49 protein-coding genes, 1 riboswitch and 1 other annotated feature (1 of these 51 running past the window's edge) are annotated in these 57671 nt (G+C 35.8%); of the genes, 39 read left to right on the plus strand and 10 right to left on the minus strand.

Going from position 1 to position 57671, the window contains the following annotated elements; genetic code table 11:
* Positions 1-443: 443 nt before the first annotated feature.
* From serA to CD118_RS00015, 3 genes are all read right to left on the minus strand, one after another.
* Entirely contained in the window at positions 444-2042 is a 1599-nt protein-coding gene (gene serA / locus CD118_RS00005) for a phosphoglycerate dehydrogenase (protein WP_060829764.1), read from the minus strand.
* The gene (locus tag CD118_RS00010; RefSeq protein ID WP_103356042.1) at positions 2032-3192 is read right to left on the minus strand and encodes a pyridoxal-phosphate-dependent aminotransferase family protein; all 1161 of its coding nucleotides are present in this window, start codon (positions 3190-3192) and stop codon (positions 2032-2034) included. Before CD118_RS00010 ends, serA begins: the two co-directional genes overlap by 11 nt.
* A 234-nt stretch (positions 3193-3426) precedes the next feature.
* Entirely contained in the window at positions 3427-3912 is a 486-nt protein-coding gene (locus CD118_RS00015) for an SACOL1771 family peroxiredoxin (protein ID WP_050330672.1), read from the minus strand.
* Between the two features lie 76 nt (positions 3913-3988).
* Between CD118_RS00015 and CD118_RS00020 the strand changes: the two genes are divergently transcribed.
* Positions 3989-4732, plus strand: coding sequence for a glycerophosphodiester phosphodiesterase (locus CD118_RS00020; protein ID WP_103356043.1), 744 nt, complete (start codon positions 3989-3991; stop codon positions 4730-4732).
* A gap of 102 nt (positions 4733-4834) precedes the next feature.
* Here the strand turns inward: CD118_RS00020 and CD118_RS00025 are convergent, their stop codons facing one another.
* The 3 genes from CD118_RS00025 to CD118_RS00035 all read right to left on the minus strand — a co-directional run bounded on the left by CD118_RS00025 (position 4835) and on the right by CD118_RS00035 (position 7443).
* Entirely contained in the window at positions 4835-5791 is a 957-nt protein-coding gene (locus CD118_RS00025; RefSeq protein WP_103356044.1) for an ornithine cyclodeaminase family protein, read from the minus strand.
* A gap of 361 nt (positions 5792-6152) precedes the next feature.
* Positions 6153-6755 carry a 30S ribosomal protein S4 gene (gene rpsD, locus CD118_RS00030; RefSeq protein WP_050330675.1) on the minus strand — a complete coding sequence of 201 codons (603 nt, stop codon included), beginning with the start codon at positions 6753-6755 and terminating at the stop codon, positions 6153-6155.
* A 232-nt stretch (positions 6756-6987) separates the two neighbouring features.
* Positions 6988-7443, minus strand: coding sequence for a GAF domain-containing protein (locus tag CD118_RS00035; RefSeq protein WP_060829768.1), 456 nt, complete (start codon positions 7441-7443; stop codon positions 6988-6990).
* 183 nt (positions 7444-7626) lie between these two features.
* Between CD118_RS00035 and ezrA the strand changes: the two genes are divergently transcribed.
* The 9 genes from ezrA (at position 7627) to CD118_RS00080 (ending at position 17279) form a co-directional block, all read left to right on the plus strand.
* The gene (gene ezrA, locus CD118_RS00040; RefSeq protein WP_050331953.1) at positions 7627-9327 is read left to right on the plus strand and encodes a septation ring formation regulator EzrA; all 1701 of its coding nucleotides are present in this window, start codon (positions 7627-7629) and stop codon (positions 9325-9327) included.
* Between the two features lie 181 nt (positions 9328-9508).
* On the plus strand, positions 9509-10642 hold the full coding sequence (locus CD118_RS00045) for a cysteine desulfurase family protein (RefSeq protein WP_060829769.1): 1134 nt from the start codon (positions 9509-9511) through the stop codon (positions 10640-10642).
* Positions 10639-11859 (plus strand): tRNA uracil 4-sulfurtransferase ThiI, encoded by a 1221-nt coding sequence (gene thiI, locus CD118_RS00050; RefSeq protein ID WP_103356045.1) that lies wholly within the window; start codon positions 10639-10641, stop codon positions 11857-11859. The genes CD118_RS00045 and thiI overlap by 4 nt, the downstream gene beginning before the upstream one ends.
* A 19-nt stretch (positions 11860-11878) precedes the next feature.
* A complete protein-coding gene (locus CD118_RS00055) occupies positions 11879-12655 on the plus strand; it encodes a TSUP family transporter (RefSeq protein WP_103356046.1) in 777 nt (258 codons plus the stop codon).
* A gap of 152 nt (positions 12656-12807) precedes the next feature.
* Positions 12808-13797, plus strand: coding sequence for a signal peptide peptidase SppA (gene sppA, locus CD118_RS00060; RefSeq protein ID WP_050345512.1), 990 nt, complete (start codon positions 12808-12810; stop codon positions 13795-13797).
* Positions 13798-13805: 8 nt separating this feature from the next.
* Positions 13806-14390: an RDD family protein gene (locus tag CD118_RS00065; protein ID WP_103356062.1), complete on the plus strand. Its 585-nt coding sequence runs from the start codon at positions 13806-13808 to the stop codon at positions 14388-14390.
* 61 nt (positions 14391-14451) lie between these two features.
* The gene (gene tpx / locus CD118_RS00070; RefSeq protein ID WP_016425334.1) at positions 14452-14946 is read left to right on the plus strand and encodes a thiol peroxidase; all 495 of its coding nucleotides are present in this window, start codon (positions 14452-14454) and stop codon (positions 14944-14946) included.
* Between the two features lie 107 nt (positions 14947-15053).
* Complete coding sequence (locus tag CD118_RS00075) at positions 15054-16001, plus strand: class I SAM-dependent methyltransferase (protein ID WP_103356047.1); 948 nt, start codon at positions 15054-15056, stop codon at positions 15999-16001.
* 78 nt (positions 16002-16079) lie between these two features.
* The gene (locus CD118_RS00080) at positions 16080-17279 is read left to right on the plus strand and encodes an acetate kinase (RefSeq protein WP_050330683.1); all 1200 of its coding nucleotides are present in this window, start codon (positions 16080-16082) and stop codon (positions 17277-17279) included.
* A gap of 320 nt (positions 17280-17599) precedes the next feature.
* Here the strand turns inward: CD118_RS00080 and CD118_RS00085 are convergent, their stop codons facing one another.
* Positions 17600-18103 (minus strand): universal stress protein, encoded by a 504-nt coding sequence (locus tag CD118_RS00085; protein ID WP_103356048.1) that lies wholly within the window; start codon positions 18101-18103, stop codon positions 17600-17602.
* 145 nt (positions 18104-18248) lie between these two features.
* Here CD118_RS00085 and ald point away from each other — a divergent pair, with 145 nt between their 5' ends.
* Positions 18249-19373 carry an alanine dehydrogenase gene (ald, locus tag CD118_RS00090; protein ID WP_103356049.1) on the plus strand — a complete coding sequence of 375 codons (1125 nt, stop codon included), beginning with the start codon at positions 18249-18251 and terminating at the stop codon, positions 19371-19373.
* 122 nt (positions 19374-19495) lie between these two features.
* Here the strand turns inward: ald and CD118_RS00095 are convergent, their stop codons facing one another.
* Together CD118_RS00095 and CD118_RS00100 are read right to left on the minus strand one after the other, a co-directional pair.
* Complete coding sequence (locus tag CD118_RS00095) at positions 19496-20146, minus strand: copper homeostasis protein CutC (RefSeq protein ID WP_103356050.1); 651 nt, start codon at positions 20144-20146, stop codon at positions 19496-19498.
* Positions 20143-21198 carry a M24 family metallopeptidase gene (locus CD118_RS00100; RefSeq protein ID WP_103356051.1) on the minus strand — a complete coding sequence of 352 codons (1056 nt, stop codon included), beginning with the start codon at positions 21196-21198 and terminating at the stop codon, positions 20143-20145. Before CD118_RS00100 ends, CD118_RS00095 begins: the two co-directional genes overlap by 4 nt.
* A gap of 218 nt (positions 21199-21416) precedes the next feature.
* Here CD118_RS00100 and CD118_RS00105 point away from each other — a divergent pair, with 218 nt between their 5' ends.
* On the plus strand, positions 21417-22106 hold the full coding sequence (locus tag CD118_RS00105) for a metal-dependent hydrolase (protein WP_050330688.1): 690 nt from the start codon (positions 21417-21419) through the stop codon (positions 22104-22106).
* A 152-nt stretch (positions 22107-22258) separates the two neighbouring features.
* On the opposite strand, the gene CD118_RS00110 is transcribed toward CD118_RS00105, so the two are convergent.
* Positions 22259-22672: a universal stress protein gene (locus CD118_RS00110; protein ID WP_103356052.1), complete on the minus strand. Its 414-nt coding sequence runs from the start codon at positions 22670-22672 to the stop codon at positions 22259-22261.
* A 320-nt stretch (positions 22673-22992) separates the two neighbouring features.
* Here CD118_RS00110 and CD118_RS00115 point away from each other — a divergent pair, with 320 nt between their 5' ends.
* The 27 genes from CD118_RS00115 to tig form a co-directional block, all read left to right on the plus strand.
* Positions 22993-24288, plus strand: coding sequence for a DRTGG domain-containing protein (locus CD118_RS00115; protein WP_060829778.1), 1296 nt, complete (start codon positions 22993-22995; stop codon positions 24286-24288).
* Positions 24289-24298: 10 nt separating this feature from the next.
* Positions 24299-25234 (plus strand): DHH family phosphoesterase, encoded by a 936-nt coding sequence (locus tag CD118_RS00120; RefSeq protein ID WP_060830511.1) that lies wholly within the window; start codon positions 24299-24301, stop codon positions 25232-25234.
* A gap of 15 nt (positions 25235-25249) precedes the next feature.
* Complete coding sequence (locus CD118_RS00125) at positions 25250-28438, plus strand: DNA polymerase III subunit alpha (protein WP_103356053.1); 3189 nt, start codon at positions 25250-25252, stop codon at positions 28436-28438.
* A 145-nt stretch (positions 28439-28583) separates the two neighbouring features.
* On the plus strand, positions 28584-29822 hold the full coding sequence (ystJ, locus tag CD118_RS00130; protein WP_050345517.1) for an NADP-dependent malic enzyme: 1239 nt from the start codon (positions 28584-28586) through the stop codon (positions 29820-29822).
* Between the two features lie 38 nt (positions 29823-29860).
* Positions 29861-30721: an acetyl-CoA carboxylase, carboxyltransferase subunit beta gene (accD, locus tag CD118_RS00135; protein WP_050330693.1), complete on the plus strand. Its 861-nt coding sequence runs from the start codon at positions 29861-29863 to the stop codon at positions 30719-30721.
* A complete protein-coding gene (locus CD118_RS00140) occupies positions 30721-31665 on the plus strand; it encodes an acetyl-CoA carboxylase carboxyltransferase subunit alpha (RefSeq protein ID WP_060829780.1) in 945 nt (314 codons plus the stop codon). The genes accD and CD118_RS00140 overlap by 1 nt, the downstream gene beginning before the upstream one ends.
* A 610-nt stretch (positions 31666-32275) precedes the next feature.
* Positions 32276-33244, plus strand: a complete 969-nt coding sequence (gene pfkA, locus CD118_RS00145) for a 6-phosphofructokinase (protein ID WP_050330695.1) — start codon at positions 32276-32278, stop codon at positions 33242-33244.
* A gap of 19 nt (positions 33245-33263) precedes the next feature.
* A complete protein-coding gene (pyk, locus tag CD118_RS00150; RefSeq protein ID WP_060829781.1) occupies positions 33264-35024 on the plus strand; it encodes a pyruvate kinase in 1761 nt (586 codons plus the stop codon).
* A gap of 469 nt (positions 35025-35493) precedes the next feature.
* Positions 35494-36612, plus strand: coding sequence for a citrate synthase (locus CD118_RS00155; RefSeq protein WP_016425317.1), 1119 nt, complete (start codon positions 35494-35496; stop codon positions 36610-36612).
* Positions 36613-36656: 44 nt separating this feature from the next.
* The gene (gene icd, locus CD118_RS00160) at positions 36657-37919 is read left to right on the plus strand and encodes an NADP-dependent isocitrate dehydrogenase (RefSeq protein ID WP_050345520.1); all 1263 of its coding nucleotides are present in this window, start codon (positions 36657-36659) and stop codon (positions 37917-37919) included.
* A gap of 351 nt (positions 37920-38270) precedes the next feature.
* Positions 38271-38975, plus strand: coding sequence for a response regulator transcription factor (locus CD118_RS00165; protein ID WP_050330698.1), 705 nt, complete (start codon positions 38271-38273; stop codon positions 38973-38975).
* On the plus strand, positions 38976-40676 hold the full coding sequence (gene pnpS / locus CD118_RS00170) for a two-component system histidine kinase PnpS (RefSeq protein ID WP_060829782.1): 1701 nt from the start codon (positions 38976-38978) through the stop codon (positions 40674-40676).
* A 293-nt stretch (positions 40677-40969) separates the two neighbouring features.
* Positions 40970-43597 (plus strand): DNA polymerase I, encoded by a 2628-nt coding sequence (polA, locus tag CD118_RS00175; RefSeq protein WP_103356054.1) that lies wholly within the window; start codon positions 40970-40972, stop codon positions 43595-43597.
* Between the two features lie 19 nt (positions 43598-43616).
* Positions 43617-44489 (plus strand): bifunctional DNA-formamidopyrimidine glycosylase/DNA-(apurinic or apyrimidinic site) lyase, encoded by an 873-nt coding sequence (gene mutM / locus CD118_RS00180; RefSeq protein WP_060829784.1) that lies wholly within the window; start codon positions 43617-43619, stop codon positions 44487-44489.
* A gap of 14 nt (positions 44490-44503) precedes the next feature.
* Entirely contained in the window at positions 44504-45130 is a 627-nt protein-coding gene (gene coaE / locus CD118_RS00185) for a dephospho-CoA kinase (protein ID WP_103356055.1), read from the plus strand.
* Between the two features lie 360 nt (positions 45131-45490).
* On the plus strand, positions 45491-46504 hold the full coding sequence (locus CD118_RS00190) for a glyceraldehyde-3-phosphate dehydrogenase (RefSeq protein WP_050345525.1): 1014 nt from the start codon (positions 45491-45493) through the stop codon (positions 46502-46504).
* A 228-nt stretch (positions 46505-46732) separates the two neighbouring features.
* On the plus strand, positions 46733-47200 hold the full coding sequence (gene nrdR / locus CD118_RS00195; protein ID WP_050330704.1) for a transcriptional regulator NrdR: 468 nt from the start codon (positions 46733-46735) through the stop codon (positions 47198-47200).
* Between the two features lie 3 nt (positions 47201-47203).
* A complete protein-coding gene (dnaB, locus tag CD118_RS00200; protein WP_103356056.1) occupies positions 47204-48583 on the plus strand; it encodes a replicative helicase loading/DNA remodeling protein DnaB in 1380 nt (459 codons plus the stop codon).
* Positions 48583-49506 (plus strand): primosomal protein DnaI, encoded by a 924-nt coding sequence (gene dnaI / locus CD118_RS00205; protein WP_050330706.1) that lies wholly within the window; start codon positions 48583-48585, stop codon positions 49504-49506. Before dnaB ends, dnaI begins: the two co-directional genes overlap by 1 nt.
* A gap of 315 nt (positions 49507-49821) precedes the next feature.
* The gene (gene thrS / locus CD118_RS00210) at positions 49822-51759 is read left to right on the plus strand and encodes a threonine--tRNA ligase (RefSeq protein ID WP_103356057.1); all 1938 of its coding nucleotides are present in this window, start codon (positions 49822-49824) and stop codon (positions 51757-51759) included.
* A 56-nt stretch (positions 51760-51815) separates the two neighbouring features.
* Positions 51816-51987: riboswitch (Lysine riboswitch) on the plus strand.
* Positions 51988-52127: 140 nt separating this feature from the next.
* Positions 52128-53636, plus strand: a complete 1509-nt coding sequence (locus CD118_RS00215) for an amino acid permease (RefSeq protein ID WP_060829787.1) — start codon at positions 52128-52130, stop codon at positions 53634-53636.
* Positions 53637-53677: 41 nt separating this feature from the next.
* Positions 53678-53814, plus strand: a sequence feature (ribosomal protein L20 leader region).
* Between the two features lie 24 nt (positions 53815-53838).
* The gene (gene infC, locus CD118_RS00220; protein WP_081635164.1) at positions 53839-54366 is read left to right on the plus strand and encodes a translation initiation factor IF-3; all 528 of its coding nucleotides are present in this window, start codon (positions 53839-53841) and stop codon (positions 54364-54366) included.
* A 25-nt stretch (positions 54367-54391) separates the two neighbouring features.
* Entirely contained in the window at positions 54392-54592 is a 201-nt protein-coding gene (gene rpmI / locus CD118_RS00225) for a 50S ribosomal protein L35 (RefSeq protein ID WP_016425303.1), read from the plus strand.
* 73 nt (positions 54593-54665) lie between these two features.
* Complete coding sequence (gene rplT / locus CD118_RS00230) at positions 54666-55022, plus strand: 50S ribosomal protein L20 (protein WP_016425302.1); 357 nt, start codon at positions 54666-54668, stop codon at positions 55020-55022.
* A 151-nt stretch (positions 55023-55173) separates the two neighbouring features.
* Positions 55174-55785, plus strand: coding sequence for an NUDIX domain-containing protein (locus tag CD118_RS00235; protein ID WP_060829788.1), 612 nt, complete (start codon positions 55174-55176; stop codon positions 55783-55785).
* A gap of 9 nt (positions 55786-55794) precedes the next feature.
* Positions 55795-56718, plus strand: coding sequence for a hypothetical protein (locus CD118_RS00240; protein WP_060829789.1), 924 nt, complete (start codon positions 55795-55797; stop codon positions 56716-56718).
* 87 nt (positions 56719-56805) lie between these two features.
* On the plus strand, positions 56806-57671 hold the 5' portion of the coding sequence (gene tig / locus CD118_RS00245; RefSeq protein WP_050330711.1) for a trigger factor. The gene runs 457 nt beyond the window's last position; the window shows 866 of its 1323 coding nt (coding positions 1-866); the start codon lies at positions 56806-56808; its stop codon lies off the right edge, out of view.

Consider the following 57671-nt stretch of genomic DNA (forward strand, 5'->3'; position numbering starts at 1 on the left):
TGGTTGATTTTCTCAGTGCCCTTATAAGGGCTGGTCAGTAACAGAGGCTTTCAGCCGAAGAACAAACCACCCGTTCACACGGGTGGTTTTGATTTTATAAAATTTTTTTTGGCTTATGACTATCGAGATAATAGAGGAAGTTATAGCGCATATGAAAGGGCAGGTTGCGTCATTGATTTCAAAATAAAAAGCGCTAAGATGACTTTCAACAGAAAATCATCTTAACACTTCTTTTTATAAGACCTCGTATTGTATGACTTCGTTTAGTAATGCCTTATTCTTCGCATAGTGGTTGTCTGACTTCGTATGCGCTCAAGTTCGCATTTGTAACATCGAGTCAACATTGAGTTGAGACTATACCCAATGCATGTATGTGCATTTAGGCAAGGCTATCAAAGATTTTATGTCCCGAACGCTCCAAAATTTTGTTTATAAGGATATTATCAATTGTAAGGATCTAAAATAACTTGAACCACACTTTGAAAGCCGTCAATCTCTAGTAAGGCTTTTCGCACATCATCATTGATCGGATGGTCAATAGAGAGAATCATCATTGCGTCACCACCGAGTTGAGTACGTCCTAAATGCATAGAAGCAATATTGACACCGTGTTCGCCTAGTATTTGACCTGTTTTACCAACGATGCCTGGACGGTCAAAGTGATTAATAATTAATTGATACTGTTCAGGTTTAAAGTCAACAGGATAATCATTAATACGAACAATTCTTGGACCAAAGCCATTTAAAACTGTGGCACCAATCTTTAAACTATCCGCTTTATTAATTAATTCAAGCTCAATATAATTGCTAAAACCTTTTTTCTTTTTCGTCTTTTCAATCGTATAAGTGACGTTTTGTTCATTAAGTAAAACTAAAGCGTTTATCAAGTTGACATGATCCCCCATATCTTGTTGTAAAACGCCAGTGACAAGATTTCGAGTAATGAGACTCGTATCGTCTAATGCGATATCGCCAGCGTATGTTATTTTAAGTGTTCTTGGCGCTTTAGGCAATATTTGAATACCGACTTGACCTGTAATTTTGGCAAGTTCTACAAAAGGTTTTAACTCTTCATCTTCATTAAAGACGCCTTTAGGTGCATTAACTGCATGTTTGACATTCCCATTTTTCAAAATATCGATAATTTCTTCTGCTACTGAGACAGCAACTTTTTCTTGTGCCTCGATTGTAGAAGCGCCTAAATGAGGGGTCACAATAATTTTTGGATGTTTCACAACTTCGGATTGATGCGCAGGTTCATTTTCAAAAACATCAAGCGCTGCTGCCATAATTTTATTGTCATCCAATGCTTCAATCAAAGCTTTTTCATCAATGATTCCACCACGCGCAACATTAATAATTTGAAGGTTCGGTTTTGCTTGATCAAAAAAAGATTGATTGATAATACCCTTTGTTTTTTCTGTTAGCGGCGTATGTACGGTAATAAAGTCAGCTTGCTGTGCGATTTCGTCTATTGATGCGCGTGTAAATTCAAGCTCTTTTGCTTTTTCTTCACTTAAATAAGGATCATAAGCCAAAACTTTCATACCGAAGCTTTGCAATCGTTTCGCAACACCTGTTCCAATGCGACCTGTTCCAATGACACCAAGTGTTTTTCGATACAATTCTGTTCCTCTGAATGTTTTTCTATCCCACGTCCCATGACTTAATGACTGATGTGCTTGTGGGATATTTCGCGCCATACTTAACAACATTGCGACTGAATGTTCAGTGGCGGATATCGTGTTACCGTCAGGGGCATTGATAATGATAATACCTTCTTTTGTTGCGGTATCGATATCAATATTATCAACACCCACACCAGCACGAGCGACCACTTTTAATCTTGATCCAGCTTTTAATACCTTATCTGTTACTGTTGTTTGACTACGCACGATTAAAGCATCGTAATCTTTGATTTTATTAATCAATGCCTCTTCAGACAATGCGGTATGATGTATCACTTCAAAATCTGGATCTTCATTTAAACTTTTAAGACCTTCTTCTGCGATTGGATCTGCAACTAAAACTTTATATTTCATTATGAACAACCTCCAAAAATGCTTGTGTTGCTATACCGATATAAGATTGGTTTCGGTATTTTGTTAAAATCAATTCTAGGCCTGCAATAAAAGGTAATAAATCAAAAGGCGAGATGAAGCCCATATGACCGACGCGTAAAATCTTTCCTTTTAGATGGCCTTGACCTCCAGCAATCGTAATATTAAACTGTGATGCTAATTGTGCCTTAATGTGCTTTACTTCTGCTTCATCTTTAGGTACAAAAGCGGTAACGGTTGGTGATGCATATTGATCTTCAACCAAAAGGGACAAGTCTAATTCTTTCAATGCTGCGCGTACAGCATTTCTAATAATAGAATGACGACGAATGACGTTGTCAAAGCCCTCTTCTGATATCATTTTTTGAAATTCGATGACCCCTCTAAATGTCGAAACATTAGGCGTAAAAGGTGTAGAATGTTTTTCGAGAGCATTGTGATGCTTGGCTAAATCCAAATAAAAGCGTGGCGTTTCTACTGATTTGAAGCGTGCCAATGCGCGATCGTTATAAGCGACAAAAGCAATGCCTGGTGGCAACATTAACGCTTTTTGGCTTCCTGAAACGAGGACATCAATATCATCTCGCGCTAAATCAACATCGACTGCACCGATACAACTTACACCATCAACAACATAGTATAAATTTGGATTGTGTGCTTTAAGGGCATGGCCGAGTTCAGCAACAGGGTGTAATACAGTGGTAGAGGTTTCACAATATTGTGTAAAAACGGCAGTCACAGGCGTCTCTATATTTTTAATAAATTCGATGACACCATCAACTTCAAATGATTTTCCCCATTTGACTTCATAGACGTGAACATGATTAAAATAAGTTTCGGCAATTTGTTTGTAACGGTTACCAAATGCGCCTGAAACAATGACAACTACTGTATCATCTGGATTTACAATATTTAACATGCTTGCTTCAAGTGCACTTGTACCACTTGAAGTTAGGATCATAACGTCATTTGTGCTTCCGAACACTTGCTTAAGTGACGAAAATGCCGCTTCAGCGATGGATTCAAATTTAGTTGACCGGTGACCGACCATAGGTAAGTTCATTTTTGCTTGGATGCGATGAGGTACTGGGGTAGGGCCGGGTGTTAATAGTAAAGAATGATGTGTATACATAGAGAACCTCCCTTAATAATATTTTCTAATTTTATCAAATTTTCTGACATATTAACAGGTATCAATACAAAATTTTGGAATTGTTGGTAATAAAAGGGGATGTGAGATGAGATCAAATGGAAGCTCTTGCCACATCCCTACAAGGATAAATGAGGTTTTGAAAAATATAGTTTTAATAGTTGTAATACATTATCTAATCATACCGTTGTATAACTTATTTACTATTTTAATTTCTTAAATAGACGTTTTAGAATCTGAAGATGACTTAGAAGGTTGGATTTTAATCGTTGGTTCAGTCATAACCGCGACGTTATCTCTCACGCTATTTGAAATCATACAATTTTGATCTGCAATTTTAATCAATTGAGACAACCGTTTTTTTATTTGCTCTTTTTTAGATAGTTGGTCAACAATTATTTCGGGTTTATGTACGATTTTGACCATTTTAAATCGTTGTTGTTCAAATTGTGCTTCACCGTAACTCTGCATATTAATTGCTATCGGTGATAGATGCGCACGTTCTAAAGTTGCGGCTAAAGAAATTGTCATACAACTTGCTGCTGCACTGACTAAAAGTTCATCAGGGTTTGTGCCAACACCGACGCCTCCAAGTTCGCTTGGTATAGAAATCTTATGTTGGATATAATCCCCTGTAACTTCTCCAACACTATCGCGTCCACCAGTCCATCTCACTTGTACTGGAAATTGATGATGTGCCAAATGTCTCACTCCTTATAAAAATATGTTAAGTTAAGTGTAGTAGAATATAGATAGAATTGAAAGGAAGACTCATTGTATGAAATTGATTCAACCACCCAAACATTTTCAAATTGTAGCGCACAGAGGTTTTTCAAAAATGTACCCTGAAAATACGAAATCAGCATATCGAGCGGCACTTGGTAGACACATTCAAATGTTAGAAATTGATTTGCATATGACAAAAGACGATGTGCTTGTCTCTATTCATGATGATACGATTGATCGTACATCGAATCATACGGGTGAAATTAAATCCTATACTTTAGATGCATTACGAGAATTTGACTTTGGAAGTTGGAAAGAGGGGAGTAAGAAAGAAGAAATCATGACGTTTGATGAAGTCTTGACACTTGCTAAAAATTTTTCTAAAACGTTGTTGATTGAAATTAAAAAGCCTCATCTGTACCCAGGTATTGAAGAAGCAATCATACAAACCATTAAAAAACATAATTTTCCTTTTAATCGTATTATCATACAGTCTTTCGACCAGAAAAGTATTCTAAAATTGCATGACTTAGCGCCTTACATTCAATTAGGCGTGTTATTAAGTAAGCGGAAGTATTGGTTAAAACAACCATCATTTCAAGAGCTTGCTCAATTTGCAGATTTTGCGAATCCTAACTTCAAACTGGTAAATAAAAAATTTATTTCAAAAGCACATCAACATCACTTAAAGGTTATACCCTACACTGTTAATCGTATGGAAGATGCAAAAAGACTGATACAGCTTGGAGTTGATGGGATGATTTCTGACGCGCCTAATGAGTTATTTAAAGTATGAGTATGCTTATAGATAAATAGTAACAGGAGAGTAACAGAGGTCGAGTTGACTTTTGTTGCTCTCCTGTACTTTTAATCATGGATAAAATGAAAATGTCGGTAGTTATTGATTTTTTGTTAGATGTTCATATGCGCCTAAAGCAACCGCAAGATCAAAGTACGCGGCACCGACACATTTAAAAACAGTGATACTCTCATCATTTGAGCGTTGCAATGTACCATTAAGTGACAATGATTTTAGATCGCCATCATAATCTTCAAATTTAAAAATACCTTTTTCATTTGCTTCGATGATTTCACCTGCTTCTTTTTTAACGCCTTCGACATCATCAAAGATGACTTTATCTGCTTTAGGTAAGATACGATTATCAATTTCTTTCATATCTGGCCGATAGGAGCCAATTCCGTTAATATGTGTTCCTGGTTTAACAGTATCCGCATCAAAAACAGGCTCAGCTGAAGAGGTTTGACAATTGATAATATCTGATTGTGTTACTAACGTTTCCACGTCATCAACGATTTCAATTTCATAATCTGAATACGTTTTCAAAATGCGCGCTTTTAAATCTTCTGCTTTATCTTTGGTTTGATTATAAAGCAAAATACGTTGAATGGGTCTTACCTCAAGATTTGCAATTAATTGTTCAAACGCCATGCCACCTGTACCAATCATGCCAATCGTCTGTGCATTTTCTCGGCTTAAATATTTCGTAGCAATACCGCTTAACGCTCCAGTTCTTAAACGTGTTAAATAACTTCCATCGATACTCGCTACATGTTCACCCGTTTTTAAATCCGTTACAATGATTGTCCCTTGCGTCGTTGGACGATGATGGTCTGGATTTTCGGGGGTGATAGAAGTGATTTTGATAATACCTAGTTGCTTGTTCAAGTGGATACAAGGCATATAAAGCATTGATTTGGCACCTTCACCAGTAGAAATTACAATTCTTTGTGCTTGGCGAACGCCCTCCATATCTTTAAATAACGCTTCAATATCTTGAATCGCATCTCCAATATGATAAGCATTTTTAACTGCTTCCTCATTAAAAACTTGCATAAATCGTACCTCCTCAGTTTATGTTTCTATCTCAAAGTATAAATTAAAGAAGGAACGATGTGAAATAATAAAAGAGCATCATTTGACGAGGACGTGTATGAGTAAACAACAAATTTATCTCTCTTTTATGAAAATTTGAATTGCCCAAGATTGTGGAACAGAAGAGGGGAAAAAACCATACTTTTAAAATGAGGTGCCACTTAAAGAAGTATTGATGAAGAGATGTTTGAGGGGGCAGGATGAGCTGAAGTTTATAGGCTGGGGCTTGCACCTTGGGAAGTGGAGTCATAATTGTCGTCTCAAGCTCTGAATAAAAAAACACCAAGTATGGATTCATACTTGGTGTGATATAAGCTAACGATTAACGTGAGTAGTACTCAACGATTAATTGTTCGTTGATTTCTGCAGGTAATTCACTACGCTCTGGAAGACGAACGAAAGTACCTTTTAAGCTATCAGCATCGAAGTCTAAGTAATCAGGAACAAAATTGTTAATTTCAACTGATTCTTCGATGATAGCGAGTTTTTGTGATTTTTCACGTACTGAAATCACTTGACCAGGTTTTAAAGTATATGATGGAATATCTACACGTTTACCATCTACTTCAACATGACCGTGACCAACTAATTGACGTGCTTGACGACGTGTACGTGCTAAACCTAAAGCATATACAACTGCATCTAAACGGCTAGCAAGTAAGATCATGAAGTTTTCACCATGGATACCGCCTTGTTTACCAGCAGTTTCAAAAGTGTTACGGAATTGACGTTCAGTCATTCCATATAAATAACGTAATTTTTGTTTTTCACGTAATTGTAATCCATACTCAGATAATTTTTTACGTTGAGTTGGACCGTGTTGTCCTGGTGCGTAAGGACGTTTTTCTAATTCTTTACCAGTACCTGATAATGAGATACCTAAACGACGAGATTTTTTCCAGCTAGAACCTCTGAATCGAGCCATAATGTGACTCCTCCTTTTTCTTTTTTGTTGTTATGAAAAAACAAAAAAGAGTGTTGAATGCTCAATAGGATATAATGTTTTATGTGTCCTCGCCTCATAGCTCCGGTTACACGGCACGTCCGCTTCGGGAACATTATAGTGCCTATTAATATTCAACTGCTATTTTCGTTAATTCACACAAAATTCATTTTACCATTTTGATAGGAAATGTCAAACATAAAATTTAATCAATTTACAAATGTGATTCTAAGACGCGGACGATGTTTTCGAGTCCTGTTTCATCATCTGCACTAAAACGGTTTCGAATAGGGGCATCAATATCTAAAACGCCGACAACCTCACTATTTTTATGCAATGGAATAACAATTTCTGACTGGCTATTGGCATCACATGCAATGTGTCCTGGAAAAGCATGGACATCTTCAACGCGTTGTGTTTTATCTTCTTGTACAGCTGTGCCACAAACCCCTTGTCCCACTTTTATATGGACGCATGCCGTTTTCCCTTGAAATGGTCCGAGAATCAGTGCGCCTTCTTTCATTAAATAAAAACCAACCCAATTGATTTGGTCTAAATTTTCATTGAGCAATGCCGAAGTATTACTTAAGTTTGCAATTAAATCCGTTTCTCCTTCTAGAAGCGCATCCAATTGTCTAGATAACAATTGATAATCAGTAGACTGTGTCATTTTTTTCCACTCGCTTTCAATCAAATTTTATCAATATTATAGCTATCTCAATGCGAGTGTGCAATTTTCTAATACGAATAAAATAAAAATTTGGAAAATGTCTATATATTTTGAGATTTTATTTTAATGCGTCATGAAATTACGTTATAATGGTTTTATGTATTTAGGAGGAGACGAGTGGACATGGCACTATATATTATACTAGCGATTATCATCATTATTTTGATTGCAATCGGAATCTTATTTTATATGCGTTCAAATAAAAGATCGATTATTCAGTCTGCTGAAGAGCGACGCGAAAAATTGAACGCATTGTCTTACGATGAAAGTTTAGAAAAATTACAGACATTACATTTATCTGGGGAGACTAAAACACAGTTTGATGCTTTAAATCAAAATTGGACAGAAAGTTCGACTGAATTTTTAGTTCCTGTAGATGAAAAGATTCATGAAGCGGAAGTTAATCTTGATAAATTCAAATTTTCATTGGCTCAAACTGATATCGATGATGCCCATGCATTAATGGATCAATATGAAGCGAGACATCAGGAGTTGATTGGAAAAGCAGACAAAGTTTTTCAAACTCATCAAGAAAGCGATACTATTTATGAGAAAGCGAAAGATGAGCATCGCAAATTAAAAAGAGATGTTTTAGCCAATCGTCATCAATATGGTGAAGCAGCAGGGCTTTTGGAAAAAGAAATTGAAGCTTTTGAACCTGAATTTGAAGTTTATGAATCGCTTAAAGAAGAAGGCAATTATCAAGAAGCCCATTCACATATTAAAGCATTAGATCAAGATATTTCTTATTTAAAAGAAGATATGGCTGAAATTCCTGATTTAATCAGAGAAGCACAAAAAGAGTTGCCAGGACAATTTCAAGATCTTAAATATGGTGTACGTGATTTAAAAGTAGAAGGTTATGACTTAGATCATGTGAAGGTGGACAGCACACTCCAAAGTTTGAAAACTGAGCTGAGCTTTGTCGAACCTATGATAAGCCGACTAGAACTTGATGAAGCCAATGATAAACTCGTTGAAATCAACGACCAGCTTGATGAAATGTATGATTTAATCGAGCATGAAGTTAAATCAAAAAATGCAGTCGAAGAATCAAAAGAACGTATTACAAGCGATTTATTTCACGCTAAAGATATGAACTATACATTACAGACTGAAATAGAATATGTGCGCGAAAACTATTATATAAATGAGAGCGATGTTCAAAGTGTTCGCCAGTTTGAAAATGAAATTCAAAATCTAATTTCAGTTTATGATGAGATTTTATCAGAAATGGCTAAATCGGCAGTGAGATATAGCGAAGTACAAGATAACTTGAAATATATCGAAGACCACGTTGAAGTTATTAATGAAAAACAAGAAAAGTTACAAAATCACTTAGTTTCATTACGTGAAGATGAAGCGGAAGCAGAGGAACATATTTTACGTGTCCAAGGTAAAAAGGAAGAAATCTATCGACGACTACTTGCTTCTAACCTCACAAGTGTTCCAGAACGCTTTATCATTTTGAAAAATGAAATTGATTACGAAGTGAGAGATGTTAACAAACGCTTTAGTGAGCGCCCAATTAATGTTCAACAGTTAAAAGACAAAGTGAATAAAGTCGTTCTTCAAATGAATAAATTTGAAGATGAGGCGAATGATGTATTAATCAATGCTGTCTATGCTGAACGTTTAATTCAATATGGTAACCGCTACCGAAAAGATAATCACGATTTAGATAAAAGTCTTAACGAAGCAGAAAGGCTCTTTAAAAATAATCGTTATAAACGTTCAAGTGAGATTTCAGAACAAGCTCTTGAATTGTTAGAGCCAGGTATCGCGCAACATATTGAAAGAGAAGTTTTAGAGCAACAACCATAAAATGCAATTAAACAACTGGATTTAAAACCGAGTGAACGATTTAAAATAGCGTCACTCGGTTTTTTGTGTGCAGGACTTGACCTTAATCAATAAATTTTAGAAAATAGCGATTGTATTTTACATGTAACGGTTGAGTTGTAGTACAATGAAAAATGATATTTAAAGAGAGGGAGTTTATAACATGTTATATTTTGATAACGCAGCAACGACGAAACCCGATGCTTCTGTGTTGTCGAGCTTTGTTAAGGTCAATGAACAATTTTACTTTAATCCCAATAGTCCTCATGATAAAGGTTTAGAGGCCGGTCGTTTATTAGAAAATGCGAGAGAACAAATTAAAGCGTCTTTACAGTTAAAAGATGAGGCACTCATTTTTACAAGTGGTGCGACTGAATCTAATAATATGGCACTCAAAGGCGCAGCTTACCAAAAAAGAGCGTTTGGCAATACGATTATTACTTCAGTGCTTGAACATCCTTCCGTTTTAGAAGTGATGCGCGAACTTGAAAAAGAAGGGTTTAATTTAAAGTATGTCAAAGTGACTGAGGAAGGTAAAATCAATATTGAACATTTGAAATCTTTACTTTCTAGTGACGTCATTTTGGTGACATGTATGCAAGTTAATAACATCATGGGGCAAGTGCAACCTATCAAAGAAATGATAGAAGTTTTAACAGATTACCCAAAAGTTCATTTTCACGTCGATGCTGTTCAAGCGGTAGGAAAATATCCTATTCAAATGGAAGGGATTGATAGCCTCTCTATTAGTGGTCACAAGTTTAATGGACTTAAAGGACAAGGGCTACTTGTATTAAAGAATGTTCATCACATTCATCCAACAATACAAGGTGGTGGACAAGAATTTGGTTTGAGAAGCGGTACTGTTAATGTAGCGAATAATGTTGCTTTAGCTAAGGCTATTCGATTAGCTATTGAAAAACAACAAGGCACAATGCAAGGACTTGAAAGCGTGAATCAATCATTAAAAGATTGGTTAAAAGATTATGAGGGTGTCTATATTAATTCACCTCATGATGCATCTCCTCATATATTGAATTTAGCTTTTCCAGGTGTACGTGGAGAAGTACTCGTGAACGCATTTTCTAAACATGGTGTCATGATTTCAACGACAAGTGCTTGCTCTTCTAAACATTCAAACATCAACGAAGTATTACAAGCGATGAATATTTCTGTTGATCGCATTTTAGGAAGTATTCGTCTGTCATTTGATCAATATACACGTGATGAAGACATTGAGCAATTTAAATATATTTTTGATTTGGTATATCGGGAAGTTAAGGAGTTGTTAAAATGATTTATGATCATATTTTAGTTAGATATGGTGAGCTAACATTAAAAGGGGGAAACCGAAAAACATTTGTAAGTCAATTACGTTCAAATGTGAAACGTGCACTCATGCCGTTACAAGGGTATGATGTTAAAGCGAATCGTGACCGGATGTATATACAATTAGAGCCGAATGCAGATATTGAAGAGATGATGTCAAGAATATCTAAAGTGTTCGGTGTACATTCAATCAGCCCTGTTTTAAAAATCGAAAAATCAATGGATGCGGTTTATCAGCATGCGAAGCTTTTTGCAGAAAGTTATCAAGAAGGCGACACATTCAAAATTGATGTTAAACGCTCTGATAAAACGTTTGAACATGAAACGTTTGCAATTCAACGCATGGTCGGCGGTGAAGTACTCAAAAGTACACCGCAATTAAAAGTGGATGTAAAAAACCCGAATCATGAAATTAAAATAGAAGTCAGGAAAGATGCTATCTATATGTATGATCGCATTATCCCCGCTATTGGAGGACTTCCTGTAGGCACAGGTGGCAAAACCTTACTGATGTTATCGGGGGGGATTGATTCTCCAGTTGCAGGTATGGAAGTGATGCGTCGCGGTGTCACAATTGAAGCTATCCATTTCCATAGTCCGCCTTTTACAAGTGAAAAAGCGAAAGAAAAAGTAATTGAATTGACAAGAATTATGGCTGAAAGGGTAGGTACCATTAAATTGCATATCGTGCCATTTACAGAGGTACAAAAACAAATTCATAAAGTCGTCAATGAACGCTATACGATGACTTCTACACGCAGAATGATGTTAAGAATTGCAGATAAAGTTGTTCATAACATTGGTGCAGATGCGATAGTCAATGGTGAAAATTTAGGTCAAGTGGCGAGCCAAACACTCAAAAGTATGTATGCCATTAACGCAGTAACAAGCACACCGATATTGAGACCTTTGCTCACTTTAGACAAAGAAGAAATTATTAAAAAAGCGAAAGCGATTGGTACTTTTGAAACTTCAATTCAACCTTACGAAGATTGTTGTACGATTTTCACGCCTAAAAATCCAATTACAGAGCCACAATTTGATAAGGTGGTTCAATACGAATCAGGATTTGATTTTGAAGATATGATTAACAAAGCTGTTAAAAACATTGAGACAATCGTTGTCGATAAAAATTACAATGCATATCAAGCAGAACAAGAAGCATGGGATGGCGATTTGTTCTAGTAATTAAGGGGGCTTGACGATGATATTCGAAGTGGATGGGACACTGATATTAATTGTGATTTTATTAGGGTTTTTGGCTGCGTTTATTGATGCGGTCGTCGGTGGCGGGGGCTTGATTTCAATCCCCGCCTTGTTAGCAATTGGTATGCCACCAGCTATAGCCCTTGGAACGAACAAGCTGGCGAGCGCATTTGGTTCTTTGACCAGTGCGATTCGCTTTATTCGATCTGGAAAAGTAGATTTAAACATTGTACTTAAATTATTTCCTCTTTCATTTATTGCCGCCATTATTGGCGCATACCTCGCTGTATTTTTACCAGCAAATTTACTTAAACCTTTAGTTATTTTCATTTTAACGATTGTTTTATTGTACACACTATTAAAAAAAGATTGGGGCAGTATTCGTACATACGAAAAGCTAACGCTCTTCAAAATTCTGCTACTGATTGGTTTCATTACAATCATTGGTTTTTATGACGGATTTTTAGGAGGCGGAACAGGGTCCTTCTTATTGTTTGTATTTTTATTATTTGGTTTTGATTTCTTAAGTGCAGCAGGCAATGCTAAAGTGTTAAATTTTGCATCCAATTTAGGTGCATTATTGCTCTTTATATTTTTTGACCATGTAGATTATGTTTATGGTTTGATTATGGCGATAAGTATGATTACGGGTTCATATTGTGGTGCGTGGTTTGCAATTAAAAAAGGTGTAGGCTATGTCAAAGTCTTATTTATTGTTATTACACTCGTCTTAATCTTAAAAAATACATTTGATTACTTTCAGAGTTTTTTATAAAAGAGAACACGTTCATGAATAAAGTGAAAATTGTGAAGAGAAAGTAAAGGTCTTACAAATATTTAGCATTGCAAATAAACATTTTGAGAAATATCGCGAAAAAATTTTATATTTGTTATGATGAACGTAACCTAAAGGAAAGGACGTCAAAAATGTCGAAAAGAATTGTTGCAATTATTTTAGCGAGTGTCATCATTATAGGAGGAATTCTTACCAGTGCATTGACCTCAATTGTTTCCTCTTTTTTTAATGGAGAGGTAAATATTAATGCTGAAGCACCAAGTACAGTTGTACAAGAAGGCGACAAGTCAAATCAAATTGCAGAGATTACAGTCAATGGTGCAATACAAGATACAGGTGCCCCCGGCTTATTTGGTGGTGGCAGTGAGTATAATCATCAAGTGGCGTTAAATCAACTTGAAACAATTAAAAATGATGATTCAATAAAAGGTGTATTGTTAAACGTTAACAGCCCAGGTGGCGGTACATATGAAAGTGATGAGTTTTATCATAAATTGAAAGCAGTTAAAGATGCTGGTAAAAAGATTTACGTACAAATGGAAACTTTAGCGGCTTCTGGTGGTTATTATATTTCGGCACCAGCAGATAAAATTTATGCAGGGCCTCAAACATTGACAGGATCTATTGGTGTGATTTCTGAGTCAAAAGATTATTCTAAATTATTGGATGACTTAGGTATTAAGACCAATACGATTAAATCAGGTGCGCATAAAGATATTTTAAGTGGTTCACGTAAAATGACGGAAGAAGAGAGACAAATTCTTCAGTCAATTAATAAAGACAGTTTTGATCAATTTGTTGATGTTGTTAAAAAAGGACGTCACATGTCAGAATCAAAAGTGAGAAAGCTCGCTGATGGTCGAATTTATAGTGCTCAACAAGCAAAAGCAAATGGTCTAATTGATCAAATTGCATATAAAGATCAAGCGTTAAAAGATTTAGAGAAAGCCATTAAAGTGGATGATCCGCAAATCATTACTTTTAATCAAGAATCAAGTGATTTAACAAGTTTCCTAGGTATGAAATCATTTGTAAATGGTTTACGCTCAGATGTTCAAAATATCAAACAAATCTTGAACAATGAAGCCCAAACGAGACCGATGTATAAATATGAAGGGTAGGTCGTATGATGGACAGATCAATACAGCAAAACTATAATCCTTCGCAACCAAACTATCATGATATGAATGGTCGGCAGTTTCAACACGCCAATCAACGTGCTAAAAAAACGATAGAACAATATCAATACGAATTAAACGCCTTCTTTTATGCAGGGTTTTGGAGACGTTTCATCAGTTATTTGATAGATTTAGGAATATTATGGGGGATAACACAAATCGTCCTTAATCCACTCTATGCCCTGACGGGTATTGATGAATGGAAATTATGGATTGATTATTTTAGTATAGGCCATATTTTGGATGCATTAATATACTTTGGTTACTTCATATTAATGACCTATTTCTTTCAACAAACAGTAGGAAAAATGATTATGGGGTTAAAAGTATATACGGTCGATATTCATAAACCTAATTGGACGGACATTCTATTTAGAGAATGGATTGGCAGACTAATATCAAATGTCTTGTTTGGTTTACCTTATTTTGCGGTGATATTCACACCGAAGCATATTGGTATACATGATTATTTTGCGAATACGGTAGTTGTAAAGAATAAATATCTTCAGTACATTAAAGAAAATGAAGGTGTCTGACGTGATAACATCATAGTAAGACGATATAATAAAAGAGTAATCTTTTAAGGAGGCACAATAAATGACACAAATTACATTTAAACAAAATCCTATTCAATTATTAGGTAAAGAGGTTAACGTAGGCGATCAGGCACCAGATTTTACTGTCGTTGATAACAGTTTACAAGGTGTGTCTCTCTCTCAATATGATGGGAAGAAAAAAATGATTAATGTCGTACCTTCTCTTGACACAGGTGTTTGTGATCAACAAACGCGTAAATTTAACGAAGAAGCAAGTACAGAAGACGGTTATGTTTTAACAATTTCTGTTGACCTGCCGTTTGCACAACAAAGATGGTGTGCATCGACGGGTTTAGATAATGTGATTACATTAAGTGATTACCAAAACCATTCATTTGGTGAAAATTATGGTTTAATCATGGAAGGCTTACAGTTACTAGCTCGCTCTGTGTTTGTTTTAGATGAAAATAATAAAGTCGTTTATAAAGAAATTGTACCTGAAGGCACAGATTTTCCGAATTTCGAAGCGGCACTTGAAGCTTATCGAAACGTTTAAACTGGCATTATTAGGCTAATCATAGTCATTATTGGGGGAGATGAAGAAGTCCCAATTGTATGGATAGACTTCTGATTCGTCCCCTGTTTTTGTGAAAGGATGATTTGATGACAGTATCAAAATCGATAATGGAAAAATTGTTCCAGCAAATCGATGAATTGACGCAACAATTAAATGAAGAAAATGGTCAAAGCTTTATTGAAAATTTAGGTTTAGCGATGGAACGCATTTATACATCACAACGCGAATTGCTAGAACAAGCGACATTACAAGATAGAAGAAAAGCTTTTCAATTTGCATATTTAAATCAATTGCAAAAAGAAGAAGTTCAAGCGAATCATCAGATTACGCCTGATTCTATTGGATTGATTTTAGGTTTCTTAGTTTCTCAATTTCAACAAGAGCAGTCCGAGTTACACATTGCTGATTTAGGTAGCGGTGCAGGTCATCTAAGTGCCACAATTCATGAGGTGATGACGGATTACACATTGATGCATCATCTTGTTGAAGTAGACCCCGTGCTTTCAAGAGTCAGTGTGCACCTGGCTAACTTCCTAGAAATTCCTTTTGATGTATATCCACAAGATGCAATCATGCCTTTACCTTTTGAAGATGCAGATGTTGTTGTAGGAGATTTGCCTATTGGTTATTATCCGAATGATAGTCGAAGCGCACAGTTACAGTTAAGCTTTGAAGAGGGACACAGTTTCTCACATTATCTATTTATTGAGCAAGCGGTTCACGCGGTTAAGCCATCAGGTTACGTTTTCTTAGTTGTGCCAAGCCTAATTTTTGAAGGCGAGCATGTGAAACAGTTAGAAAATTTCATTGCAACAGAAACAGAAATGCAAGCATTTCTTAATTTACCAAAGAATTTATTCAAAAATGAGCGTGCGCAAAAATCAATCTTAATTTTACAACGTAAGGAACAACACGTCACAACGCCTGTAGAAGTTTTACTCGCAAATATTCCAGATTTTAAAAATCCACAAAATTTTCAACAATTTTTATCTGAATTAACGGCCTGGTTGTCACAAAATCACCCTAAAAATTAAGCTGTTGCACTCTTGAAATCAAACTGTATTAATGGTTAAATAGATTTAAATAAATTAAAAATATTGGAGGCCGTTTACATGTCAAAGTTAATTTTGGCGATTAACGCTGGTAGCTCATCATTGAAATTTCAATTAATTGAAATGCCAGAAGAAAAACTTATCACAAAAGGTTTAATCGAGCGTATTGGTTTAAAAGATTCAATTTTTACCATTGAATTCAAAGGCGAAAAATTTAAAGAGGTAGAAGATATTAAAGACCATGAACAAGCTGTTAACATTATGTTAGAAAGCTTACAAAAACATGGTATCATCAATGATATTAATGACATTGACGGTACAGGTCATCGTGTGGTTCATGGTGGAGAAGTTTTCCCTCAATCAGCGCTTGTTAATGACCAAGTTATAAGTGATATTGAAAGCTTAACAGATTTGGCACCACTTCATAATCCAGCGAATTTAATGGGTATTTTAGCTTTTAGAAAGCTTTTACCTAATATTCCGCATGTGGCTGTGTTCGATACATCTTTCCATCAATCAATGCCTGAATCTGCGTACCTTTATAGTTTACCTTATGATTACTATAAAAAATATGGTATCCGTAAATATGGCTTCCACGGTACAAGTCACAAATATGTATCACAACGTGCAGCAGAAATTTTAAATAAACCTGTTGAAGAATTGCGCATCATTTCATGTCACATTGGTAACGGTGCTTCAATTGCTGCGATTGATGGTGGAAAATCAATCGATACATCAATGGGATTCACGCCATTAGCAGGTGTGACAATGGGAACACGTTCAGGTAATATCGACCCAGCGCTTATTCCATTCATCATGGAAAAAACAGGTAAAACTGCAGATGAAGTATTAAATATTTTAAATAAAGAGTCTGGTTTATTAGGTATTACAGGCACTTCTTCTGATTTACGTGATATTGAAGGTGATGCAAAAGAAGGCAACGAACGTGCAGAACTTGCATTAGAAGTATTCGCTTCACGTATCCATAAATACATGGGATCATATGCGACACGTATGCATGGTGTTGATGTAATTATCTTCACTGCTGGTGTGGGTGAAAACTCTGATACAGTACGTGCGCGTGTATTAGAAGGATTAGAATTTATGGGCGTTTATTGGGATCCTCGTAAAAACGAAGGATTACGTGGTAAAGAAGCTGAATTAAACTACCCACATTCACCGGTTAAAGTGTTAGTGATTCCAACGAATGAAGAAGTAATGATTGCACGAGATGTAATGACATTCGGTGAGTTAGATTAATTTGTTGTAAAAATTATTTTACATCGTATAAGCGACTTAAGTTATAAAAAATTCAAACTATGAAATAATATAAAAGGATGGCGTAAGGGTTCGTGAAACGTGTTTAGTCACGCGAGTCATCTGACTGAGGTAGAACTGAAATCAAAACGATTTTAGCTCTGCCTCTTTTTTGTTTTAGGGGGAGGGGCGAAGAGGTTTTTGAATGCATTTAATTATTAAAATAAAACAGTGAGCGACTATTAATTAATTCGCCCACTGCATAAAAGATGTGCTCTAAAAAATGACATCTTTAAATATAATTCACTTTATTAAGATTAGGTTTAAATGCTAAAGTCTTTTAAAAAATCTTCAGTCGCAACTTTAGGTTCAAAGTTTTCTGGGATTTGTTCAGTACGAACGACAAGTACGTCACAAGTTGCATGGCGAACAATCGCTTCAGATACTGAGCCGACGATAAAACGTTCAACAGCGTTAAGTCCTGAAGTCCCACACATGACTAAGTCTACGCCTGATTCGTCTTCACTTGCTAACTTAGGAATGATTGATTTTGGAGATCCGAATTCTAAACGTGTTTCAACATTATGAACCCCTTCATCTTCGGCAACTTGACGGTAGCCGTCCAGTAATTTTTCAGCAAATGATTTTGATTTTTCAGTAAAATGCGAATCATATACTTCAAATGATGTGTACGTTCTAGAATCAATGACATTTACTACTGTTAACTTAGCATCGTTACGTTTTGCAACGGCAAGTGCTTTATTGAACGCCCATTCTGCTTCATGAGAACCATCAACAGCAATCAAAATATTTTTGTAAATAAACATAGCGAAAACCCCTTTCTTATTTCACTTTTATTATATCATAAAATTTTGAAAATGAATTGGATTTTAATAGTATTGATTTTACAAAAATTTAATGATTGCGCTTACATAATGTATGCGTTATCATGAATTTGGAGGTGTAAGGAGTATGAGAATTGGAATTCCAAGAGAAATTAAAAATAATGAAAATCGTGTAGGTTTATCACCAAGTGGTGTTCATGCGTTAGTAGAGGCAGGACATGAAGTCCTTGTAGAAACACATGCTGGTGAGGGGTCTTATTTCGAGGATAATGACTACGTTGAAGCGGGGGCTGAAATTAGCGATAGTCAATCACAAGTTTGGGACGTGGATATGATCATAAAAGTAAAGGAACCATTATCAGAGGAGTATGCTTATTTTAAAGAAGGTCTCATTCTGTTTACTTATCTTCATTTAGCAAATGAACCAGAATTAACTCAAGCACTCATCGATAAAAAAGTGGTAGCCATTGCATATGAAACAGTGCAACTAGCTGATCGAACATTACCACTTCTTACGCCAATGAGTGAAGTGGCAGGACGGATGTCGACTCAAATTGGGGCACAATTTTTACAACGCTTTAATGGTGGCATGGGTATTCTATTAGGGGGTATCCCTGGTGTTCAAAAAGGTAAGGTGACAATTATTGGTGGGGGCCAAGCTGGGACTAACGCTGCACGCATCGCATTAGGCCTTGGCGCAGACGTCACAATTTTAGACGTGAATCCAAAACGTTTGCAAGAGCTTGAAGATTTATTTGATGGTCGTGTTCAAACCATCATGTCGAATCCATTAAACATCGAGGCACATGTCATCGAAAGTGACTTAGTCATTGGTGCTGTTTTAATTCCAGGGGCAAAAGCACCTAAGTTAGTTACTGAAGCGATGATTAAAAAGATGAAGCCTGGCTCTGTTGTTGTTGACATTGCCATCGATCAAGGTGGTATTTTTGAAACGACAGATCGTATTACAACGCATGATAACCCAACATATATCAAACATGATGTGGTCCATTATGCTGTCGCAAATATGCCAGGTGCAGTACCGCGTACATCGACAATTGGCTTAAATAACGCGACATTACCTTATGCGTTGCAGCTTGCGAATAAAGGCTATCAACGTGCACTCATAGAAAATGAACCACTCTCACATGGATTGAATGTGTTTGCTGGACAAATTACAAATAAAGCTGTTGCTGATGCATTTAATTACAGTTATACGTCTGTAAGTGATGCATTAAAAGAGACAGTATAATATTTGATAAAGTAAGAAGCGGAACAGTGATTTAACCGATGCTGTTCCGCTCCTTATTTATATGAATCTTTCCGCTTAGTTTTTTCGTATTATGATTTATCTGCTTTAACGGATTACTGCTTTCATGGTGTTTCGAGATCTGCATTTACAATCGCGCTACCGTGTACTTCTTGGAATGGAAACAGCTCTAAAAGGTGGGGTAAGTTTTGAGAGTTGAGACCACCACCAGGCATAATCTCTATTCTTCCTTTTGATTGTGTTACAAATTTTGCAATGCGCGGCAAATTATCAAACAAATCAGTTTCAGGTCGTCCGCCATGAGTCAGTAATCTTTGTACACCAAGGTCTATTAGTTCTTGTAATGCTTTCGTTTGTCCTGCTGGATAAATATAATCAAAAGCCATGTGACAGACAGTAGGGATTGGATGCGCAAGTGAGATGAGTGTTTTCATTTGAAATGTATTTAAAGTTTGATTGGAGGTTAAACAACCGAAAACAAAGGCGTCGATTGAAAGTGACTTCAACAGTTGAATATCTGCTTGCATCGCTTCAAATTCATACCAATTGTAACAAAAGTCACCACCTCTTGGTCGAATCATAACCACTAGTTCTGCACCATAAAGTCGACACATTTCACTTGCAATTTTAACCATACCATAACTTGGTGTTGTTCCTAACTGTGCCATGTTATCACAAAGCTCAATTCGATGTGCACCCGCTTTTAACTTCGCCTCTACTTCACGTAACGACGATGCGACAGCTTCCTTTATCATTTTGGATAATTCGACAAGCGGACATAACCATGTTCAGTAACGAGAATATCATCTTCAATTCTAACGCCAGCAACGCCAGGAACATAAATGCCTGGTTCAATTGTTAAAACCATGCCTGCTTCTAATAAATGATCGTTTGTATGAGAGATGTCTTGATACTCATGTGCTTCAAGACCTAAACCATGTCCAAGACGATGCGGGAAGTATTCACCAAATCCTGCATTTTCAATAATTCCACGTGCTTTGCGATCAAGGTCGCTAATTTTAACTCCGGGTTGAATCAGTTCGATTGCTTCTGTCTCAGCTTGTAATACAATTTGATAGATTTCTTGAGCTTTTTGATCTGGGTTGCCAAATGGAATCGTGCGCGTAATATCACTGCAATAATGTTTGTAAATGACACCTAAATCGAATAACACGTATTCATCATTTTTTAGTTTTCTGTCACCAGGGGTACCATGTGGGGCAGCAGCATGATCACCAAAAAGAACCATAGTATCAAAACTCATTTCTGATACACCGTAACGTTTAATCTCGTTTTCGATATGATTGACAACTTCCCTTTCAGTTACGCCTACTTTTAAAAAGGCTTTACCAATTTCCATACATTTGTCAGCTAATTGCGCAGCTTCTGCTAATGCTTTAATTTCATCATCTGTTTTAACATTCCGTAATTGCTTGATTGCTTGATCAATTGGCGCAAATGTTTTTGTCTTAAACGCCTCTTTCAAAGCACGATATCTTTGAACTGTTAAATGACTTTCTTCTATCAATAATTTGTCATAATGATTTTGGTGCTTGTCGAATGGATTTTCAGTATCTAAATAACCAATAATTTGACCTTCAAAAGGTGAATTTTTAACTTCTTCCACTTCGAGTTGTGGACAGAACAAAATAGGTTCACCATCTTTTCTAACAAGCAGTGCAAATAAGCGTTCATGTGGATCTGATTTATATCCTGTAAAATAGAAAATGTTGATGGGATGTGAAATCCATGCGGCATCCGCTTCATTTTCATTTAATGCTTGTACGAGTTGATCTAATTTTGACATAAAAGCGCCTCCTTATATCTTTTCTTCTATTTTATTCTAGCTCCTCAAAGAATGCAAAATAGAGGGTATCGTTTTTTCACTTATGGATTAAAGCAGGTGAAGGTAAGACAAAAAAATAAACGAGGGAGAATAATAAAATTTAGATTTCAAAGGATTAACTTGTTAATATTGAGGTATAGCAATAAAGAGGCAAAGATGGTTAAAAGGAGGATACAAACATGAAGTTATCATTTCATGGTCAATCAACGGTTTATTTTGAAGCGAATGGGAAATCAGGTATTATAGATCCTTTTATTACAGGTAATGACTTATCAGATTTAAGTGTCGAAGATTTAAAAGTGGACTATATTGTACTCACACATGGGCATGAAGATCATTTTGGTGACACGGTTGAACTTGCTAACCGTAATCATGCCACTGTTATCGGTAGTGCTGAAGTAGCTAATTATTTATCTACGGCAAAAGGTATCGAAAATGTACATCCAATGAATATTGGTGGAAAATGGGAGTTTGATTTTGGTGTTTTAAAATTTGTACAAGCTTTTCATAGTTCAAGTCTAACGAATGATGAAGGTATTCCAATCTATTTAGGTATGCCAATGGGTGTGATTTTAGAATTAGATGGAAAAACGATATACCATGCAGGTGATACAGGGTTATTCAGTGATATGAAATTAATTGCTGAACGCCATCCGGTTGATGTTTGTTTCGTACCTATTGGAGATAATTTTACAATGGGAATTGAAGATGCAAGTTATGCAATCAATCATTTAATTAAACCGAAACTCACGGTACCGATTCACTACAATACATTCCCATTAATTGAACAAGATCCGGTTAAATTTAAGGAAGCGGTTTATGAAGGTCGAGTTCAAATTTTAAAACCAGGTGAAGCAGTCGAATTTTAATCAAAAAAGACAAGGAATTTGAGAGTAGAATCACTTTTGATTTCTATTGCTCATATCCTTGTCTTTTCGTTTGTAATTGGTAACACAGAGTGGTTAAAGTCATGAGGTCTTTACCTTTCTTGTAGGGTTACTACAATTGCATTCACATACGATTATTTAACAATCAGGACTGGGATTTTAGCACGCTTTGCCGCTTTATGGCTGACACTGCCTAGTACGAATTTTTGAGCCGCTTCTGCTTTGCGATTGCTGAGCACAACGATGTCATATTGACCACTATTCGCGTATGTCACGATTTTTTCTTTTGGATTGCCACGTTCAATCACTTCTTCATAATGAATACCATGTTCTTCTAGTGTTTCTCGTGTAGGTGCCATTTGCGTATGGCGAATATGTTTGAGCTCATCGATATGCGTCCCCATTTTTACTGAGGCTTGGGCATCTTGTTCTGCGATGATATTGAGCATTGTTACAGTTGTCGTCTCACCTGAAAGTTTCACAACTTCTTGCAATGCTTTTGTGTTTTTTAAATCTGTGTCAACTGCGAGTAAAATATTTTTATGCATCTCTATCATCCTCCTTATATCTAGTCTATACAAAATTAAAATGAAATGCCATCTTTTATAAGTATAAATATGCACGAAGATTACTTCGCAATACGATTTGAAAAACGTTATAATATACAAGTAATCAAAAATGTATGAATAAAATTAAAAGATAAAGACGAAAAGTAAAAAACAAACACACTTTCGTTTTGGTTTCAGATGACATATGAAGAATCAAATTTTGACTTTATATTCAGGAGATGTCTAAACCGGTTGAATCTTTTTATATTGCCGTGACAAATGTAGTAGTATATAAAATTTAATCAAATTGAGGGAGACACATGACAAAGCATGAGCAAATTATTAAACATATAGAATCGTTATCAGTGGGCCAAAAGATATCCGTACGCAAAATTGCAAAAGACTTAGATGTCTCAGAAGGAACGGCGTATCGTGCCATTAAAGATGCAAATCAACGTGGTTTGGTTGCAACGATTGACCGTGTTGGGACAGTGAGAATAGAGAAAAAAACAAGAGCAAAAGTAGATCATTTGACGTTTAGAGAAATTGCCAAAATTGTGGATGGCCATTTGATTGCTGGCAGAGGTGGTCAATTTAATTCATTAACAAAATTTGCGATTGGTGCAATGGAAGTAGATAATGTCGTAAATTATGTATCGAAAAACACTTTGCTCATTGTCGGAAACCGTCTCGATGTGCAAAAAGCAGCACTTGAAAAGGGTAGTGCAATACTCATTACAGGTGGTTTTGATACGACAGATGAAATTAAAACGATGGCGAATGATCAAAATCTGCCTATTATTTCGTCAAATTATGATACTTTTATGGTAGCTAATATAATTAATAGAGCAATGTATAATCAAATGATAAAGAAAGAAATTATGGTTGTTGAGGACATTGTGATTCCGATTGAAGAAACATCCTATTTATATGATGAAATGACTGTTGCCGATGTTGGGAAAAAATCTCACGAGTCTTCACACTCACGTTTTCCAGTAGTGGATCGCTATGAAAAATTAGCAGGACTCATTACAAGTAAGGATATTATTGGTAAAAATCCTGAAGAAAAATTACATAGAGTCATGAAAAAGCCAGCGATTAGTGTACAATTAAATACTACAGTTGCAAGTTGTGCACATTTAATGATTTGGGAGGGAATCGAATTGCTGCCCGTTATTAATGCACAAAAGCGATTAATAGGTGTTATTTCAAGGGAAGATGTCTTGAAAGCGATGCAAATTGTTGGACGGCAACCACAAGTGGGTGAAACAATAAACGATCAAGTTGCGAAGCATATCGAAATTAGAAACCACCAAATTGTAGTAGAAATTACCCCTCAATTAACCAATCAATTTGGAACTTTAAGTAAATCTGTCACAGTGGCGATTATTGAAGAAACAATTAAGTCAGTTATGCGAAAACATAAAAAATTAGAGGTTATGATTGAAAGTTTAAACATTTTTTATATACGTACAGTACAGATTGAAAGCGAAGTCGAAGTACTCTATACCATTTTAGACATGGGAAGAAATTTTGCTAAAGTTGAAGTATCAATGGAAAGCGCAAAACAACCTGTAGCTAAAGCTTTAATTATGTGTCAACTACTAGACCATTAAGGGAGTGATAATTATGAAATTAATAGAAGAAATTCAAAATAAAATTCAGACATTTGATACCATTATTATTCATCGCCATGTGAGACCCGATCCAGATGCTATGGGATCTCAAATGGGATTAAAATATTATTTGAAAGCAAAATATCCTGGAAAATCGGTTTTTGCAGTGGGACAAGTAGAGCCTTCACTTGAGTTTATGAGCGATTTAGACCAAGTTGATAGTGAACAATATCAAGATGCACTTGTTATTGTATGTGATACCGCAAATGCACCACGTATTGATGATGCACGGTACAGCCAAGGCCAGGCGCTTATCAAAATCGATCATCATCCACCGGTAGATGATTATGGTGACATTAATTATGTCGATGTCAATGCTTCGTCTACGAGCGAAATTATTTTTGATATCATTCGACAATTTGGAGACATTGAAATTTTAAATAAAGCCATCGCATCATCGTTATATCTTGGAATTGTTGGAGACACGGGGCGCTTTTTCTTCAGTAATACTTCACCTAAAACGATGGAAATTGCAAGTAAACTTTTAAAATATGATATTGGTCATGATCAATTACTCAACCAATTGGGTGAAAAAGAACCACGCTTAATGCCATTCCATGGTTACGTGCTCCAAAATTTTGAATTAGATGAAAAAGGCTTTTGTAAAGTTAAAATCACGGCTGATGTATTAGAAAAATACCAAATCCAACCGAATGAAGCATCACTCTATGTCAATGCTGTTGCAGATCTAAAAGGATTAAAAATATGGGTGTTTGCAGTTGATGAAGGTAAAGAAATACGTTGTCGCATCCGTTCTAAACAAATAACGATTAATGATGTCGCTGCACACTTTGGTGGCGGGGGACACCCCAACGCAGCAGGTGCTTCTGTACATTCTTGGGATGAATTTGAAACGCTTGCCACTGAATTAAAAAATAAATTGTAAAAGAAGGTGTCTACGATGGTTGCCCATTTAAATATTCATACTTCATATGAGCTTTTAAATTCAAGTATAACAATTAAAGGGGCAATTGCGCGTGCGATTGACATAGGCTACTCAGCTATAGCGATTACAGATTTAAACGTCATGTATGGTGTGCCTCAATTTTATGACGAGTGTACTAAAAAAGGCATTAAACCACTGCTAGGGATGACGATTTATATAACAGACCAGCTGAACGTTTTAGAAGTGGTCCTCATCGCTAAAAATAACGAAGGTTTGAAAAATCTTTTTCAATTGTCAACAGGTATTCAAGTCAATCAACGGGAACAAGTATCAATTTACGATATTCAAGCTTATCTACAACATAATGTTGTTATTTTTAAAAATATGACTGAGCAAACGTTGCATTGGTTAGACGAAATGCCTATAGAAAGTTCATATTATGTGGATCACCATTCTGTTGTAGACCGTTCTATACCTCAGGTTTATTTGGAAAGTGCGTATTATTTGAAAGCCGAAGATAAAGAAACATTAAAAGTCTTAAATGCCATTCGTGACAACACAAAGGTGAATTTTATAGACAATGAAGACGGACCATCACGTCATATGTTTACTATAAATGAATTGAGTGAAGCTGAAATCGATGCACAATATGTGAAATCTACTGATGAGGTCGCAGATTTATGTGAAGCAAAACTTGAGTATCATCAAGCGCTGCTCCCAGAGTTTCAAACTCCTGATGGTAGCTCTGCTGATTATTATTTATGGCGTGTATTGGAACAGTCATTACAAAATAAGGATTTATCAAAACCGAATTATATGGAACGGTTAAAATATGAATATCAAGTTATCACTAAAATGGGTTATGCCGATTATTTTCTCATAGTGAGTGACTTAATCCGCTATGCCAAATCAAATGGTGTCATGGTAGGGCCGGGTCGGGGTTCATCAGCAGGGTCTTTGGTCAGTTATTTGCTCAATATTACGACCATTGATCCCTTGAAGTATGACTTGCTTTTTGAGCGCTTTCTTAACCCTGAGCGTGTCACAATGCCAGATATTGATATCGACTTTGAAGATACACAAAGAGAAAAAGTCATCCAATATGTACAAAACAAATATGGTGATTATCGTGTGGCAGGTATTGTCACCTTCGGGCATTTGCTTGCCAAAGCAGTGGCAAGAGATGTGGGGCGAGTGATGGGATTTGATGAAGCAACACTGAGCGAAGCATCTAAGCTTATTCCCAGTAAATTAGGTGTGACCCTCGATGAAGCTTATGCACAAGAGAATTTTAAAGCATTTGTGCATCGAAATCATAGAAATGAACGTTGGTTCGAATTTTGTAAAAAACTTGAAGGTTTACCTCGAAACACATCTACGCATGCAGCGGGTGTTATTGTCAATGATCAGCCATTATACGAATCCATTCCACTTACTGAAGGTGACACAGGGCTTTTAACCCAATGGACGATGACTGAGGCTGAAAGAATCGGTTTATTAAAAATTGATTTCTTAGGATTACGTAATCTCACAATCATTCATCAAATCATCAAACAGATTAAACATGACATGAAAATTGACTTAAATATTGAAGAAATTCCTTTTGATGACAAGGAAGTATTTCGTCTTCTCTCAAGAGGCGATACGACAGGTATTTTCCAATTAGAGTCAGACGGGGTCCGCCGTGTGTTGCAAAAACTACAGCCAGAGCATTTTGAGGATATAGTAGCTGTGACCTCTTTATACCGACCTGGACCGATGGAAGAAATTCCAACATATATTCGGCGACGTCATGATCCTTCTCAAGTTCAATATTTACATCCAGATTTAGAGCCGATTCTAAAAAGGACTTACGGCGTGATTATATATCAAGAACAGATTATGCAAATTGCGAGTCAATTTGCAGGTTTTTCATATGGTGAAGCTGATATTTTAAGGCGTGCAATGAGCAAAAAGAATAGAGAAGTATTAGAAAATGAACGCCAGCATTTTATGGATGGTGCGATGAAGAAAGGATATGTCAATGCGTTGAGCAGTCAAATTTTTGATTTAATATTGAAATTTGCTGATTACGGTTTTCCTAGAGCCCATGCCGTTAGCTATTCAAAAATCGCTTATATCATGACTTATTTGAAAGTACACTATCCAACTTATTTTTATGCCAACATATTGAGTAATGTCATTGGAAACGAAGCAAAGACACAATTAATGATTCAAGAAGCTAAACAACAGCAGATTAAAATTCATGGTCCGCATATTAACTGGAGTCAATGGCGCTATGTAGCCACACAAAAAGGTGTCTATATCTCATTAGGTGCTATAAAAGGGATTGGATATCAAAGTGTACAAGCTATTGTTTCAGAGCGCATCGAGCATGGGCCTTTTAAAGACTTTTTTGATTTTTGTGATCGCATTCCTAATCGGATACGTACGCGACGATTACTCGAAGCACTTATTTTAACTGGGGCTTTAGATTGTTTCGACAAGAATAGAGCGACACTATTACAGTCAATAGATAAAGTGACCGATTCTAACAGTGATATTGATCAAAGTTTTGTAGATACGTTTGCGACTATCAAACGAGATTACCTAGAAACGGAAGAAATGTCAGAACAACAGTTAAGTGACTATGAAAAGCAATATCTTGGCTTTTACGTGTCGATGCATCCAGTGGAGAAACAATTTGTGAAAAAGCAATATCTCGGAATTTACCAATTAAATAGCAAATTAATCAATCAACCTATTTTAGTAACAATGGATGCGATTCGTGTTATTCGAACAAAGAAAGGGCAACAAATGGCCTTTGTTGAGTTGAATGATGGTGAACACACCGTAGATGGTGTCATCTTTCCAAAAGTATTTCAAAGTTTCGCGCAACTTATACAAGAAAATGCTTATTACATTGTTTGGGGTAAATTTGAAAAAAGAAATGAAAAGATGCAAATGGTAATTCAAAAGATAAGTCCGCTTGAAAAATATGTAGAGGAAAAGATGAAGGCAGTGAAGCGAATCGTGATTAGAGAAAAAGTACCGGAAGATATACAAAATCAACTGTTTTCAACACAATCGAAAGCTACAGTGCCCGTCTACTTTTACAACGAATCATCGAATCAATTTCAACCTATAGGTCATATTGAAAAGAACTCTGAGCAACTGACCCAGTTATTAAAAGCGATTGAACCACAACATATTCGTTTGTTATAATGGTATATAATTTTGTAGGGTACCTTCTATGTACTCCGTGTCAGAAGGTCACTTTGACATGTTTTTAGAATGTGCTATATTATAATGGCGATAAAATAAGGACTTATTCATAAGATAATGAATTTATAATTGGAGATGATGGTGAATGTCTTTAAGAGACGATGCATTGCATATGCATAAAGAAAATCAAGGTAAACTAGCTGTTTGTCCAAAGGTTAAAGTAACAAATAAAGAAGAACTTAGTTTGGCCTATTCACCTGGGGTAGCTGAACCCTGTAAAGATATTCATGAACGACCAAGCCGTGTCTATGATTACACAATGAAAAGTAATACTGTAGCTGTCATTTCAGATGGGACAGCTGTTCTAGGATTAGGAAACATTGGCGCCGAAGCTAGTATCCCTGTTATGGAAGGTAAGGCTGTGTTATTTAAAAGTTTTGCTGGTGTTGATGCAATTCCGTTATCTCTATCAACGAATGATACAGAAGAAATTATTCGTACCGTTAAACTTTTAGAACCTAATTTTGGTGGCGTCAATTTAGAAGACATTTCTGCACCGCGTTGTTTTGAAATCGAAGCACGTTTGAAAAAAGAAACAAAAATCCCTGTTTTTCATGATGATCAACATGGAACTGCAATCGTAACTGTTGCTGGACTTATTAATGCGCTTAGAATTGTAAACAAAGACTTAGCTGACATTAAAGTGATTTTAAATGGTGCAGGCGCAGCAGGTATTGCTATTGTTAAATTATTATATTCCTATGGTGTTCGAAATATGATTATGTGCGACTCAAAGGGTGCTATTTTCGAAGGTAGACCATATGGTATGAACCCTACTAAAGAAACTGTTGCGAAATGGACAAATAAAGACAAGCAAGAAGGTCAATTAGAAGACGTCATTAAAGACTCAGATGTCTTCATTGGTGTATCAGTTGCAGATGCGCTTTCAGAAGACATGGTGAAATCAATGAATGAAGATGCTATTATTTTTGCGATGGCTAATCCAAATCCAGAAATCACACCAGATAAAGCTAAAAATGCTGGGGCTAAAGTCATCGGTACAGGCCGTTCTGATTTTCCAAATCAAATCAATAACGTACTCGCTTTTCCAGGGATATTCCGCGGTGCGTTAGATGTTCGTGCAACACATATCAATGAAGATATGAAACAAGCTGCTGTTGAAGCGATTGCAAATTTAATAACAGATGAAGAAAGAAATGCAGATTATGTGATTCCAGGACCATTCGATTATCGTGTAGCACCTTCAGTTGCAAGAGAAGTTGCACGCGCTGCAATGGAATCAGGTGTCGCTAGAATCGAAGTTGATCCAGAAGCGGTATACGAAAAAACGTTATCACTTACTGATTTAAAAAAGTCAAAATAAGCTGATTGATAGCCGATGGTTATGTGGAGGTAATAGAGATGTTCAAAGATTTTTTTAATCGTAATTCTAAAAAGAAGAAATATGTTACGGTTCAAGATTCAAAACAGAATGAAGTTCCAGAAGGCATCATGACAAAATGTCCTAACTGCAAAAAGATTATGTATACAAAAGAGCTAACTGAAAACTTAAATGTTTGTTTTAATTGTGATCATCATATACAACTTTCTGCATATGATCGAATCGACGCCATTGCGGATGAAGGGACTTTTGAAGAATTTGATAAGGGGATGACCTCTGCAAATCCATTAAACTTTCCTGGCTATGAAGAAAAACTTGAAAAAGACCAAGAAAAAACAGGATTAAATGAAGCAATTGTAACAGGCACTGCTGAACTTAATGGGAATAAATTTGGAGTAGGTGTCATGGACCCAAGATTCAGAATGGGGAGTATGGGTTCAGTTGTCGGGGAAAAAATTTGTCGTATTGTTGACCATTGTACCGAAGAACGTTTGCCGTTTGTTTTATTCACGGCTTCAGGCGGTGCTCGCATGCAAGAAGGTATTATTTCTTTGATGCAAATGGCTAAAACGAGTGTATCTTTAGAAAAGCACTCAAATGCTGGCTTATTATTTATTTCTTATATGACACATCCAACAACTGGTGGGGTTTCTGCAAGTTTCGCTTCTATTGGAGATATCAATCTTGCTGAGCCAAAAGCTCTGATTGGCTTTGCAGGTCGACGTGTGATTGAACAAACGATTAACGAAAAACTACCTGATGATTTTCAAACTGCTGAATTTTTATTGGAACATGGCCAATTGGACAAGGTTGTACACCGTAGCGAAATGAAAAAAACACTTGCTACATTATTTGATATGCATCGTGAGGTGAAAAAGTAATGCTTGATTTTGAAAAACCAATTCAAGATATTATGAACAAAATTGAATCTTTACAGGAGACTCAGGCAAAAAATGATGTTGATTTGTCTGATGAAATTGAGATTCTTGAAGCAGCATTACAAACAGAAAAAGAAAAAATTTATACATCTTTGAAACCTTGGGATCGTGTACAAATAGCAAGATTACCTGAGAGACCCACTGTTTTGGACTATATTCCATTTATATTTGATGATTTCATTGAATTACACGGTGATCGAAATTTCAGAGATGATCCGGCGATTATCGGTGGATTAGCTTATTTAGATGGCCGTCCAGTAACAGTAATTGGACATCAACGTGGGAAAGATACGAAAGATAATATTTATCGTAACTTCGGTATGGCTCATCCAGAAGGCTATCGTAAGGCTTTAAGGTTGATGAAAGAAGCGGAAAAGTTCAACCGTCCGATTTTTACATTTATCGATACGAAAGGTGCTTATCCAGGTAAAGCTGCCGAAGAACGCGGTCAAAGTGAATCCATCGCACGTAATCTGGTCGATATGGCGGGCCTCACTGTTCCTGTGATTTCTATTGTTATAGGAGAAGGAGGAAGTGGTGGTGCCCTTGGTCTAGGTGTGAGTAACCGATTATTAATGTTAGAAAATAGTACATACTCTGTCATATCTCCTGAAGGTGCAGCTGGCATTTTATGGAAAGATAGTGCTTTAGCGAAAATTGCGGCGGAAACTATGAAAATTACGGCCTATGATTTATTAGAGCTTAATATAATTGATGAAGTGGTCAAAGAGCCTCTTGGTGGTGCGCATCATGATGCGGAAGCTTTAGGTAAAAGCATTAAAGAAAAATTCACGCGCCATTTAAAGGCGTTTGAAAATATGACACCTGAAGCGATTAAAGAGGATCGTTTTGAGAAGTTCCGAAATATTGGTTCTTTTGTAGAATAAAATCTACCGTTCAAATTGAACTTCAAATATGCATATGACGTGAAATTTGTATAATGATAGTGTCATTGTAGAAATTTTGAATAAGATAAATCTGAGCTAAAACCCGAGATGATTGTTTTAAAAAATCTCGGGTTTTAGCTTTTTAAAGTAAATATTCCGCTCTACTTTTGATTTGGATTAATTATATTTATTATTTGAAGCGTTCATTTAAAATAGTTACACTATTGGACGGTACGGTTATTCATGCCAAAAGGAGATGTCATAGTGGCAAATGAGAAAATTTAAATTACTTTTTAAGAAATACTTATTTTCATCTTGATAAGCCTAGACAGTTCTCTAAAACATGCTTTTTATTTTAAAGTCAACAGTAATTGCATCAACTAAACGTTAAATTGACAATACCAAAAATTGAGTCATAATATAAAATAAAATTGAATTATAACTTGGTTAATTTTTATATGAAAATGTTATGAAAACGCCATTTGTGGCGGATTCATGAATTCATATTAAAAAACCGTTTTCATTTTTATTTGTACCTATTTTTGATGGAATGCATCATCAAATTATGGTATTTTTAACTTAACAACTATGCAAGAAAGGGTATGTCTACATGAAAAAAATTGCAGTTTTAACGAGTGGTGGAGATTCTCCAGGGATGAATGCAGCAATTCGTGCTGTAGTAAGAAAAGCGATTTATCATGATATTGAAGTGTATGGTGTTTATCAAGGTTATCAAGGCCTTATCAATGATGATATTCGCAAACTAGAGCTTGGTACTGTGGGTGATACAATTCAACGTGGAGGAACATTTTTATATTCAGCACGTTGCCCAGAGTTCAAAGAAAAAGAAATACGTCAAAAAGGAATCGAAAATCTTAAAAAACGAGGCATTGAAGGGCTCGTTGTCATTGGCGGTGATGGTAGTTACCGTGGTGCGCAACGTATTAGTGAAGAATGTAAAGAAATCCAAACGATTGGAATTCCAGGTACGATTGATAATGACATTAATGGTACTGACTTTACAATTGGATTTGATACAGCACTGAATACAATTATAGAGTCTGTCGATAAGATTCGTGATACCGCTTCAAGCCATGCGCGTACATTTATCATAGAAGTTATGGGACGAAATTGTGGTGACCTTGCTTTATGGTCTGGATTAGCAGTAGGGGCTGAAACAATCATCTTACCAGAAACAAAAGTTGATATTCAAGACATTGCTGAAAAAATCCAAAAAGGTATCGATAGAGGTAAAAAGCATTCCATTATCATTGTTGCAGAAGGTTGTATGACAGGCCAAGCATGTGCTGGTGAATTGACAAAATTCATCAATGTAGACGCACGTGTATCTGTATTAGGACACATTCAACGTGGAGGTAGCCCTACAGGTGTCGACCGTGTACTCGCTTCTAGACTAGGTGGTTTTGCTGTTGAGCTTCTTATGGATGGTGAAACAGCGAAGGGCGTTGGTATTAAAGATAACCGCCTTACAGCGACAGATTTTGATACGATATTCAATTCAACCGAGCATCAAATTAATCAACACATGTTAGAATTAACTAAAGAATTATCTATTTAATTTTAGGAGGCATTTCCAAATGAAAAAAACTAAAATCGTTTGTACGATTGGACCAGCATCAGAATCAGAAGATATGTTAGAAAAGTTAATGAAAGCCGGCATGAACGTGGCGCGTTTAAACTTTTCTCATGGCTCTCATGATGAGCATGCAGCACGTATCCGTTCAATTCGTAAAGTAGCGAAAAAGTTAGAAAAAAACATTGGTATTTTACTTGATACGAAAGGGCCTGAGATTCGTACGCACAATATGAAAAATGGTGTGATTACATTAGAAAAAGGGTCACATGTTACAGTAAGTATGCATGAAGTAGAAGGTACACCGGAAAAGTTCTCTGTCACATATGAAGAATTAATTAATGATATTGAAATCGGTTCATTTATTTTATTAGATGACGGATTAATTGAATTAGAAGTTGAATCAATTGATCACGCTGCGGGTGAAGTACACTGTAAAGTTCTTAACACTGGTGAGCTTAAAAATAAAAAAGGTGTGAACTTACCAGGCGTGAGTGTGAACTTGCCAGGTATTACTGAAAAAGATGAAGAGGACATTCGCTTTGGCATTGACCAAGATGTTGACTTTATTGCTGCAAGTTTCGTAAGACGTTCAAGTGACGTTTTAGAAATCCGTAGAATTTTAGAAGAAGTGAAAAACGATACAATCAGTATTATTCCTAAAATTGAAAACCAAGAAGGTATTGACAACATAGATGAAATTCTTGAAGTTTCTGATGGTTTAATGGTAGCCAGAGGTGACATGGGCGTTGAAATTCCACCAGAAACAGTACCAATTGTTCAAAAAGATTTAATTCGTAAATGTAATAAATTAGGTAAACCTGTTATCACTGCAACGCAAATGTTAGATTCAATGCAACGCAATCCACGTGCGACAAGAGCTGAAGCTTCAGACGTTGCCAATGCTATTTACGATGGTACAGATGCGGTTATGTTATCTGGTGAAACAGCTGCAGGTGCTTATCCAGAAGAAGCAGTTAAAGCGATGAATAACATTGCATACGCTGCTGAGCAAGCACAAGATTATAAAAAGCTCTTATCAGATCGTACAAAACTTGTAGAAACTTCACTTGTAAATGCAATTGGTGTTTCTGCTGCACACACAGCGTTGAACCTAAAAGTAAACGCAATCGTTGCTGCTACTGAAAGTGGTACAACAGCACGTACTATTTCAAAATACAGACCAAAATCAGACATTATTGCAGTGACACCATTCGCAACAACAGCACGTCAATGTACGCTTGTATGGGGCGTTTATCCTGTTGTACGTGAAGGTAACTACACAACAGATGAGTTGTTAAATAATGCAGTTGCAACAGCAATTGAAACAGAACGTGTTGAAAAAGGTGATTTAATCATCATCACAGCAGGTGTACCGACTGGTGAATCAGGAACTACAAACTTAATGAAATTACATCTCATCGGTGAAGATTTAGCAAACGGGCAAGGTATTGGACGTAACTCAGCTGTTGGAAGAACAGTAGTTGTGAATGATGCATCAGAATTAGAGGGACAAAATCTTGAGCAAGCTGTTATCGTAACACCTTCAGTTGATGAAAAAATGGTGCCTTATTTAGATCAAGCAGTCGCGCTCGTTACAGAAGAAGCAGGTTTAACATCTTCAAGTGCGATTTTAGGGTTAGAAAAAGGTATTCCAACTGTAGTAGGCGTTGAAGATGTAGCTAAAACGATCCCAAGTGGTATTTTAGTAACGGTAGATGCAGCGCAAGGTAAAGTTTATGAAGGTTATGCCAACGTACTTTAAAATTAAATAGAATTCGCAATAAGTAAGAACGGAACACAGCGAGATGATTTTTTAAATCGTTAACCGATATTAATTATTTCGAGTGTTTGTGGGGGGCGAAACTAGGGTATCTAAATATAAAATTTAGACCGTAGTTTCGTCCTTTTGTTTTTGTTTAAGAGTTACATAAAAAGTGATATTACACTTAAAGCGATAAATTTTAATAAATCCAAGTCATCAAATCTTTTTATTATGAATGATAAAGAATGCAAATAATCGTGCATTGATGTAATGATTACGGATGAAAAGACAAAAGAAAACGCTTTATATTAGGGTTTTCGAAAAATATGAAATATATATTTCTGAGTTTGAAATAAGATTATTTTTACATACGACTGTTCTTAAAATGTTCACAAATTGCTTCATATTGGCTATAATAATATATGAAAGCCATTACAAAGAACGAATATAAAGTAAAGGGGAAATTCATATGGCAGAATTAATGAGAGGTCTTGAAGGGGTAATCGCTGCTGAAACTAAAATCAGCTCAATTATTGACAGTCAATTAACTTATGCAGGTTATGATATTGATGACCTGACAGAAAACGCACAATTCGAAGAGGTTGTTTTCTTATTGTGGAATTATCGATTACCTACAGAACAAGAATTATCTGAATTAAAAGAAAAGTTATTTAAGTATATGACTTTAAATCCAAGAATGTACAGTCATTTTGAAGAATATACGACAGATGAGGTACATCCAATGACGGCGTTACGTACGTCAGTTTCTTATCTCGCTCATTTTGATGAAAATGCGGACGATAATGGGGAAGAAGCATTGCAAGAAAGAGCGATTCGAATTCAAGCAAAAATTGCGTCACTTGTTGCATCATTTGCTCGAGTAAGAGATGGGAAACAACCTGTAAAACCTGATGCATCATTAAGCTATGCAGCAAACTTTTTATATATGTTACGTGGTGAAAAACCGACAGATGTTGAAGTTGAAGGTTTCAATAAAGCTTTAATTTTACATGCTGATCATGAATTAAATGCGTCTGCTTTCACAGCACGATGTGCCGTATCATCATTATCTGATATGTATTCAGGTATCACTGCAGCGGTAGGTTCACTTAAAGGGCCTTTACATGGTGGAGCAAATGAACGTGTAATGAAGATGTTAACAGAAATCGGCTCTATTGATAATGTTGAACCTTATCTAGAAAAAGCATTTAAAAACAAAGATAAAATTATGGGATTTGGTCATCGTGTTTATAAAAATGGTGATCCACGTGCCAAATATTTAAAAGAAATGAGTCGTAAAATTACAGATGAGACAGGCCAAAGTGATCTATACAAAATGTCAGTTAAAATTGCTGATATTATGAAAGAAGAAAAAGGCCTACTCCCTAATGTAGACTTCTATAGTGCGACTGTTTATCATAGTATGGGGATAGAACATGATCTCTTTACACCTATCTTTGCAGTCAGTCGTACTTCAGGGTGGACTGCACATATTTTAGAACAACTTAGAGATAATAGAATTATGCGTCCACGTGCAACTTATGTGGGTGAAGTTGATCGTAAATATGTTCCAATTCAAGAACGCTAAACCTATTGCATTTAAGATGATTTAAAATTCGGAGGTATATAACAATGAGTGAAAAGATCGTAAAAACGGATAATGGTTTACAAGTCCCTAATCAACCTATCATTCCATTTATTATTGGTGACGGTATCGGGCCTGATATTTGGAAAGCAGCGAGTCGTGTTATTGATGCAGCTGTTGAAAAAGCATATTCTGGAGAAAAAGCAATTTCATGGAAAGAAGTGCTAGCAGGACAAAAAGCATATGATCAAACAGGTGAATGGTTACCTTCTGAAACGCTTGATACAATCAAAGAATACTTGATAGCGATTAAAGGACCTTTAACAACTCCAATCGGCGGAGGTATCCGTTCATTGAATGTTGCATTACGCCAAGAATTGGATTTATTTACATGTCTACGTCCAGTACGCTGGTTCCAAGGTGTGCCATCACCAGTGAAACGACCACAAGATACAGATATGGTCATCTTCCGTGAAAATACTGAAGACATTTATGCAGGCATCGAATTCAAAGAAGGTACAGATGAAGTTAAAAAGGTAATTGATTTCTTACAAAATGAAATGGGTGCAAAAAATATTCGCTTCCCTGAAACTTCTGGTATTGGTATTAAGCCTGTATCGAAAGAAGGGACTGAACGATTAGTACGTGCTGCGATTCAATACGCTTTAGACAATCAACGTAAATCTGTAACGCTTGTGCATAAAGGGAATATCATGAAATTTACTGAAGGTGCCTTTAAACAATGGGGATATGATTTAGCAGAGAAAGAGTTTGGTGATCAAGTCTTCACTTGGCAACAATATGACCGTTTAGTTGATGAAAAAGGTAAAGATGAAGCTAACCGTATTCAAGATCAAGCTGAAAAAGACGGTAAAGTTATTATTAAAGACTCCATTGCGGATATTTTCTTACAACAAATTTTAACACGTCCAGCTGACCATGATGTAGTGGCAACAATGAATTTAAATGGTGACTATATTTCTGATGCCCTTGCTGCACAAGTCGGAGGTATCGGTATTGCACCAGGCGCAAACATTAACTATGAATCTGGTCATGCTATTTTCGAAGCAACGCACGGAACAGCGCCAAAATATGCAGACTTAGATAAAGTTAACCCTTCTTCTGTATTATTATCAGGGGTATTAATGTTAGAACATTTAGGTTGGCAAGAAGCTGCAGATTTGATTACGCAAGCAGTTGAAAAAACAATTGCTTCTAAAGTTGTAACTTATGATTTTGCACGCTTGATGGAAGGTGCAACTGAAGTTAAAACATCTGAATTTGCAGACGAATTAATTAAAAATCTTTAATCAATAAGATGATATACAATGGGAATCAGATCGAGACTTCAATGTAATAATGAAGATCTCGTTTGATTCCTTTTTTAGTGACTCGAATTCAACCTTTAGTGAGACGCTCTATTTCGTTTCAATGCCATCATTATTATTTACCTAAAGTATTTGTATAGCGAAAGTAAGTTTCATTAATCGCGCTTATTGTAAAGTGTAAAAAGTTCTATTTAATGTATCCATGTATAACTAACCGCTTTTATATTGAAATTATTAACGTTACATTAAGTTATTGTAAAGTTACTTAACTATATATTATTTTTGAGTTCATTTTAAGTTATAATGAAATTAATATCATAAGGAGGTAGATGTATGGCTCAAAGAGTGCTTGTCGTTGATGATGAACAATCAATCGTAACATTATTAAAATATAATCTTGAGCAAGCGGGGTATGTAGTTGAGATTGCCCAAGATGGTGAGGAAGCATTGCAAAAAGAAAAAGAAACAAAGCCCGATTTAATTGTTTTAGATGTCATGTTACCAAAAAAAGATGGTATAGAAGTCTGCAAAACGATTCGATCAGATAAAAATCAAGTTCCCATTTTAATGTTAACTGCAAAAGATGACGAATTTGATCGTGTGCTTGGTCTTGAATTAGGTGCAGATGATTATATGACCAAACCATTTTCACCAAGAGAAGTTGTCGCACGTGTCAAAGCGATTTTGCGTCGTTCATCTGTCGTTGATTCTGTAAAGAATGAAGACGAGGATGAAGATATTGTAATTGGCAATATTAGAATTCGTCCAGACTTTTTTGAAGTTTATCGTAACGATACATTACTAGAATTAACACCTAAAGAATTTGAATTATTATTATATTTAGTCGAACGACAAGGCCGTGTCATTACACGTGAACATATGCTGAATTCAGTTTGGAATTATGAATTTGCGGGTGATTCTAGAATTGTTGATGTCCATATTAGTCATTTACGAGATAAGCTTGAAGAGAATCCGAAACAGCCCCAGTTGATTAAAACAGTACGTGGTTTAGGGTATAAATTGGAGCGACCAAAATAAATGATAAAATTTTATCACAAGCTTTTAATTATACTTACAACGATCACTGTTGTAAGTTTTCTTTTATTAGGATTTATCGTGCATAATAGCATTTATTTAAAGTCAGTAGAGTATGAGAAAAAGTCTTTAATAAAAGAAGCGAAACAAATTATCACTTTAAATAAAGAAAATAACCCCCAACGTATCCAAGAACTTGCACGTATTTATGATACGAACATGCTTATTATTGAAAAAGGGCAAAGAACGGAATTCAAGACGAATCACGATAAAATAGATTCACAAAAAGAAAAACAAGTTTTACAACAATTAAAAAGTGACAATAATGCATATGAATTGGATGCTAAAACAAAAAAATATTGGTTTGGTTATCGTAAAGATGATACGACGTTATTGATTAATGGCTCTTTTGACATGGTTTACGAATTGCAATTACAATTTTGGAAGTATTTAATTTTAGTTGGTATGTTTATCATCGCACTTATCTTTTTTACAGTGCGTTATATCAACCGAACATATATCCAACCGATAAATGAAGTCTCTTATGCTGCCTCACTTCTCACTGACGGTAACTATCGAGTGAGAGTTCCTGAGAGTAGTGTTAAAGAAATGAGAGAGCTTTATGTAACGATTAATGTTTTAGCACGAAGATTGGAACAACTGAATAGCGAACAAAAGATTCAACGCAATCGTTTAGTCACGACACTCGAGAATATCCCAAGTGCAGTTTTGATGATAGATAAAAGTGGGAAAATTGTGGTAGCCAATCAAACTTACTATACGATTTTTAACGAGTCACATAATGTTGAAAATCAAAATTATGAGAAATATCTACATCCAACATTGAAAAAACTCGTTGTAGAAGGTTTTCGAACTGAAAAAGCGGTATATGAACAAGTTGAAATCTTAATCAATCATATTCATCAAAAATTTTTCGATACTTCGTGTGTGCCTATATTGTCTCGAACAAAAAAACATTTACAAGGGATGGTTATTGTACTTCATGATATTACGCAGCTCAAGAAACTTGAAAATTTAAGAAGAGACTTCGTAGCCAATGTATCTCATGAACTCAAAACACCGATCACGTCTATGAAAGGTTTTACAGAGACATTGATTGAAGGTGCGAAAAATGATGAAGCATCTTTAGATATGTTTCTCAATATTATTTTGAAAGAGTCAAATCGAATTCAATCTTTAGTAGAAGATTTACTTGATTTGTCTAAAATTGAGCAAAATACGACGGTTGAAAAACATCGGATTGATCTTTCTGAAGTCGCAAAATCTTCTTTTTCTGTAATAGAGCATATTGCCAATGAAAAATCGATACGCTTAGTTGATGAAATTGAACCACATATTTTTGCGATGGCAGATGAAGGTAAAATTTCGCAAGTGATTGTAAATTTAATGACAAATGCCGTCAATTATTCTCCAAAAGACAGTACTGTGAGATTATTAGTCTATCGAGATGACATGCATCCTGTTATCGAAGTCATTGACCAAGGTATTGGAATTGATGAACAAGAAAAATACCGTATTTTCGAAAGATTTTATCGGGTGGATAAAGCGCGAAGTCGAGAGTCCGGTGGCACAGGTTTAGGGCTATCGATTACTAAGCACATTGTTGAATCCTATCAAGGAAGTATTGAAGTAGAGTCAGAATTAGGTAAAGGCTCAAAATTTAAAGTTGTATTGCCTGAGTAATATTAAAATAGAGACAGCGCATCACAAGAGAATGAGACGATGAAACTGTAATGAAAACAGCAAAGCTAAATTTTGACGTTACAGTGGCAATTAGATTTCATAAATGCCCCAAATGGAGGGTTTAAAGAAATCTTAATTATCATCGCTCATTCTTTTTATGTATTGATTGATAATGTGATCATCACAACAGCCTATTTTTTAATCAAAAGTGGTGTATGCTGATAAAAGAGTTAGATGACACCTCTATGCCTGAATATGATAAAATAAGGACAAACGATAATGGAGGGAATTGCGTGGATAAACTCATATTAATAGATGGTAATAGTCTAAGTTTTAGAGCATTTTATGCCTTGCCATTATTAAAAAATAAAGCTGGCATTCATACAAATGCCGTCTATGGCTTTGCACGATTACTAGAAAAGATTTTAAAAGAAGAACAACCGACTCACTTTTTAGTTGCGTTTGATGCTGGAAAAACGACATTTAGACATGAAACGTATAAAGAATATAAAGGAGGCCGTCAAAAAACACCGCCTGAGCTTAGTGAACAGTTACCTTATATTCGTCAACTGCTAGATGCTTATCAAATCAAGCGATACGAGTTAGAAAATTATGAGGCTGATGATATTATCGGTACCTTGAGTCAAGCTGCTGATGAAGCAGGTATGCAAACCATTATTATTACAGGCGATCGCGATTTGACTCAATTAGCGACAGATAATGTCACAATTTACTATACAAAAAAAGGGGTTACGGATGTCGATCACTATACACCGGACTTTATCTCAGAAAAATATAATGGATTAACGCCTAAGCAAATTATAGATTTAAAAGGATTGATGGGAGATACATCAGATAATATTCCTGGTGTTGCTGGTGTAGGTGAAAAAACAGCAATCAAGCTTTTAAATCAATTTGAAACCGTTGAAGGTGTTTATGCGCATCTTGATGACGTGACTGGTAAAAAGTTAAAAGAAAAACTTGAAAACAGTCGTGAAGATGCATTAATGAGTAAGCAATTAGCAACTATCAATTGTGAAAGCCCGATTACAGTGACATTAAACGATGTTAAACGACCACAAGAAATCGATGAATCAGAAAAAGTGTCACTATTTAAAACACTAGAATTTCGACAACTATTAGAAGAAATCGATATTGAAACAATTCAAGAGGCTCCGGCAAAAGAATTTAAAGTCACACAAGATATTTCAAAATTAGATTTGACTCAATTAAAAGAAGCAGCTATCCATGTTGAGGTTGCAGGACCTAATTACTTAAAAGATGATTTACTCACATTTGGTTTGTTCGATGGACAAAATTATATCGTCATCCCATTTAATCAGTTAAAAGCGCATTCAGATTTAGTCCAATGGTTAGAAGATAAAGAGACCGAGAAATGGGTCTATGATGCGAAAAAAACATATATCGCAATGAAACGAAATGAGATTGCAATTCAAAATATTCGCTTTGATGTGATGCTTGCAAGCTATATCATTGATCCTTCTAGAACGATAGATGACATTGCTTCAGTTGTATCTCATTTTAAACGTACTTATGTAAAAGACGATATTGCCATTTACGGTAAAGGAAAATCTTATCACGTACCAAAAGATGAAATTTTGTACGCACATATTGCTTCTATTTTAGATGCAATTCATGAAGTACAACCTCAAATGATGGAAATTTTAGAGGCTCATCAACAAACAGCGCTGTTATCTGAAATTGAACTACCACTCGCTTCAATATTAAGTGAAATGGAAGCAGTAGGGATTTATACAGATGTCGAGACTTTAAAAAATATGGAACAAGATTTACAAGCACAACTGGATGATTTGATTCAAGCGATTCACGACCTAGCGGGAGAGCCCTTTAATATTAATTCACCAAAACAGTTAGGTGTCATTTTATTTGAAAAATTAAAGTTACCGATTATTAAAAAAACGAAGACAGGTTATTCCACAGCGGTGGATGTTCTTGAAAAGCTTCAGGGTGAGCATCCGATTATTGAATATATTTTAACTTACCGCACACTTTCTAAATTACAGTCGACATACGTCGAAGGTTTACAAAAAGTAATTTGGGATGATCAACGAATTCATACGCGCTTTAATCAAACACTTGCACAGACAGGGCGACTGTCTTCCGTCGATCCAAACTTGCAAAATATTCCAATTCGCTTGGAAGAAGGTCGCAAAATACGTAAAGCGTTTAAATCAAGCCACGATGATTACGTTATTTTAGCTGCGGATTATTCTCAAATTGAATTACGCGTTTTAGCGCATATTACAGGAGATCCGACTTTACAAAAAGCATTTATCGACGAAGAAGATGTTCACATGACGACAGCGATGAAAGTGTTTAATGTTGATGCAGATCAAGTAACGTCAATGATGAGAAGACAAGCGAAAGCTGTTAATTTTGGAATCGTTTATGGCATTAGCGATTACGGCTTAAGTCAAAATTTGGGTATTAGCCGAAAAGAAGCGCAACGATTTATCGATGATTATTTGAACCATTTTCCTGGCGTGAAAGACTATATGGATAATATTGTTCAAGATGCGAAACAAAACGGTTATGTAGAAACGCTTCTAAAGCGTAGAAGATATATTCCGGATATTACGAGTCGAAACTTTAATAAGCGAGGTTTTGCGGAACGAACTGCGATGAACTCTCCAATTCAAGGTAGTGCAGCAGATATTATTAAATTAGCCATGGTTAATTTTGATAAAAAAGTTCGTGAAACTGAATTTAATGCCAAACTATTATTACAAGTGCATGATGAGCTTATTTTTGAAGTTCCGAAAGATGAAGTGCAAGCATTTAGCAAATTTGTTGAAGATATTATGGCAAATGCGTTAGAATTGGATGTTCCGTTAAGTGTAGAATCAGATTATGGGTGTACATGGTATGATGCTAAATAGAAAGTAGGTCAGTTCGAAAATGCCAGAATTACCAGAAGTTGAACACGTCACAAGAGGAATCAAACCATTTGCTTTAAACCAAAAGATTATTGATGTGTCTTTTTCTCAACCTGTTATTTTAGGAAAAGAAAATGGAAAGGCAACGATTATAAAAGGTATAAGTCTTGACGACTTTAAACGATATACAGTGAACTATACGATTACAAATATTCAACGCCGAAGTAAATATATTTTATTTGAGATTCAACATGAACAATTAGAACGTATGTTAATATCTCATCTAGGCATGGCTGGTGGATTTTTTATCGTAAATGAAATCGATGATATACCGATATTAAACTATCGAAAACATTGGCAAGTGGTCTTTCACTTAGAAAATGGTATGAAACTAGTGTATAGTGATATTCGTCGTTTTGGTGAAATTAGAAATGTTGAAGCATTAATGGATTATCCATCTTTATTAGAAATAGCACCAGAGCCATTTGAAGATGAGGCTTTAGCACATTTTCTGTCTAAAAGTAATGAAAAAAAATATTCAAGGATGGCAATAAAGGCATTTATTTTAGACCATCGTGTGATTGCCGGATGTGGCAATATTTATGCGTGTGAAGCTTTATTTGATGCGAAGTTGAATCCTAACACGACGGTGAATCAGCTATCAGATGCACAAAAAACTGAAGTATTCGATAGTGTTGTGAAAGTGCTTAATATGGGTATTTTGAATGGTGGGACAAGCGTCTCAGATTATGTTCATGCAGATGGACAAAAAGGAACAATGCAAGATTATTTAAATGTTTATAAGAAGAAAAACTGTACGTCTTGTGACTCGGCAATAGAAACGGTGATTATAGCAGGACGTAATACACATTTTTGTCCGGTTTGCCAAAGATAGGGAAGAGGGAGATTATGCCAAAAGTAATTGGATTAACAGGTGGGATTGCAACAGGCAAATCCACGGTTGCAGCGTTATTGGAAGTTCATGGATTTAAAATTGTTGATGCAGATCTTGCATCTCGAAAAGCTGTCGAAAAAGGTTCTGTAGGTTTACGACAAATACAGGAACAGTTCGGCGAAGAAGCCATTAATGAAGATGGCGAAATGGACCGCGCTTATATTGCACAACAAGTTTTTTATGATGATGAAAAAAGAAAACAACTGAATCAAATCGTTCATCCGATTGTGCGTGAATTGATGCAAAAAGAGCGAGATCATTATCTTGCTGAAGGCCATGATGTCATCATGGATATCCCATTATTGTATGAAAATGGACTTGAAGATACAGTTGACGAAGTGTGGCTTGTCTATGCATCAGAGCCGATTCAAATAGATCGGTTAATGGAAAGAAATCAGTTATCAATTGATGATGCTAAAGCACGTATATACAGTCAGATTTCCATTGATAAAAAGAGCAGAATGGCCGATGTCGTTATTGACAATTTAGGCTCTAAGCTTGAATTAAAACAAAATTTAGAACAACTATTAGCGGAAAAAGGCTATTTAAATGCTGATGATGATTCTAATGAAACGATATAACAACTTAATATGATTTTTCAGCAACGCCACGTTGTAGCGCATGTCAAAACATTATTTAGCATTTTTGGCATGCGCGATGTGTTACAACGGTGCGTTGCTTTTTTATTATAAAATTGTGACTCACTATCTTGAAGATGGAGCTATTTAATTATGGACAAAAATGTTTCAGAGATAGGGCCTTCACTATAGAGCATCTTTAATTCATCAAACGATTTGAACGATATGTGAAAAACACATACATCAAATGTTATTTATTGAAAGTAATAAGAAAAAATTATCAAAGAAAACGGTTTCAAATCTACTTCAATATGCTATACTAATTTCTATAAGTATAACACATTATTAAGGAGTGCTTTTATCATGACGACAAAGATTGCGATTAATGGTTTAGGGCGAATTGGCCGTATGGTTTTAAGAGTAGCATTGAATAGAGAAGATGTTGAAGTAGTGGCTTTAAATGCAAGTTATCCACCTGAAACGATAGCCCATCTTCTTAAATATGATACAACACACGGTCGCTTTAATCAGACTGTTGAAGCAACTGAAAATGGTATTAAAGTAGATGGAAAAGAAATTAAACTCGTTTCAGATCGTAATCCTGAAAATTTGCCATGGGGTGAGCTTGATATTGATATCGTAGTGGAAGCAACAGGTAAATTTAATCATGGTGACAAAGCGAATGCTCATATCAAAGCAGGGGCGAAAAAAGTAATTTTAACGGGACCTTCGAAAGGGGGAGAAGTGCAGACAATTGTGAAAGGTGTAAATGATCATGAATTGGACGTCATGCAATATGATGTGTTCAGTAATGCTTCATGTACAACAAATTGTTTAGCACCTGTCGCAAAAATTTTGAATGATCATTTTGGGATTGAAAATGGTTTAATGACAACGGTTCATGCTGTGACAAATGATCAAAATAACTTGGACAATCCGCATAAAGATTTAAGACGCGCACGTGCTGCCTTTGAAAGTATTATTCCGACTTCGACGGGTGCAGCAAAAGCATTATCACTCGTTTTACCAGAGTTAGAGGGCAAATTACATGGTATGGCATTACGTGTACCAACTAAAAATGTATCTTTAGTTGACTTAGTTGTTGATTTAAAACATACAGTTACAAAAGAAGATATTAATCGTGTTTTTAGAGAGAATGATTTAGATCAAGTTGTTGCAATTTCTGATGAGCCATTGGTTTCGGATGATTTTACGACAGATGCGCATTCTGCAATTATTGATGCTGAGTCTACGATTGTAATGGGGGATAAAAAAGTTAAAGTACTCGCATGGTATGATAACGAATGGGGTTATTCCACAAGAGTTGTCGATGTATTACAGCAAATCGCATCACAACTCAAAGTCAAAGTCGCATAATAATATGATGTGTCAATAAGCTGGCATGAGACTGAGAACACCTTACAACAAATTATTAATATTAACTAAAATCAATATAAAGGTTGAGACGATTTTGAAATTGTCTCAGCTTTTTTTGTGCAAATAAGGAAAATTGCGAATTCAATTGCGTTAAAATAGGCGTAACTTTTGAAATAAATAGGTTTGTAGTATAATTAAACAAAATTAAGATGAAGAGGTGACAAAGTCGTGAAATGTCCAAAATGTAATCATACGCAATCTCGAGTTGTAGATTCGAGACATGCAGATGATATGAATGCCATTAGAAGAAGACGTGAATGTGAACATTGTGGGACACGTTTCACTACTTTTGAACATATAGAGATGAGTCCGCTCATTGTTGTGAAAAAAGATGGTACAAGAGAACAATTTAACAGAGAGAAAATCTTAAACGGACTTGTACGTTCATGTGAAAAACGTCCCGTCCGATTCCAACAACTCGAAGAAATTACGAATCAAGTTGAATGGAAATTACGCGAATCCGGTATTGCTGAAATTTCATCGCGGGAAATAGGGGAGCACGTGATGGATTTATTGATGCATGTTGACCAAGTTTCTTATGTGCGCTTTGCATCCGTTTATCGAGAATTTAAAGATGTTGATCAGTTATTGAAATCAATGCAGGGGATTTTGAAAGAAAACAAGCGGAGTGAATAAATAATGAGTCAATTCATTTATCAAAGCCAATTAAGTCCACACGACGGATTTGTCGTCATGCGCCGTTTCCATTTTCATGCGGTTCATTACGATGTGTTAAGTCGTTTGTTCACACCTTTAATTGGTGCTGAAGCAATTGGCGTATATCAATTTTTAAACCAATTTGAAGGTGTATCTTTTGAAGAAGGTTATACCCATTATACAATGATGTCAGAATTAAAAATGGGCTTAAGACAGTTTAGAGAGTTTTTAGATTTACTTGAAGGAATTGGACTATTAAAAACCTTTGTTCAACAATCTGAGAATACAACTCAGTTCGTTTATGAATTATTGCCACCTCCTTCAGCACAGCGTTTTTTTAACGATCCAATGTTATCTATATACTTTTACGAGGTTGTTGGTCAACAACGCTATCACCAAATTAAAAAAACGTTTATACCTACATCTAAAGATCTATCAGGTTATACAGAAGTAACTAAAAAATTTACAGATGTATTTAAAGTGCCAAAATATCAATTGGTGTCACAAGATGAAAATCTTAAAGAACAACAATATGAAGGTTTGGACTTAACAGACGTTTCCTTTGATTTTGAGTTGTTAGCTGACATGTTACAATCTCATTATGTAAGTAAGAATATTCTTTCAGAGCCAACGAAATCTTTAATTATCCAATTGGCAACATTATATCGTTTATCACCGGATGTGATGAAAGCAATTATTTTAAAATCACTCAATGCCGATCAATCATTGTCAGTTACAAACTTAAGAAAACAGGCACAAAGCTATTACCTTATGGAACATCAGCAAGAATTGCCAGCGTTACAAGCACAGAATCTTGAACTCGCAAGTGATGAATCAAAACAGTCAACTGAAGCCGTTGAAGTGTCAAACTGGGATGAATGGTTTGATTTAATGGATCATACAAGTCCGATTGTTATGCTAACATCTTATGGAGGATCTGAACCGCCACGCTATCAAAAAGAGATGATAGAGGAATTGATGCGGCGAGAAGGATTTAGTTTTGGTGTTATTAATATTTTATTACAGTTTGTGATGCAAAAGACGGATAATAATTTACCAGAAAAATATGTTTATTCTGTTGCATCGACTTGGAAAAAAAGTGGTGTAACCGATGCACGAACAGCGTATGATAAAGCAATGGAAGTTCAAAAAAATCAAGATAATGCAAATCAAAAACGCTATGAATCCACTGCTCAAAATCAAAAGCGTGGCTACCGTCATGCACCATCAGAAAAACAGCCACGTTGGATTACACATCCAGAAGAATATCAACAAAAAGAAGAAGATCAAGAAGCGTTAGCAAAGGATAGAGAGGCGTTTCTTAATAAACTAAAAAATAAAAGACGGGCAGGTGAAGATTAATGAAAAGTTTCAATAGTATTATGGGAAACCATCAAAACCTTGATCAAAAAATACAAGAGATTAAACGACAAGTATTAAATGATCCAGATGTAAAAGCTTTTTTGAATGCGCATCAATCAGAAGTAACGAACAGAATGATTGATGAAGATTTAAATATTCTTCAAGAATATAAAGATCAACAAAAGCATTATGATGGTTCGCACACGTACGAGAACTGCCCAAACTTTGTTAAAGGTCATATACCTGAACTTTATATAGAAAACCAACATATTAAAATTCGTTATAAACCTTGTCCATGCAAAATAAGACATGACGAAGAGCAACATGCTAAAAGTATGATTACATCTTTCCATATGCATCCAGATACACTCAATGCTAAAATTAAGGACATTTATATGACGAGACGTAATCGCTTGGATTTAGCTATGAGGCTGGATGATATGATTGATGCGATGATTGATAAACGACCTGTGAAAGGACTATACCTATACGGAGAGTTCGGCACAGGGAAATCCTTTATTTTGGGTGCAATTGCGAACGAATTGAAGGATAACCGTGTACCTTCAATGATTATTTATGTGCCTGAATTTATACGTACATTAAAAAATGGTTTTAAAGACGGTTCTACTTCCAAGCGCATTCAACAAGTGCGTGAAGCACGAGTTCTTTTTTTAGATGACTTAGGTGCAGAAGATATGACGCCTTGGGTACGTGATGAAGTTTTAGGTCCTATTTTACATTATCGAATGATTCAAGAACTCCCAACATTTTTCAGTTCGAATATGAGTTTACAAGAATTAGAAGATCATTTGGCGACCACAAAAAATGGGACAGATGTGATGAAAGCGAAACGTATTATGGAACGTGTCAAAACTTTAAGTGAAGCGTATTTATTAGAAGGAGAAAATTATAGAAAGCATTGAAAAAATAAATTTTAGCGTTATAATAAGGATAAATAAATATTGATTTTAAAGTTTGAGGATACGATACGAACGGAAGTTATGGTACAGAGAGCTACTGGCGATGAGAATGTAGTGCATAACCCTTTGTGTTACTCCCTCTATAGATTGGTATTTGTAATGAATACCCGGATCAAGACCGTTATCTTATGTAGAGATGTCATTGCAGAGATATGTATGGCAAATTAGGGTGGTAACACGAAGACCTCGTCCCTTTGTTGGGATGGGGTCTTTTTTATTTTCAAAACTTTAACGACAATCAATGATAGGAGGAACATTATGTCAGAAATTAAAGTACGTTTTCCAGATGGAAGTGAGAAAGCTTTCGAACATGGTACAACTACAGAAGAGATTGCACAATCCATTAGCCCAGGGTTAAGAAAAAAAGCGGTTGCTGGTAAATATAATCAACAGATGGTGGATTTGACTCGTCCATTAGAAGAGGATGGAACACTTGAAATCATTACACCAGGTAGTGAAGAAGCTTTGGAAGTGCTGAGACATTCTACAGCGCATTTGATGGCACAAGCTTTAAAACGTTTATACGGCGACGTTAAATTTGGTGTCGGTCCTGTAATCAATGAAGGCTTTTATTATGACTTTGATATGGAAGAAAAAGTTTCGAGTGATGACTTTGAAAAAATTGAAAAAACAATGAATCAAATCATTAATGAAAATCAAAAAATCGAACGCCGTGTTGTTTCACGAGATGAAGCTAAAGCATTTTTTGCGAACGACCCGTACAAATTGGAATTAATAGAAGCCATTCCAGAAGATGAGCCCGTAACACTTTACAGTCAAGGTGAGTTCACTGATCTTTGTCGAGGTGTCCATGTTCCTTCAACATCAAAAATTAAAGCTTTCAAACTTTTATCAACTGCTGGCGCTTATTGGCGTGGTGATAGTAATAATAAAATGTTACAACGTATTTACGGTACAGCATTTTTTGATAAAAAAGACTTGAAAGCACACTTGAAAATGCTAGAAGAACGAAAAGAACGTGATCACAGACGTATTGGTAAAGAAATGGAATTGTTTACTAATAGTCCGCTTGTAGGTGCAGGTTTACCGCTATGGTTACCGAATGGCGCAACAATTCGTCGTGAAATCGAACGTTATATTGTTGATAAAGAAGTAAGTCTTGGGTATGACCACGTTTACACACCTGTGATGGCGAATGTTGATCTTTATAAAACTTCAGGCCATTGGGATCATTATCAAGAAGATATGTTCCCAACAATGCAACTTGATGCAGACGAAGCGATGGTATTAAGACCTATGAACTGTCCTCATCATATGATGATTTACGCTAACAAACCGCACTCGTATCGTGAATTGCCTATTCGTATCGCTGAGTTAGGTACAATGCATCGTTATGAAGCAAGTGGTGCCGTGTCAGGACTCCAACGTGTTCGAGGCATGACTTTAAACGACGCACATATCTTTGTAAGACCTGATCAAATTAAAGATGAATTCAAACGTGTTGTAAAAATGATTTTAGATGTTTATGAAGATTTTGGCTTTGAGGATTATAAATTCCGTTTGAGTTATCGTGATCCAGAAGACAAAGAAAAATATTTCGATGATGACGATATGTGGAACAGAGCGGAAAAAATGTTGAAAGAAGCTGTCGATGAACTAGGATTGCCATATGAAGAAGCGTTAGGTGAAGCGGCATTTTATGGTCCAAAACTTGATGTTCAAGTTAAAACAGCAATGGGTAAAGAGGAAACATTATCAACAGCACAACTTGACTTCTTATTGCCAAAACGATTTGAATTAACTTACATTGGGCAAGATGGAGAACAGCATCAACCTGTAGTTATTCATCGTGGTGTCGTTTCAACAATGGAACGTTTTGTTGCCTTTTTAACTGAAGAAACAAAAGGAGCATTCCCGACTTGGTTAGCACCACAACAAGTTGAGATTATTCCTGTTAATAACGATTTACATTATGATTACGCCCGTCAAGTTCATGATGAGTTAAAATCTCAAGGTGTGCGTGTGCATATCGACGATCGTAATGAGAAAATGGGTTATAAAATAAGAGAGGCGCAAATGAAAAAAATTCCTTATCAATTAGTAGTTGGAGATAAGGAAATCGAAAACAATGAAGTTAATGTTCGTCAATATGGATCTAAAGATCAAAAAACAGTTGAAAAAGATACATTTGTGTGGGAATTGATTGACGAAATTCGATTAAAAAAACAGAGATAATTATTGCTACTACATGAAGACTGATGTATAGTATAATCTAAATATAAATATTATTTGATTGAGTTAGAGGCGCGATTTTAAAGAGTAATCCTTGGTTTGTATTGATGATACTGACACCATAAGATGAAAGGGAAAGTCGCCGAAATGAGAAGTGGTCATCAACACTTCTTGTTGGGCTAGTATTCGAAAGGAACTAGACTGTCACAACAGTGATGCGCTACCTATTAATATAAAATTAACAGAGGTTGCGTCCGGTTTTTGATGCAATCTCTGTTTTCGTTTCTATTAAGGTCGTTTTAATTTGCGTAATTCATCTAGCGACACAAGATTTGTCTAAACCTCTAAGCAATTGGGAAAGGATTAGGAAAATGAGTAACGAAAAAATTGAAAATCAAAATACAGTTCAGCGTCATTTGAAAGATCGACATATTTCTATGATTGCTATAGGTGGAGCGATTGGGACGGGTTTGTTTATGACATCTGGTGGCGCCATTCATGATGCAGGGCCTTTAGGGGCTTTGCTCGGTTATTCCATTATTGGGATTATGGTGTTTTTCTTGATGACTTCACTTGGAGAAATGGCGACGTATTTACCAGTTTCAGGATCATTTAGTACCTATGCAACACGATTTGTTGATCCTTCTTTAGGCTTTGCTTTAGGATGGAACTATTGGTTCAACTGGGTTATCACTGTTGCTGCTGATGTCACTATTGCTGCACAAGTCATTCAGTACTGGGCGCCTTTACAATTTTTACCTGCGTGGACATGGAGCTGCATTTTTATGGTCATTATATTTGGACTTAATGCTTTGTCTGTGCGAGTTTATGGCGAAAGTGAGTATTGGTTTGCATTTATTAAAGTCGCAACTGTCATTATTTTCATTATCGTAGGTGTACTGACTATCTTTGGTATTATGGGCGGTAAAGCCGTTGGGTTTGACACATTTACTCAAGGTGATGCGCCGTTATTAGGTAATGGTGTAGGCGGAAGCTTGCTCGCTATTTTTGGTGTATTTTTAATTGCAGGTTTCTCTTTCCAAGGGACAGAATTAATTGGGATTACAGCAGGTGAATCTGAAAATCCAGAACGTGCAGTACCAAAAGCGGTTAAACAAGTTTTTTGGAGAATATTATTATTTTACATTTTTGCCATTTTCATTATCGGTATGTTAATCCCTTATAACTCTTCAGCACTTATGGGTGGTGGAGATGATATAGCAACTTCACCGTTTACGCTTGTGTTCAAAAATGCTGGTTTAGCCTTCGCTGCTTCATTTATGAATGCTGTCATTTTAACGTCAGTATTATCTGCAGGAAATTCCGGTATGTATGCAAGTACGCGTATGCTCTATTCAATGGGGAAAGATGGTTTAGCTTCAAAAGTGTTTAGTAAAACGAACAAGAATGGGACGCCAATAATTTCTATGCTTTCTACTGCTGCTATCGTTATTTTAATCTTTACAGTTCAACATCTTAGCGGTAACGCTTATGAATATATCGTTGCTGCCAGTGGTTTAACAGGTTTTATTGCATGGGTCGGTATTGCAATCAGTCATTATCGGTTTAGAAAAGCTTTTCACGCACAAAACTATGATATTGATCAATTAAAATATAAAGCGAAGTTATACCCATTTGGCCCAATTCTTGCTGGTGTGCTTTGCACCATTGTCATTATTGGACAGGACGTTGATTTAATCCAAGGTGGCGGCTTTGATCTCAATCGTTTCTTAATTACGTATATGGGTATTCCAGTATTTTTAATCTTTTTCTTTTATCATAAACTGAAATATAAAACGAAACTGATTCCAGTAAAAGAAGTTAACTTAGATAAAAATGTTGAAACAATTGAAAAAAACTTCCAAAAAAACATTGACTAAAGTTTAATACGTTGGTATGATTGTATCTGTTGAATACGAAACGGACCAAGTAGAAGCTTCCCGCTTCTCACCTGTGGCGACGCAAAAAGCTGTTGGCAGGTTAACGATTAAACATGTGAAGTATGTTCATGTTAACGTGAAGAGCGGGGGTAACGCACCCTCGCTTTTTTTCGTGCTTGGACCATTCGTAAATTTTTTGGAGGTGTCAACCATAGCTAAGGATCAAACGCAAGTTAATGAGAAGATTCGCGCAAAAGAATTACGTGTCATCGGTCAAAATGGTGACCAAATTGGTGTAAAATCTAAAAATGAAGCATTGGAGATGGCAGACCGACTTGGTTTAGATGTCGTAATTGTCGCTCCAAACGCTAAGCCACCTGTTGCTCGTATTATGGATTACGGTAAATACAAATTTGAGCAACAAAAAAAAGAAAAAGAAATGAAAAAGAAACAAAAAGTCATCAATGTTAAAGAAATACGTCTTAGCCCGACTATTGAAGATCATGATTTCAATACGAAGCTTAAAAACGGACGTAAATTTTTAACTAAAGGTGATAAAGTTAAAGTTTCAATTCGTTTCAGAGGGCGTGCAATTACACATAAAGAAATTGGCCAACGCGTTTTGGAAAAATATGCTGAAGCGTGTAAAGACCTTGCTACAATAGAGCAAAAGCCTAAAATGGAAGGTCGCCAAATGTTCCTTATGTTAGCCCCAATTAATGAAAAATAAAAAGTGATTATAGGAGGAAAACATCATGCCTAAAATGAAAACCCACCGCGGAGCTGCGAAACGTGTAAAAAGAACAGGATCTGGTCAACTTAAACGTTCTAGAGCTTATACGTCTCACTTATTCGCAAACAAATCTACAAAGCAAAAACGTAAATTGCGTAAAGCTTCTTTAGTTTCAAAAAGTGATGCAAAACGCGTTAAACAATTATTAACATACGTAAAATAATATTTAATAAAGAATAAAAGATTGAGATGAGGTATGACAGAGCATACCCTAGAGACAAAAGGAGGAATTTATTATGCCACGTGTTAAAGGTGGAACGGTAACAAGAGCGCGTCGTAAAAAGACAATCAAATTAGCTAAAGGTTACTTCGGTGCGAAAAGCACATTATATAAAGTTGCAAAACAACAAGTTATGAAATCAGGTCAATATGCATTCCGTGACCGTCGTCAAAGAAAACGTGATTTCCGTAAATTATGGATTACACGTATCAATGCTGCTGCACGTCAACATGATATGAGTTACTCTCGTTTAATGAACGGTTTAAAACAAGCGGGTATCGATATTAACCGTAAAATGTTATCAGAAATCGCAATTTCTGACGAAAAAGCATTTGCTGAATTAGTCAACCAAGCTAAAGCAGCTTTAAAATAATTATATTTAGAAGCGTTAGCGTCTAAATCGCAAACTCTCTTCAAAGTAGATACTGCTTAAGTAACCACTTTGAAGAGAGTCTTTTTATTTAAGGCTTTACCATTTTTTATAAATTTTGTTACGATATATAAAAAACATAAAGGAGTTAACCATGTCAAAATTTGATGAGCAAATTACTGTTGTGCCACGTATGCGACTATTTAATAATGAAGAAAATGCCTTTAACGGTTTTCTACCTCGTACGGATAACAAAGGTCAGTCTATTTATCAAACGCTAGCCGATTATGAAGTGAAAAGACGCGGTGATATGGAAGAAGATCCTTCATTCAAGCAATTAATTAGTTATTGTTTATTAGAAAATGAAAACGGTGAAATTTTAGTTTATGAAAGATTAGAAGGCGGCGGAGAAGCACGTTTACATGGGAGTGCTTCAATTGGTGTTGGTGGACATATGAACGATGTTCCTAATGCTCAGAATATCGAGGAAGTCATTAAAATCAATGCGAGCCGTGAGCTTGAAGAAGAAGTTGGTTTAACCGTTGATGATAGTAAGGCGCTTAACTTTATCGGTTTTATTAATGATGATAATAATGAAGTTGGCCGTGTACATTTAGGTGTTGTTTTTAAAGTGAATGTAAAGCAAGAAGAAGTAGAAGTGCAAGAAACAGACACTTTAAAAATAGAATGGCAATCACTAGAGAACATTCAAGATTTATCTATATTTGAATCGTGGAGTGCACTGATTTTAGAAAAAATGAAATAGGTGAATGCAATGTCTGACATTATTCCTTTTCCAAAAATGAAGAACAAACTTATGAAGGATATCGATGAGACAATGAAGCAAGCACAATACGAACGTGCCTATGATGCCTTTAATGCATATGAACGCCATTTTGAGTTGACGCCAGAGCTTGCTTTAAAGAAGTGTGAAGTGCTTTGGCATCTAGAGTCTTACTTAGAGCTAAAAGAAGAATCTAACATTTTAATGGTGCAAGGTTTTCAGCCTTATGACACGTTGATGGTTTATTACATTAAAAGTTTATTTGCATTAGGACATTATCATTCAGTGGTCGAGATGATTACACAAGTGATTGATGAAGTACGCGAACATGAGACAAGACTAATTTTGCTACCGATCAAAGATCAAGCACAATCCAAATTAGACGAACGACAAGATTATATGGCACACCGTTTACAAAATTTTACTTATTTGGATCAAAGTGAACAAACACAGCTGCTTTTAAGTTTAATCGATGATAGCGCGTATCAATTTCGGTCAACGATTGCCTATCTCTTGCAAAATGAAATCTTGCAAATGAATATACAAAGTTTAATGCTTGAATATTTACGTTTTGCTCGTTACAATCAATGCGTCCAAGTGGAAAAGCCATTTTGCAATTTGGAAATAAAGCCAAGTGAACTCAGTGGCATTGAACAAACGACATTCAAAACCGAACTTTTACCACGCATTATACATCGTTTAGAATCAGAAATGCCATCCTTTGTTCATGAGGCCTATGTTCACCTTCATACGCATAATATCGCGTTATATCCGTTTGATATTTTGGAAAAGGCATCCTTAGATACATGGGTTGAGGGCTATATGAACTATTTTAAAGCGCTAATGGGTTTCGAATATGAAACAGAAGGCGCGATAACTGGAATATTTAACTTGATAAAATCATTAAATACATAGGTATCATTATTTCAAACACTGACAACCTATGCTATAATAAAGAAGTTGAAAAATTTTAAAAATGAAAAATCATGGAGGTTTTTATACATGACAGCAACTTGGGAAAAAAAAGAAGGTAATCAAGGGTTACTACAAGTAACTGTACCTGCAGAAGAAGTAGATAAAGCGTTAGATCAAGCGTTCAAAAAAGTAGTTAAGCAAATCAATGTACCTGGTTTCCGTAAAGGTAAAGTACCACGCCAAATTTTCGAACAACGTTTTGGTGTAGAAGCGCTTTATCAAGATGCAGTAGATATCTTATTACCAAAAGCTTACAGTGAGGCTGTAGTAGAAGCAGATATCAATCCAGTTGATCAACCTGAAATTGAAGTAACACAAATTGAAAAAGGTAAACCATTTACTTTTGATGCTACTGTAACAGTAGAACCTGAAGTACAATTAGGTGATTACAAAGGATTAGAAATCACAAAACAAGCAACTGAATTAACTGACGAAGAGCTTGAACAAACTATTGAACAACGCTTAGAAGCTATGGCTGATATGGTTATTAAAGAAGACGGTCAAGTTGAAGAAGGCGATACAGTTAACTTAGACTTTGATGGTTATGTAGATGGTGAACAATTCGAAGGTGGCCAAGCTGATGGCTACGACTTAGAAATCGGTTCAGGTATGTTTATCCCAGGTTTCGAAGAACAACTTGTTGGTTTGAAAGTTGGAGAAGAAAAAGAAGTTGAAGTGACATTCCCTGAAGAATATCACGCAGAAGAATTAGCGGGTAAACCAGCTACATTTAAAACAAAAATTAATGAAATCAAAACAAAAGAAGTTCCTGAGTTAGACGATGAATTAGCAAATGAACTTGATTCTGAAGCTGATAACGTTGAACAATACAAAGAAAACTTACGTAAGCAATTAACTGAACAAAAACAAACTGATGCTGAAAACTTACAAAA

It is taken from the genome of Staphylococcus coagulans (assembly GCF_002901995.1).
GTDB lineage: Bacteria > Bacillota > Bacilli > Staphylococcales > Staphylococcaceae > Staphylococcus > Staphylococcus coagulans.

Bases quoted from the DNA above. Each gene is read 5' to 3' on its own strand.
- serA (WP_060829764.1), bottom strand. From the start codon at position 2,042: ATGAAATATAAAGTTTTAGTTGCAGATCCAATCGCAGAAGAAGGTCTT.
- CD118_RS00010 (WP_103356042.1), bottom strand. From the start codon at position 3,192: ATGTATACACATCATTCTTTACTATTAACACCCGGCCCTACCCCAGTA.
- CD118_RS00020 (WP_103356043.1), top strand. From the start codon at position 3,989: ATGAAATTGATTCAACCACCCAAACATTTTCAAATTGTAGCGCACAGA.
- CD118_RS00025 (WP_103356044.1), bottom strand. From the start codon at position 5,791: ATGCAAGTTTTTAATGAGGAAGCAGTTAAAAATGCTTATCATATTGGA.
- rpsD (WP_050330675.1), bottom strand. From the start codon at position 6,755: ATGGCTCGATTCAGAGGTTCTAGCTGGAAAAAATCTCGTCGTTTAGGT.
- CD118_RS00035 (WP_060829768.1), bottom strand. From the start codon at position 7,443: ATGACACAGTCTACTGATTATCAATTGTTATCTAGACAATTGGATGCG.
- ezrA (WP_050331953.1), top strand. From the start codon at position 7,627: ATGGCACTATATATTATACTAGCGATTATCATCATTATTTTGATTGCA.
- CD118_RS00045 (WP_060829769.1), top strand. From the start codon at position 9,509: ATGTTATATTTTGATAACGCAGCAACGACGAAACCCGATGCTTCTGTG.
- thiI (WP_103356045.1), top strand. From the start codon at position 10,639: ATGATTTATGATCATATTTTAGTTAGATATGGTGAGCTAACATTAAAA.
- CD118_RS00055 (WP_103356046.1), top strand. From the start codon at position 11,879: ATGATATTCGAAGTGGATGGGACACTGATATTAATTGTGATTTTATTA.
- sppA (WP_050345512.1), top strand. From the start codon at position 12,808: ATGTCGAAAAGAATTGTTGCAATTATTTTAGCGAGTGTCATCATTATA.
- CD118_RS00065 (WP_103356062.1), top strand. From the start codon at position 13,806: ATGGACAGATCAATACAGCAAAACTATAATCCTTCGCAACCAAACTAT.
- tpx (WP_016425334.1), top strand. From the start codon at position 14,452: ATGACACAAATTACATTTAAACAAAATCCTATTCAATTATTAGGTAAA.
- CD118_RS00075 (WP_103356047.1), top strand. From the start codon at position 15,054: ATGACAGTATCAAAATCGATAATGGAAAAATTGTTCCAGCAAATCGAT.
- CD118_RS00080 (WP_050330683.1), top strand. From the start codon at position 16,080: ATGTCAAAGTTAATTTTGGCGATTAACGCTGGTAGCTCATCATTGAAA.
- CD118_RS00085 (WP_103356048.1), bottom strand. From the start codon at position 18,103: ATGTTTATTTACAAAAATATTTTGATTGCTGTTGATGGTTCTCATGAA.
- ald (WP_103356049.1), top strand. From the start codon at position 18,249: ATGAGAATTGGAATTCCAAGAGAAATTAAAAATAATGAAAATCGTGTA.
- CD118_RS00095 (WP_103356050.1), bottom strand. From the start codon at position 20,146: ATGATAAAGGAAGCTGTCGCATCGTCGTTACGTGAAGTAGAGGCGAAG.
- CD118_RS00100 (WP_103356051.1), bottom strand. From the start codon at position 21,198: ATGTCAAAATTAGATCAACTCGTACAAGCATTAAATGAAAATGAAGCG.
- CD118_RS00105 (WP_050330688.1), top strand. From the start codon at position 21,417: ATGAAGTTATCATTTCATGGTCAATCAACGGTTTATTTTGAAGCGAAT.
- CD118_RS00110 (WP_103356052.1), bottom strand. From the start codon at position 22,672: ATGCATAAAAATATTTTACTCGCAGTTGACACAGATTTAAAAAACACA.
- CD118_RS00115 (WP_060829778.1), top strand. From the start codon at position 22,993: ATGACAAAGCATGAGCAAATTATTAAACATATAGAATCGTTATCAGTG.
- CD118_RS00125 (WP_103356053.1), top strand. From the start codon at position 25,250: ATGGTTGCCCATTTAAATATTCATACTTCATATGAGCTTTTAAATTCA.
- ystJ (WP_050345517.1), top strand. From the start codon at position 28,584: ATGTCTTTAAGAGACGATGCATTGCATATGCATAAAGAAAATCAAGGT.
- accD (WP_050330693.1), top strand. From the start codon at position 29,861: ATGTTCAAAGATTTTTTTAATCGTAATTCTAAAAAGAAGAAATATGTT.
- CD118_RS00140 (WP_060829780.1), top strand. From the start codon at position 30,721: ATGCTTGATTTTGAAAAACCAATTCAAGATATTATGAACAAAATTGAA.
- pfkA (WP_050330695.1), top strand. From the start codon at position 32,276: ATGAAAAAAATTGCAGTTTTAACGAGTGGTGGAGATTCTCCAGGGATG.
- pyk (WP_060829781.1), top strand. From the start codon at position 33,264: ATGAAAAAAACTAAAATCGTTTGTACGATTGGACCAGCATCAGAATCA.
- CD118_RS00155 (WP_016425317.1), top strand. From the start codon at position 35,494: ATGGCAGAATTAATGAGAGGTCTTGAAGGGGTAATCGCTGCTGAAACT.
- icd (WP_050345520.1), top strand. From the start codon at position 36,657: ATGAGTGAAAAGATCGTAAAAACGGATAATGGTTTACAAGTCCCTAAT.
- CD118_RS00165 (WP_050330698.1), top strand. From the start codon at position 38,271: ATGGCTCAAAGAGTGCTTGTCGTTGATGATGAACAATCAATCGTAACA.
- pnpS (WP_060829782.1), top strand. From the start codon at position 38,976: ATGATAAAATTTTATCACAAGCTTTTAATTATACTTACAACGATCACT.
- mutM (WP_060829784.1), top strand. From the start codon at position 43,617: ATGCCAGAATTACCAGAAGTTGAACACGTCACAAGAGGAATCAAACCA.
- coaE (WP_103356055.1), top strand. From the start codon at position 44,504: ATGCCAAAAGTAATTGGATTAACAGGTGGGATTGCAACAGGCAAATCC.
- CD118_RS00190 (WP_050345525.1), top strand. From the start codon at position 45,491: ATGACGACAAAGATTGCGATTAATGGTTTAGGGCGAATTGGCCGTATG.
- dnaB (WP_103356056.1), top strand. From the start codon at position 47,204: ATGAGTCAATTCATTTATCAAAGCCAATTAAGTCCACACGACGGATTT.
- dnaI (WP_050330706.1), top strand. From the start codon at position 48,583: ATGAAAAGTTTCAATAGTATTATGGGAAACCATCAAAACCTTGATCAA.
- thrS (WP_103356057.1), top strand. From the start codon at position 49,822: ATGTCAGAAATTAAAGTACGTTTTCCAGATGGAAGTGAGAAAGCTTTC.
- CD118_RS00215 (WP_060829787.1), top strand. From the start codon at position 52,128: ATGAGTAACGAAAAAATTGAAAATCAAAATACAGTTCAGCGTCATTTG.
- rpmI (WP_016425303.1), top strand. From the start codon at position 54,392: ATGCCTAAAATGAAAACCCACCGCGGAGCTGCGAAACGTGTAAAAAGA.
- rplT (WP_016425302.1), top strand. From the start codon at position 54,666: ATGCCACGTGTTAAAGGTGGAACGGTAACAAGAGCGCGTCGTAAAAAG.
- CD118_RS00235 (WP_060829788.1), top strand. From the start codon at position 55,174: ATGTCAAAATTTGATGAGCAAATTACTGTTGTGCCACGTATGCGACTA.
- CD118_RS00240 (WP_060829789.1), top strand. From the start codon at position 55,795: ATGTCTGACATTATTCCTTTTCCAAAAATGAAGAACAAACTTATGAAG.